We start from the raw sequence: 41,755 nt of genomic DNA on the forward strand, positions 1-41,755 counted from the left end.
GCCCGCCCCATCATCGAGAAATACATCGGCTTGCTCGGCGGTGCGGACGTCTTCACGTACGACAACGCCTTCACGATGTACGAGTCGCTGCGCATCGACGCCGGCGAGCTCGGCCCCTTCGGTATCAAGCCGTAAAGCCCAGTTCGTTGGTGGTTGACGGTTCTGCAGAACCGTATCGAGCTCGGGTGCGCAGACCCAAGGTTCGCGCAGCCGAGGCCCGGGACAGGAGCCGGAACGCGGTGCCGGGCCTGCGTCCCGGCCCCGGACCCCGGAACCGATCAGGGAAAAGCCCCGAGCTTCGACGAGAGCGAGATCGCCGGCTGATCCCCGGCCCGCTCCTGCGGCCTTCGGTCCACACCATCCGGCACTGCCTGGCCGCCACCCCGTGGAGACCGTCCTGGCCTGCGAGTTATGGCGTCGGCTCCACCAGACCCGTGCCCTGGTCAGTCACTACCGACGCCGCGGAGACCCGCTTCCGGACCGCCTACGACCCTGGGCCCACCACCAGCCGATCCCACCCATCACCGATCCTCAAGATCTCCGGCTGTAGTACGTGGCATTGGGTCCCGACCGACGGGAAGCTCGCCGAATAGGCCATCGCGGGAACGGCAGCAGAAAATTGTCCTCGCTTTTCCGCATCGCGTGTCACAAGCAGAACGACTGCCCGGTCTCTTCTGGTGATGGATCAGGAAAACCCCGAGAGGAATTCCGTCATGAAGGTCGTAGTGATCGGTGGAACCGGGCTCATCGGCTCGAAGGTGGTCGCCAGGCTGGGCGAGCACGGGCACGAGGCGGTCGCGGCCGCACCCAACACTGGCGTCAACACGCTGACGGGCGAGGGGCTGGCCGACGTCCTGCAGGGCGCGCAGGTCGTGGTCGACGTGTCCAATTCCCCCTCGTTCGAGGACGACGCGGTCATGGAGTTCTTCCGTACCTCCACGACCAACCTCCTCAAGGCGGAGGCCGACGCCGGCGTGACGCACCACGTGGCGCTGTCCGTCGTCGGCACCGATCGCCTCCAGGGGAGCGGCTACTTCCGGGCCAAGCAGGCCCAGGAGGACCTGATCAAGACGTCCGGCAACCCCTACTCCATCGTCCACGCGACCCAGTTCTTCGAGTTCGCGAAGGGGCTCGCCGACGGGATGACCGACGGCGACACCGTGCGCCTGCCCGCGGCCAAGATCCAGCCCATGGTGTCCGACGACGTGGCCGCGGCCGTCGGCCGCACCTCGGTCGGCGCCCCGGTAGGCGGCGTGGTGGAGTTCGCGGGCCCCGAGACGTTCGAGCTCGAGGAGCTCATCCGCATGGGACTCGCCGCCAAGAACGACCCCCGCAAGGTCCTCACCGACCCGCAGGCGACGTACTGGGGCGCCGCCCTCCAGGAGGACACGCTCCTCCCGGGGCCGGACGCGCACATCGCCGAGACCAAGTTCGCCGACTGGCTCGCGCAGCAGAAGTAATTCCTCGGGGTGGCCCTCGCCGAAAGGAGAGGGCCACCCATACCCTTTGACCGACAGGTCTTTTTCATTTACTGCTCGCGGTACTCAACCGGCGAACGCGAGAAGCTGTGCGACTACATCGATGAGTCCTGACCGTGCACGGTGTCGACGTCGTGGCACTGACTGCCCGGCACGGACTCGGCCGCTACCCACCAACAGACTTGGAAAGCGTGCGCCGTCGCAGTGGGTGACCGTGCCAGATGCGTGCCAGATCGAGCGGTCAACCACGGTCAATCGGAGGCCGTAGCGGTGCAGGAGTCCGCCGGCAGGCTAAAAGGCACCACACGCGGGGTGACCAGCAAGGACGCGTCCGCGAGCGGCGCCAGGCTTACAAAGCAGTGATTCTCAAAGCATGGCCGTGCACATCTCTGGGTCGTGGCAAATCTTCGGGCGAGGACGCGGGTGTCAGAGCCCGGTGCTAACTTCCGCTGCTCAGGGGAGAGGGGGAAGGGAGCGGGTTGGTGGGGGCTTCGGAGTGGGACTACTACGTGCCGTACCAGCAGGACCTGAGCGCGGCGCTGCAGCAGTTGCGGCGCGAGGTGTTCGACGCAGGGGACTATTACTGGGTCAACGGTGCTGACTGGCGCCCGGAAGAGGAGAGGGAGCCCAGGCCCCGGACACTGGAGGAATTGTGGCAGGACGAACTGGTGCAGGAGGCCGGCACCCACTCGATCCTGGACGTCTTCCAGGTGCTCGGCCCCGACGACACCCCGGACTACAACACCGTGGAACCCGTCTTGGCTGAGGAAGCATGCGAGCTCCTGGGCACGGACACGCTGACTCGGGCTCACGTCAAGGACTTCGACGTCTTCCCCCGATCGCGGTGGGTCGGCCGATGCGCGGTGCTGCACGATGAACAAGGCCAGCCTCAAGAGATCTACTTCTGGGGTCACTCGGGCGACTGACCCGCAGACTCAACCAGGGCCAGGCTGACATCCACACCTGACATCAACGGCGCCGGACAGAGGCAGACACGAGCGCCTTTGGCCGACCGTCGTGACAGTAGGCGACGGCGGCCTGCACCAACCCCGCCCGAACTTACAAAGCAGATGTCGGTGGTGGCCCGGTGCCTGGGAAAGAGGGCTATGAGGGGCGCTCAAGCCGGGCTGCCACGCCCACGAAGGTCTCTGCTGCCTCTCGCGCATCTTCGGACAGTTGACACTGCTCATAGGTACTTGGTGCTCAGACCCCGTTGCCCCATCCGAAGGTGACGTTGTACGCGCGCTGGAGGGCATGCCGACCGTGGTCCCCGTCTGCGTAGGCCCATGCGAGGGCTGCGGCGAACCAGAGCAGGAAGACTCCGCTGACGATGCCCAGAGCGACCAGCTTGCCGTACCAGCTGAGGAGCACCAGGGCAACGGTCACGATGACCGCGCCTACGTGGGCTCCCCGCAGGTCGAGCGACGCAGCCTTGCGTGCCGTTCTGCGTCTGGCCCGTTCTGCCGCGAAGCGCTGCTCGCGAACAGACTGCGGTTCATTCTCGTCGAAGCTCATCTCATCCCCCTGACGCTGACGCTACATGGGCCCAGACCGCGTCGGCTGAGGTTTAGGAACCGGTATGCGCGGCACGCCAAGCCACAGGCCCTCGGGCGGTCCCGCGCCCACTCCACCAGCGGGCCGGGCCGTCTGTGGGCCGTCCGAGGGCGGCCAACGACGACAGACAACAACAGCTACCGACCACTCTCGCCCTGCTCAGCGACGGTCCGGTGGGTACCGCCGCAGGTGCCAATCCCCGAAGGTAAGTTGAGGAACTTCAGAGGGTTCTATCGGGGAAGCAGCTACTGGGTTGCGGCCGCCAGCTCAGACGCAGCGGAACACGCTTTGACGGGTACGACGGCACTCGGAGGTGTGCGTGCCGCCGCCGTGATGTCCGACGGGGTATCGAGGCGCCGGGATCGATGGCGACTTGGTCCGACGCCTTTGCAGCGCTGCGGCGTGGGCCCCGAGAGCTGATCGATAACGTGCGCGAAGTGGAAGCGACGGACCCGACGGGTCGGCGGTGGCCTCGCTACAAGTCAGGCGATGACGCAACCGTCGCGTTCTGACAGTGGTGACCTCGCGAGCGACAGCCGTCGCTTGCGCTGACATCCATGCGGACTTGGGCCAGTCTCAGTTCTAGTCTCGATTGCTGCTCAATCCGGTGCGGTACGCGCTCGTCCGTGGACGTTCGGTATGGCGCCTGACCTGCAGCGCGAACCGACTACCGGACGCCCCTGGACCTCTGCGGAACAAGCCCGGACAGCTTGTAATGCGTAGGTCGTCGGTTCGAATCCGACAGGGGGCTCAGCCGGAAAGCCCAGCCCAGATGCGCTCTGAGCTGGGCTTTCTTCGTTTCGGCGGATACGGCGGCGACGCTGGGAGCGGGCCGCGCGGGTGTCCGTTGTCTCAGTTTCAGTCTCAGGTGGGGCCTCGGCTGCGGGGACAAGGAACTCGCCCATGCGCCGCATCGCGTCCTTCTCATCCTGGGTGAAGGGATTCGCCTCGGTCTCGTCCGCGGTCGGCGGGTCAACGAGCGTGGCGACGTTCTCGGTGATGAGACGGCGCGCCGATGTGCGATCTTCAACGCGCGCGACAGGATGCGGTGGACCTTGAGGACGTGCGACGGGGCGTGTCCTTCCCGCAGCATGTCGGCGTACATCCGCTCCAGGTGTTCCGGGGCGAGCTTGTCGAGCCGGTGCCGACCGACGCCGGGAACGATGTCGTTACGGGTCTTGGACCAGTAGTCGTCCAGCGACCGTGGCTTCAGCTTCAGGCTGGCTGCGAACGAGTCCCGCCCCCCGTTTCGGCGTCCGGAGCGGCCGTTGGCAGGATCGTCCACCGGGCGGGACCCGGCCGCCGCGTCAGAGGGACGGGATCCGGCCCCCGCCCCTGTGACGCGGGCCACGGGAACCCGGTGCGGGGCGCGGAGAGGTACAGGGCGTGGAGCACATCGAACAGCCGGCGCGACCGGCGCAACCACCGGGCGACTCGGGCGACCTGGCCGCCCCGGACGGCCTGAGGGCACCGGCAGACCCCGGCGTACGGGAACGGATCCGCGCGGGCGACCGGGTGGCCTTCGCGGGCCTCTACGACCGGTACGCCAGGACCGTCTACCACCACGCCTGCCGCCTCACCGGCGACCTCTCGGCCGCCGAGGACGTCATGTCGGAGACCTTCATCGTCGCCTGGCGCACCCGCGAGCAGGTCGATCCGGATGGCGGTTCGCTGGGCCCCTGGCTCCTCGGCATCGCCACCAACAAGGCGCGCAACCACCGGCGCGGGGTCGGCCGCCGCCTCGCGTTCCTGGCCCGGCAGCCGAAGCCGGAGGAGACCGAGGACTTCGCCGAGGTCTCCGCCGAACGCCTGGACCACCAACGCGAGTTGGCGGCCGTACGCGAGGTGCTCGACCGGCTCCGGCAGCCCGAGCGCGAGGTGCTCGCGCTCTGCGTGTGGGCCGGGCTGGACTACGCCCAGGCGGCGGCCGCGCTGGACGTCCCGGTGGGCACCGTACGCTCCCGGCTCTCCCGGGCCCGGGCCCGGCTGCGATCGCTGGCGGGCGAACGGCTCGCGGAGGATCGGCTTTCGGAGGGGCGGCGGGAAACCGGGCGGGAACCCGGTGCGGGTCGCGGAGAGGTAGGAGGCAGGGTGGCATTCGTCGCCCTGCCCAACGAGGGGGGATCGCGATGACCGCGACGACGGGTACCGACGACGGCCGGGACGAGCGCGCCGAGCTGGCGCGGCTGCTGCCGCCCGCCACCGGATTCGACCTTCCGCCGGGCCGCTACGAGTACCACAGGGAACGCCTGATGAACCTGATCGACGATGACGCCAACCGCTCCGAGAACCGGGGCCAGGACCGGGGCCGGGAGCGCGCGGCCCGTGCCGACCGCCCCGCCCGCCCGCGCCTCCTGCGCCCGTCCTTCCTGGCCCCGATCACGGCGCTGGCCCTGGCCGGTGCGCTGATCGTGGGCTACACCGCGCAGGACGGCGGCGACCCGGCGGCCGGACCGGGGGCGGCACAGGCGGACGGCAGCGCCTCGTCGCGCGCCGGGAACGCCCAGCCGGTCGCCCTGGTGCTGAACCGGATCTCGGACGCGGCGGCGAAGAGCGACGCCGGACCGGTCGGCGACGACCAGTTCGTCTATGTGCGCAGCCAGGTCCAGGACGGCGACCTCACCAGCGGGAAGCTGGTGACGGGACCGCTGAAGGAACGGGAGATCTGGTACGCCCAGAAGCCCGGCCCACTCAAGAAGCTCGGCTACATCCGCCAGGACGGGGACACCCTCCCCATCAACGCCGAGTTCGGGGACACCGACGGCACCCACGAGGGCCTGACCCGGCCCACCTACCGCTGGCTGGCCGCCCTGCCCACCGACCCGCAGAAGCTGCTCGAGCACCTCACCGCCCTCACCCCGAAGGACGAGGGCCAGGAGCACGCCCAGGCGGTGTTCGAGCAGATCGGGTACCTGATCCGAGAGACCGTGCTGCCGCCGGAGACCGCCGCCGCGCTGTACAAGGCCGCGGCGCTGATCCCCGGGGTGACCGAAGCCTCGGATGCGGTGGACGCGCTGGGCCGCCACGGGGTGGGCATCGCCCGTGAGGACACCCGGCACGCCACCCGCTCGGAGTGGGTCTTCGACCCGAAGGGGCTCTCCTTCCTGGGCTCGCGCACCTTCCTGACGAAGGACACGGAGATCGGCGAGAAGGGCGCCCTGCTAGACGCCGACGCCGTACTGAAGCGGTCCGTGGTGGACAAGGGCGGGGTCCGGCCGCAGGACTAAGCCATGTCCGGTCGACCATGAGCTTTTTCGCCGCGGTTTCCGTTGTGCAGTCCTTCGGGCACGGCACGGGACATCCGCGTGAAGGCCCGGTGCGCCGGGCGGACGGGCCACGGGGCCTTTTGCCATCGACGAAGGACACGGCGGGGTCGCTGAACAGCGGGACCAACGTCATCGTGGGGAAGTCGAAGACCATCAGGTACCCGATCGTCATGACGATCAAGGACAACTCAGGGGTAAAGGGCGTGAGCCGGGTCAGCACGTTCAACTCCACCAGCGGTAGTGGGGTCGCGGGAGTTCGGCGGCAGCCCTCGCCGTACTCCCAACGCGGTAGAGCATCCTCCACCTCCTCAAGGCGCCAAGGTAGGCCGAGGAACCTTCTTCACCTGGGCAGATAGCATCCCTCGCCATGAGACGTTCGTTGATCGCGCTGACCAGCGCAGGGGCAATCGCTCTCGCCATGGGCGGGTACGCCGTCGGGGCAACGCAGCACGACAGCGCATCCGAGCGGTCCGCGACGTGCGGGCAGGCCAAGCGGGAGTTCGAGACACGGGCCGGTCAGATCCGAAGGGAACTGCGACGGGAGTCCCAAGAGGGGGAGACTGATTCCCGCCAGATCACCATGGACGCGACGCGGGTGAAGATCATCAGAGAGCTCGTGGAGCAGAATCCAGCGTGCTTCGACGCCGGGACTCGTGCAGCAGCGGCGGCCATTCAACAGCACCTCTCTGAGGGCCAAGCGGACGCTGCCGTGTGTGATCTCACCGGCATCGAGCCTGAAAACTGTTCCGTCGCGGCTGACTGATTCGACAAAGCCTGGGACTTCAGCAGGATCTAGCGAGGAGCCCCGGGCGTTCACGCCCGGGAGGAATCGCTTCTCTGGGCCGCAGTAACCCGCAGGTTATGACGGGCGTTTTTGCTGTTCGATGTACTCCTTGATGATCGACAGCGGAGCCCCGCCACACGAGGCTGCGAAGTACGAGGGTGACCAGAAGTGCGCGCCCCACAGGTACTTGCGGATGTGTCCGGGGTACTCCTGTCTGAGCCTGCGGGCGGAGACACCCTTGAGGGAACCGACCAGCCGGGACAGGGACACCTTTGGAGGGTAGTGCACCAGCAGGTGCACGTGGTCGGTCTCGCCGTTGAACTCGACCAGCTCGGTTTCGAAGTCCGCGCAGACGTCCCGCATGACCTCCTCGCAGCGTCGAAGGATCTCGTCGGTGAACGGTCCACGCCGATACTTGGGCGTGAAGACCAAATGAGCGTGGAGGGTGTAGACGACCGTACGGCCCCTGCGAATGTTGGGGTTTGGCTCCCAGCGTGGTGACATAGATCAATGATACGATCACGCCCGTGAAGATCGTCGTGCAGGTCAAGCTGATGCCGGAGGCCGACCAGGCCCCCGCGCTGTCGGCGACCCTGCGCGCGGTCAATGAGTCTGCGAACTGGGTATCGGGCATGGCGTTCGAGCGTGGCGTGCCGAGTGAGTACGAGCTGCGCAAGCACACCTATGCCGAACTCAAGCAACGCGGACTCGGCGCGCAGGCCGCGCAGCACACCATCAAGAAGGTCCGCGACGCCTACACGACATTGAAGGCGAACATCCGGGCCGGGAACCTCGGCAAGCCCGGTGGCAAGCGCCGGATCAAGGTCGAGTCCAAGCCGATCGTTTTCCGTCCCGAGGCCGCGCACCCGTACGACGACCGGTGCCTGTCCTGGCAGTACGACGCGCATACCGTCAGCATGTGGACCACCGCCGGGCGTTTGAAGAACATCTGCTTCGTCTGCTCCGCCGACGCGCTCAAGACGCTTCGGGAGCACCGTAAGGGCGAGTCCGATCTGATCGAACGTGATGGCGCGTTCTACCTGGTCGCGGTGTGCGATATCCCCGAAGCACCGGTCAACGAGAATCCCCACGGGTTCCACGGCGTCGACCTCGGCGTCGTCAATATCGCCACCGCCAGCACGGGATACCGGGCCGCTGGACGCGGGATGAACCGGCACCGCAAGCGTCAGCTCGAACTCCGGCGCAAGCTCCAGGCCAAGGGCACGAAGTCCGCCAAGCGTCGGCTCAAGCACCGAAGCCGCAAGGAGTCGCGGCACGCCGCGAACGTCAACCACATCATTTCCAAGACCATCGTCACCACCGCTGAACGCACCGGCGCGGGTATTGCCCTCGAAGACCTCACGGGCATCCGCGACCGGGTACGGCTCCGAAAGGACCAGCGGACCACACTGCACTCGTGGAGCTTCCACCAGCTCGCCTCTTTCGTGGAGTACAAGGCGAAGCGGGCTGGGGTGCCGCTGGTGTACGTCGATCCGGCGTACACCAGCCAGCAATGCTCCGAGTGCGGCTATATCGACCGGAAGAACCGTGTCGATCAAGCAACGTTCGCGTGCCGGTCCTGCGGGGCCCTCATGCACGCGGACGACAACGCGTCCCACAACATCGGCCGCAAGGGCGAAGCTGTGTGGATCTCGGGGCGTGAGTCACGCGTCCCTGCCACCCCATAGGGGTGTCTGGACGGAGGAGGCCACACCACAGCCAGTGGTGCCCTACCTCCAAGCCCGGCCCTTCAGGGCCGGGTCAAGTTGACGGCAGTTCATCCCGTTGGGATCGGCGTGCCAGACCCGTGCCACGTCCGATCACGCCACCGGCCGATCCCGAGGAGGCCTGACCCCCAGGCCGATGCGGCCGGTGACATCGATTGGCGGGGCCTCCCAGTCCTGGGCGTCCAGGGCCTGGGCGCCGGTGTCGTAGTAGGTGTACGAACGGGCCTTGGCGGAGCCCGTGATCCCGAAGGCGGACTTCACGGCCGCGAGCGGGGTGTGCGACGCGTCCAGCGCGGTGGTGGTGAGGTTGATCTTCACTTCGTAGGTCGGAACCGCGTGGGACGCGGCCTGTGCGGGCGTCGTGCCGACGAAGAGGGACGCGGACGCGGCCACGGCGATCGCCACGGCGGCGGACGGGCGGATTCTGGCGGTGCGGGAGGCGATCGCCATGAGCGGACGATCCCGGCCGATGATGATCACCTGCTGACCGGCGGATGCGTTCCGCATGAACGGCTGACGCCAAGTCAGCCAACATGTGAGCCACTTGTGAAACGTGGCAGGTGCGAAGCCGCGACGGTCCCGGCCCGCACGCGGACCGGGACCGCTCGTGGCCGCCGTCGGCGGCCGGGGACTCAGCGCAGCCGTGCGTCCAGACGGATCTGGACCAGCGTGGTCTCCACACCGCTGTCGACGAGGCGGCCGTCGGGGCCTTCGAAGCGGGGCGGTACCGCCAGGTCGCGGCGGGCCTTGCGGATCTGGATCAGCATCGACTGCAGGTGGTGGCGAGTCGCGAGGATCTCTGCCACCCGGGGCAGCGCGTCCACCGGCGGCACCTCGCCAGCCCAGCCGGTCATGCGCTACCTCATGCTCCCCGTCACCGACCGGCGCCCATCCGCACCCAGGTCAGCCGATGTTGTCCACCGCGGCTTCCGCCCACGTCTCAGCCGATGTTGTCGACGGCTGCCCTTGCGCGCGTGATCGTGTGCTGCGCCTTCGCGGGATCTCCCTCGGTCAGTGCCGCCCCGCCAGCCGGTCCGCCGCCCTGGCGATGGGGTCGGTGCCGGGGCGGGGGGAGGTGAGTTCCCGGCGGTCCGCGGTGCGGTAGGCCGCGTACATGCCGTGGACGCCGATCCAGCGGAAGGGTTCCGGCTCCCAGCGGCGGACCTTGTGGTTGACCCAGGGGAGGGCGGTCAGCTCGGTGGGACCCGACTGGCCGGAGTCCTGCTGGATCAGGTCGCGCAGGGTGCGGGCGGCGAGGTTGGTGGTGGCGACGCCGGAGCCGACGTAACCGCCGGCCCAGCCCAGGCCGGTGGAGCGGTCGAGGGTGACGGTGGCGCACCAGTCGCGGGGGACGCCGAGGACGCCGGACCAGGCGTGGTCGATGCGGACACCCGCCGTGGTGGGGAAGAAGCGGACCAGGATGTCGCGGAGGGCCTCGATGGTGGCGGGCTGGGTACGGCCGTCGCTGTCGGTGGCGGAGCCGTAGCGGTAGGGGACGCCGCGGCCGCCGAGCGCGATGCGGTTGTCGGCGGTGCGCTGGGCGTACATGTAGGCGTGAGCCATGTCGCCGAGGGTCTCGCGGCCCTCCCAGCCGATGGTGTCCCAGATCTCCTTGGGGAGCGGCTCGGTGGCGATCATCGAGGAGTTCATCGGGAGCCAGGTGCGCCGCTGGCCCTTGAGCCCCGCGGTGAAGCCTTCGGTGCAGCGCAGGATGTACGGGGCGCGGACGGTGCCGTACGGGGTGTGGGCGTGCTTGGGCTTGATCTCGGTGACGGGTGTCGATTCGTGGATGGTGACGCCGAGCGCTTCGACGGCGTCGGCGAGGCCCTTGACGAGTTTCACCGGGTGCAGGCGGGCGCCGTGCGGGGTCCAGGTGGAGCCGACGGCTCCGGTGACGCGGATGCGTTCGGCGGTCTCGCGGGCACCGCGCAGGACGCGGTCGGTCTCGCCGAAGGCGATCTCCACGGAGTGGAAGTCCTTGAGGCGGGCCAGCTGAGCGGGGGTGTACGCGACTTCGAGGACACCGCCCTGATGGATGTCGGCGTCGATGTTCTCCTCGGCGGCGACGCGTACGACTTCGTCGACGGTGTCGTTCATCGCCTTCTGGAGGCGGACCGCGGCGTCGTGGCCGTGGAGTTTCGCGTAGCGGTCGCGGCCCGCGATGCCGTTGTAGAGCCAGCCGCCGTTGCGCCCGGAGGCGCCGTAGCCGCAGAACTTGGCTTCGAGGACGGTGATGTTGAGGAAGGGGACGGCCTTCTTGAGGTAGTAGGCGGTCCACAGGCCGGTGTATCCGCCGCCGACGATGCAGACATCGGCCGTGGCGTCGCCGGGCAGGGGCTCGCGGGCGGTGGGGGTGCCCTGATCCGCGTACCAGAACGATATTCCGCCGTTGACCGTGCTGACGGTGCTCATGTTGCCCCTGCTTGTCCGGTGTGAAGCCTGAGTTCCTGTGTGGCGGGACGTTACTGGGCGAGGGGTGGTTTCGTCGTCCCCCGGGTGAGCGGGTAGCAGGCGAGACCGATGAGTGCGGCGGTGAGGTGACCGAGGTCGGTGAAGGTGCGGCCGGTGACCAGGGGGACGCCGTAGACGACGAGGACGGCGAAGAGGTACACCAGCCGCCAGGGCCGGGGGACGTGGTACGTGAGGACGGCGACCACACCCCCGAGTGCGTAACTGACCCCGATGTCCAAGGTGTTGACCACGGACACGGGTGCCTGCCCGTGGCGGACGGCCCAGGCGAGGACGCCCTCGCTGACGAGGGTGGCCACGACGTGCGCGAGGGCGGCGACCGCGAACCAGCGCAGCGTGCCGAGCCAGCGTTCGGCAGGGGCGTGGAAGACCGTGAAGAGGAAGGCGTACGTGAGCCAGTGGCCACCCTCGATCCAGAAGGCGCTGGAGATGAGGACGCGTACCGGGTCGCGGAGCAGCTCGTGGATGTTGGTCGAGCGCTGGCGCAGGAAATCCTCTTCGAAATCGGGTGACATCTGGTGCACGACGACGGTCGTGGCGAAGAGGATCGCCAGCCAGATGTAGGTGCCGGGAGCGCTGCGGATCCAGGAGCCGACGGCGCGGACGGCTCGCGCGGGGGCCGGGTGTGTGGGCGGGGAGGGGCTGCTCGGGGCCATAGACGATTGATGCACGGCCCTACGATCGGGTGCGTGATTGACATTCCGGACGCGCTGATCGCCACCCAGTCCAAGTACAACGGCGAGGCCGGGCGGGCGTTTCTGGCCGCGCTGCCGGGGCTCGCGGACCGGTTCCTGGGGGAGTGGGGGCTGCGGCGGGACGGGGCCGCGATGTACGGAGTGTGCGCGCTGGTGCTGCCGGTGGTGCGTGCGTCGGACGGCAGGCGGGCGGCGCTGAAGCTCCAGGCGCAGGACGAGGAGACAGCGGGGGAGCCGGTCGCGCTGCGGGTCTGGGGTGAGGCGGGTGCGGGAGCGGTGGGGCTGCTCGACCACGACCCCGGGACCGGCACGATGCTGCTGGAGCGGCTGGACGAGCGGCGGCCGCTGTCGGAGGTGGCCGACGAGCGGGTGGCGGTCGAGGTGCTCGCAGGGCTGCTGGCCCGGCTGACGTCCGTACCCGCGCCGGACGGGCTGCGCCGGCTCGGGGACGTCGCGGAGCGGATGCTGGACGGGGTGGCGCGGGCGGTGGCGGGGCTGACGGACGCGGACGAGCGGCGGCTGCTGAGGGACTGCGCGGCGGCGGTACGAGAGGTGGCGGGGGAACCGGGGGACCGGCTGCTCCACTGGGACCTGCACTACAACAACATCCTGGCCGGACGGGCCGAGGAGGGCCGGGCGCACGAGTGGATCGCGCTGGACCCGAAGCCACTGGCCGGGGACCCCGGGTTCGATCTGATGCCCGCCCTGGCCAACCGTCCCCAAGCTCTCAAGGAGCAGGGAGAGATGCTCTTCCACGCGTCGGCGGTGCGGTGGCGGTTCGATCTGATGACGGAGGTGCTCGGGCTGGACCGGGGGCGGGCGCGGGCCTGGACGCTGGGGCGGGTGCTGCAGAACGGCCTCTGGAGTGTGGCGGAGGGGGAACACCGGCTGCCGCCGGACCAGGCGGAGATCGCCCGGCAGCTGCTGGGGCGGTGAGTGAGTGAGGGAGGGGACAGGGGTGAGCAGCGGCACAGGACGGACGCGTGTTTACGCTGCCCTCATGATTCGTACCGCTACCGCTGCTGATGTCCCTGTCATTCACGCGATGATCCGCGATCTGGCCGACTACGAGAAGGCGCTTCATGAGGCGAACGCCACCGAGGGACAGCTGTGCGAGGCACTGTTCGGTGAGCGGCCCGCCGCGTATGCGCACATTGCGGAGTCCGACGAGGACGGCGAGATCGTCGGCTTCGCGCTGTGGTTCCTGAACTTCTCGACGTGGCGCGGCGTGCACGGCATCTACCTGGAGGACCTGTATGTACGTCCGGACCGGCGCGGTGGGGGGCACGGGAAGGCGCTGCTGACGGAGCTGGCGCGGATCTGTGTGGAGCGGGGCTACGAGCGTCTGGAGTGGTCGGTGCTGAACTGGAACGCCCCGTCCATCGCCTTCTACGAGTCGCTGGGCGCGCGGCCGCAGGACGAGTGGACGGTGTACCGGCTGACGGATGGGGCGCTGGCGAAGCTCGGCGGCTGACCTCTGCCGGACACCTCCTACGGCACGAGGACGACCTTGCCCATCGTGCCGCGCGTCTCCAGGGCGCGGTGGGCGGCGGCCGCTTCGGCGAGGGGGAAGCGCTGGACGGCGGGGCGCAGGCGACCGGCGGCGGCTTCGGCGAGCGCGCGTTCTTCGAGGACGCGCAGGCCGCCTGCCTTCTGCAGCATCGCCGGGCCGAGGACGCCCTGGGACGTGATGCCGCGTTCGGCGAGTTCCGCCTCGGTGAAGGTGAGCGGGGACCCGTTGCGGAGTCCTTCGCCGGACCAGCCGAAGACGATGTGCTGCCCGCCCTTGCCCAGGAGGTCGACGGCCGCGCGGCCGGTGATGCCGCCCACGGAGTCGTAGACGACGGTGGCGCGGCGGCCGAGGCCGTCCAGGTGGGTGCGGACCCGCCGGGGCCAGTCGGGGAGGGTGTAGTCGACGGCGAGGTCGGCGCCGTTGGCCCTGACCGCGGCGGCCTTGGCGGGGCCGCCGGCCAGGCCTATGACGGTGGCCCCGGCGTTCTTGGCGTACTGCACGAGCAGGGTTCCGATGCCGCCCGCGGCGGCCGGGACCAGGGCGATGGAGTCGGGGCCGAGCTCGGTGAACTGCAGGATGCCGAGCGTGGTGCGACCGGTGCCGATCATGGCGACGGCTTCGGCTTCGTCGAGGCCGGGCGGGATCTCGTGGAGCCTGTCGGCGTCGGTGACGGCGAGTTCGGCGTAACCCCCGGGGGCCGTGCCGAGATGGGCGACGACGCGCTTGCCGAGCAGGGTGGGGTCGGTGGACTCGCCGAGCGCGTCGACCGTTCCGGCGACTTCCCGGCCGGGGACGGTGGGCAGCTCGGCGGGGGCCGGCAAAGGGCCGGCCATGCCCTCGCGCAGGGCGGTGTCCAGGAGGTGCACGCCCGCCGCGGCGACGGCGATACGGACCTGGCCGGGGCCGGGTACGGGGTCGTCGGCCGTTTCGTACGTGAGGTTCTCGGCGGGGCCGAAGGTGTGGAGGCGGACGGCGTGCATGGCGGGCTCCCCGGGTCGACTGGCTGTCGGGGTTCACCCTCCGACCTCAACTCCGCTTGAGGTCAAGCGCCCGACGGGTCGGCCGCGGCCTTTCGCCCGCTCCGAGTGCGAGCACGGCGGCCTCCATTCCGCTGTTGAACGACACCTCGCTGAGCAGTCCGGGCGCCGCGACCTGGTCGCCCGCCAGGTAGATGCCGTTGCCGCGGTCGATGGCCGGCCGGTCCCGCCAGGTGGTGCCGGGGCGGTCGACCGCGCCCGTACGGCCGGTGGCGAGGGCCTCGCGCCGCCACTCGACGCGGTCGCGCCAGCCGGGAAAGCCGAGGTCGAGGAGGTCTTCGGCACGGGCGATGCCGGTCGCCTTCGACTCGCCGGGGGCGACGGGAAGCTGCCCCTGGACGAGCTGTCGGCCCGCCGGGGCGAGGGTGCGGTCCTGGGCGCTGAAGCGTTCCATCCAGCCGGGGGCGTCCAGGTCGGAGACGGCGAACGCGTCGCTGCGCCGGGTGCGCAGGGCCAGGTCGATCAGGGCGGTCCTGCCGCTGTCCCACGTCAGGGTGGGGTCGCGGAGCAGGCCGCGGGCGGCGTCGAGGGAAGTGGCGACGACGACCGGGCCGCTGCGGGCAGGCAGTCGAGGGTGCTCGGGTCGATCCGGGTCGCCGTCTCTATCCGGACGCTCAGGTTCCAGGCGCGCGCGGCCATCCGGTCGATGACCTGCGCCCAGCCGCCGACCGGGTAGCGGGCCTCGGGCGGCAGTGCGGCTGCGCGGCGCAGCCGCTCCTGGACGAACGCGGCGGAGAGCGCGCCGGGGTCGTGGTGGTAGAGCGCGACGGCGGCGAAGTGCGCGGCTGTGCGGGCTCCCTCCTCGCCGACCTGGGTAGTGGCCCAGGTGCGGAAGTCGGTGTCGACGGGGGCGTGTTCGGCCCGGCGGCGGGTCAGCCGGAGGAGGGCGAGGGGCGGGGTTCTGCGCAGCGCGCCGCCCAGCCGGAAGCGGAGTCTGCCGGCCTGGCGCAGCGGCACGGTGGCGGTCGGGCCGAGGAGGTCACGCTGCGCGAGCCAGGTCCAGTGCGGTCCGCGGCGGTAGAGGGCGTGGGGTCCGTCATTGGTGCGGTACGGGCCTTCGGCGGTCCTGGCGCGGCCGCCGAGAGTGTGGTGGGCCTCGTGGACGGTCACCAGGGCGCCGGACTCGGCGGCCGTGATCGCTGCGGTGAACCCGGCGAGGCCGCCGCCGATGATGTGGATGCGCTGCATGTGTTCCGGTCTCCTCGGTCGAAGAAGGCGTCACAGAGGGGACGGTGGGCGGCGCCGATGTGTGACATCGGCGCGGGGCGTTGTCAGTGGCGTGGGTCACGATGGGGTCATGGCACGTAACAGCAGGAGTGAGGGCGCGGGCGGAAAAGGCGCCGTCGCGGCGGCGCGGCGGCCGGAGGTGCGGCTGCCGCCGCTCGTTCCCTTCGACGGGGAGGGGCTGGAGCCGGACGGCGACTACGACGGCATGCGGTTCGAGGGGGTGGATCTCGCGGACGAGTCGGGGCCGGGCGCGCGGTTCATGGACTGCGCGCTGGAGGGGTGCGCTCTCGACCGTACGGAGCTGGTCAGGGCCCGCTTCATCGACTCGGTGCTGACGGGGGTGCGAGGTGTGGGCACCGATCTCGCGGGGGCGTCACTGCGCGATGTGGAGGTGGTGGACGCGCGGCTGGGCGGGGTGCAGCTGCACGGTGCGGTGCTGGAGCGGGTGCATGTGCGCGGCGGGAAGATCGACTACCTGAATCTGCGGAAGGCGCGGCTGACGGACGTGGTCTTCGAGGGCTGCGTGCTGTCCGAGCCGGACTTCGGGGATGCGCAGCTGGTGCGGGTGGAGTTCCGGGACTGTGTGCTGAAGCGGGCCGACTTCAGCTCCGCGCGGATGGACGCGGTGGATCTGCGGACGGTTGCCGAGCTGGACATCGCGCGGGGGGTGGAGCGGCTGGCGGGGGCGGTGATCAGCCCGCTGCAGCTGATGGAGCTGGCGCCGGCGTTCGCGGCACAGATCGGGGTGCGGGTGGAGGCGTAGGGGGATGGCTCCGGTCCGCGCCGGGGTCGGTCAGACGCGGGGGAAGCGGGCCTGGAGGTCCCAGATCACGGGATTGTCGGCGAGGCCCTCGTGCATGTCGGCCAGGTCCGCGATCAGGTCGTGCAGGAAGTCGCGGGCCTCGCGGCGCAGGAGGGAGTGGCCGAAGGTGAGCGGGGGTTCGTCGCCGGGCATCCAGTCGGCCTCGACGTCGACCCAGCCGAAGCGGCGCTCGAAGAGCATCCGGTCGGACGATTCGGTGAAGTCCAGCTCGGCGATCTGCCGCCGGTGCGAGCGGCTGCCGCGGGGGTCCTGGTCGATCTGCTCGACGATGTCGCAGAGCGCCCACGCGAAGTCGAGCACGGGAACCCATCCCCAGGCTGTGGATACTTCGCGGTCCGCCTTGGTGTCCGCGAGGTAGACGTCCCCGGAGAACAGATCGTGCCGCAGAGCGTGGACGTCCGCGCGGCGGTAGTCGGTCTGCGGGGGATCGGGGAAGCGTCGGGAGAGGGAGTAGCCGATGTCGAGCACGAGATCGATGGTGTCATGCCCGGGGACGCGTCGGCGCGGGGCGAGGCGGCGGCTGCTTCTCTGCCCGGGTCAGGCGTCCCGCGCGGCCGGCGTGGGCGCCGCGGGCCCGGCCGGGTCGGAACCGACATTTCGCACATAGGATCACTGTGTGCGTCCCACCGCCCTGCCTCTGGCCCTCGCAGCCGCCGCCGTCGTCTCCCTCACCGCCGGCTGCACCGGTGGCGTGGAGGGCACTCCCGGCTCCGCCGGTCTGCGCGACCCGTACTTCCCGAAGGCCGGCAACGGCGGGTACGACGTCACGCACTACGACCTCACCATGGACGTCGACCCGGCCTCCCAGCGGATCCGCTCCACCGCCGTGATCACCGCGCGCGCCACCCAGGACCTCAGCGCCTTCAACCTCGATCTGGCCGGGCTGACCGTCGGGTCCGCGCAGGTCGAGGGGCGTCCGGCCGCCGTCAACCGGGCGGGCCGCGAGCTGACGCTGCGCCCCGACGCCGAGGTGGAGAGCCATCTGAACAAGGGCAGGACCTTCCGTACGGTCGTCCACTACTCCGGTTCCCCGCTGACCCTCACCGATCCGGACGGGTCGAAGGAGGGCTGGCTGAGGACGGCGGACGGATCGGTCGCGCTCGGTGAGCCGGTCGGTTCGATGGCCTGGTTCCCCGGCAACAACCACCCGAGCGACAAGGCGTCCTACGACCTCACGGTCACCGTCCCCCGGGGCCTGACGGCCGTCTCCAACGGCGAGCTGATGTCCCGGAAGGTCTCCGGCGCCACCGCCACGTACCACTGGCACACCGCCGAACCCATGGCCAGCTATCTCGCGACGCTCGCCATCGGCCGCTTCGACACGAAGGCGTCGACGACCCCCGACGGCATCAAGGTGTTCACGGCCGTGGACCCGGCTGCGGCCGCGGCGAGCGCCAGGACCCTCGCCCGGATCCCCGAGATCGTGCGGTGGGAGGCCGAGCGCTTCGGCCCGTACCCGTTCTCGGCGACCGGCGCGATCGTCGACCGCCCGCATGACTCCGGGTATGCGGTGGAGACCCAGAACCGGCCGTACTTCCCTGGGCCGCCGACCGTCGGACTCCTCGTCCACGAGATGTCCCACCAGTGGTTCGGGGACTCCGTCACGCCCGCGAGCTGGCGCGACATGTGGCTCAACGAGGGCTTCGCGACGTACGCGGAGTGGCTGTGGGAGGCGGACAAGGAGGGCGTTCCCGTCCAGCGTAATTTTGACGCCGCCTTCGCGAGCGATGACAACTGGGCGTTCCCGCCCGCGGATCCGCCGACGGCGGCGGACATCTCCCAGGCTCCGGTGTACGGGCGCGGGGCAATGGTGATCCACAAGATCCGGCAGGCGGTCGACGACGACCGGCGGTTCTTCGCGCTCGTCGAGGGCTGGACGAAGGCCCATCGGTACGGCACGGCGTCGACGGCCGACTTCACCGCGTACGTGGAAAAGACGACGGGGCAGAATCTGACGCGTCTGTGGAACACCTGGCTGTACGGACACGGCCGGCCCGCCCCGGAAAAGAGCTGACCGGCCCGGGAACCCGCCGGGAACTACTTCACGTCGGCGGCCTTCAGCGCCTTGTGCAGCACCGAGCAGGGGCGGCCCAGCGAGCGGTCGCGGCGGTGGTCGATGACGGCGTAGCCGAGCGCGGTCCAGAAGGCGAGCGCCTTGGGGTTGTTCTCCAGGACGGCCAGCCGGATGCCGTCCCGCCCGGCTGCCCGGAACCGGTCCTCGACGAGACCGGCCAGCTGTCGCCCGTACCCGGAGCGGTGCTGCCGGGCGTCGACCATGAGCAACCCGATCCACGGGTCGGGGTCGGCCGGGTCCGGGTGGTGCGCGAGGGTGATGGCCACGCCGACCAACTGCCCCTGAGACCGGGCGAGCAGCACCTCGGTGTCCGGGTTCGCCAGCTCGTCGGCGAGCGAGGCGGCGACCTGCTCGGGCCGGATGTTGCCGGGGTCGGGGAAGTCGCCGCTGAGCTGCTGGAACGCCAGGTTGGAGGCGTAGAGCGCGGTGAGTTCGGCGAGCAGCGGGCCAGGAAGGGCACCGGCCGCCGGCAGCAGCGGTTCGCTGATCATGTCGCACACCCTTTGTGTCTCTGTGGGCTCTCGGCGTGTTCCGGTCGTGGCGCGGACGCACGGGCGCCCCCGGCCGAAGGCGAATCGGCCGGGGGCGCCCGCTCGGTTCAGGTCAGGCCCCGAACCCTGCTGCCGCGTGCGTGTCGCGTCAGAGGTTGACGCCGAAGTCCTGGGCGATGCCGCGCAGGCCCGAGGCGTAGCCCTGGCCCACCGCTCGGAACTTCCACTCCGCGCCGCTGCGGTACAGCTCGCCGAAGACCATCGCGGTCTCGGTGGCGGCGTCCTCGCTCAGGTCGTAGCGGGCGAGCTCGGTGCCGCCGGCCTGGTTGATGATGCGGATGAACGCGTTGCGGACCTGGCCGAAATTCTGGCTGCGGGTCTCGGCGTCGTAGATCGAGACCGGGAAGACGATCTTGTCGACGTCGGCCGGCAGGCCCGCCAGGTTGACGTTGATCTGCTCGTCGTCGCCCTCGCCCTGGCCCGTGACGTTGTCACCGGTGTGGACGATGGTCTGGTCCGGGGTCGACTTGTTGTTGAAGAAGACGAAGTGGCCGTCGGAGACGACCTTTCCTCCCGGGTTCACCGCGATCGCCGAGGCATCGAGGTCGAAGTCAGTGCCAGTGGTGGTGCGGACGTCCCAGCCGAGGCCGACCGTGACAGCGGTAAGGCCCGGGGCCTCCTTGGTGAGCGAGACGTTGCCGCCCTTGGACAGGCTTACTGCCATGGGAAGTCCCTTTCATCGTCGTGTGCGGGCTTCGTGCTTTTCACGAAGCTACCGTCACCCGTCATAACGCAGGCAGAGGACCGAGAGGTTCCTGCTCCCTTTACTTTCTTTACCGAACTGACGACCGGGGGTGGCAAAAGGAGGTGACGAACGGGCTCCGGGCCAGGGAACATGGGTGTCATGTCCGGGCCCTATGTCATCCGCGGTTCGGTCTCCCTGCCGGAGGCCGAACTCATGTGGCGTTTCTCGCGGTCCTCCGGGCCCGGCGGGCAGCATGTCAACACCAGCGACTCCCAGGTGGAGCTCCGCTTCGACCTCGCGGCGACCGACGCGCTCCCCGAGGTGTGGAAGGAGCGGGCGCTCCAGCGTCTGGCGAGCAGGCTGGTGGGTGGCGTCGTCAGCGTACGGGCGTCGGAGCACCGCTCCCAGTGGCGCAACCGAGAGACCGCACTCGTCCGCCTCGCCGCCCTGCTGGCCGAAGCCACCGCGCCGCCCCCGAAGCCGCGCCGCAAGTCCAGGATCCCGCGCGGGATCAATGAGCGCCGGCTGCGCGAGAAGAAGCAGCGCGGCGATACGAAGCGCGGCCGCTCCGGCCGCGACTGGTAGGCGGGTCCCCGTCAGCCGAGCTGCCGGTAGCGCCCCTGGAAGTACGTCAGCGGCCCGCCGTCCGCGCTCGGCAGTGCCGCGCTCAGCACCCGCCCGATCACCAGCGTGTGGTCGCCCGCGAGCACTCGCTGTTCCGTGCGGCACTCCAGGGTGGCGAGGGCCCCGCCGATCAGCGGTGCGCTCGACACCTCTCCCCGTACATAGGGGATGTCCTCGAACAGCAGCCGGTCGCTGATCCGGCCCTTCATCGCGAACCGTCCCGCGATGTGCCGCTGGCTCTCCGCGAGCACGGAGACCGCCCACAGCGGCTGTTCGTCGAGCAGGTCGTCCATCCGGGAGCCGTTTCGCAGGCTCACCAGGACGAGCGGCGGGTCCAGCGACACGGACATGAAGGCGGTCGCCGTCATGCCGACGTCCTCGCCGCGCCCGTTCTCGTCGAGCGGCGGTTCCTGAGCGGTGATCAGGACCACGCCGGCGGCCAGCCGGGTGAGGGCGCCGCGGAACTCGTCGTTGCTCACCCCCTCAGCATGGGGGATGGGCTCGGATCGCGGGGCGGGGGGCTTCGTCTGCAACACAACGGGCACGCTAGCCGCGGGTTGCGACCGCCGCATCGGGCCAGGGGACCAGAGGGGTCCTAGGACTCCGGGCCCATGGGGGCGTGCCGGGACGGCACGGTGCAACATACTGCAACGTACAGATTTGCGTTCAAGAAACGGACGGGTCGCTTCGGTGTGCGCTCGGAACCCTTCATCATCTGTTGTGACTTGAGTCACAGAGCGCAATATTTGTTGACCCTGTGTACCGGGTGGACAGCTCACTGTGATTCAGTGGCGGTGACACTGCGAACAAGTACGTCGATATGAAACCTGGAGTGCTGTCGAGGTCTCGGGGAGTGCGAGCAATGGAGGCCGAGTCGGAGCCGTACGTCCGTCTAGCGACGATGCGGCAGCTGCATCAGGCCGTCGCCGATCTCAATACGGCGCGGAGCCTGGCCGACACACTGCAGACCGTGGCCGACGGAATCGTCGCCGGTCTCGGATACGAGCTGGCTTGCGTCAACCTCGTCCGTCCCGACGGTGATCTCGTCGTCGCCGCCTTCGCGGGCAACTCCGCCGCCGAATCCCTGATCACCGGTCGCGCCGGCTCCCGTGCCTCGTGGGATCGCCGGCTGGCCATGGGGGAGTGCTGGGACGAGCTCCGCTTCATACCGCACACCGACGGCTGGATCCTCCTCGACGACGACGTACCGCAGTGGCACACCGAGGGCCCCGAGCCCCGCTTCGAGGACGAGTGGCACCCACAGGACCGGCTCTACGCCCCGATGTACGCGTCCGGGGGTGGGTGCGACCTCCTCGGCGTCATCTCCGTCGACCGCCCGCGCAACGGCCGCCGTCCCGGCGCCTGGGGCCGCGAGGCCCTCCAGATGTATGCATCGCAAGCGGCCATTGCGATCAGTAACGCCCGGCTCCGAGCAAACATGCAGCGCGCCCTGGTCCGGCTCGAACGCGAGCAGCAGGCGCTGCGGGCCAGCGAGGAGTCGTTCCGCCAGGCCTTCGAGTACGCCCCCAGCGGCATGGCCATCGCCGAGATGGGCGGTGATCAGCACGGCAGGCTGTTGCGCACCAACGACGCCCTGTGCCGGCTGCTCGGCCGCCCCGCCTCCGTACTGCGCCGCTACTCCTTCGCCGACCTGGTCCACCCCGAGGACGTCGGCACGCTGCTGCGGACGTCCGCCGAGGGCGGCCGCGCCGAGCTGCGGCTCGGGCGCCGGGACGGCTCGTACCTCTGGGTCTCGCTGCGCAACTCCGTCGTCGCGGACACCGCCGACGGTCCGCGCTTCCTTCTGACCCATGTAGAGGACATAGAGGAGCGCAAGCGCCACGAGCTGCATCTGGCGCACCGCGCCTCGCACGACGCGCTGACCGGGCTGCCCAACAGTGCCGAGCTGCGCGCGCGGCTCAGCGCCCGGCTCTGCGAGCGTCCGTATGCGGCGACCACCACCGCCGTGGAGGCGCTGGACGCGGCCTACGGCGACGTCGAGGACGCGGAGAGCCGCGTGCACGGCTTCCGTGCCGACGGCTTCGAGGCCGACGCGGGGGCCGGCGGCCTGTACGACCACCATGTGCACGCCGTGGCACCCGACGACGAGAGCGACGACGGGGCGAAGGGGCTTGCGGTCCTCTTCTGCGACCTCGACGGCTTCAAGTCGATCAACGACCGCTTCGGGCACCACACCGGCGACGCCGTCCTGATCGAGGTCGCCCGCCGGCTCACCACCTGTGTACGCGACGGCGACACCGTCGCACGGCTCGGGGGTGACGAATTCGTCGTCCTCGCGGACGGGCTCGGCGCCGCAGACGCCGCGGATCTGGCCGTACGCCTCCGTAACGCCATCATTCCGCCCATTCGGGTGGATGGTCGCGCGGTGCGGGTCGGGGCGAGTTTCGGGATCGGCTGGGCCGGCTGCGGCATGACCGCCGAAGAGGTGCTGCGCTCCGCCGACCAGCGGATGTACGTGGAAAAGCGGTCCCGGTCGAAGGTTCACCGCAGGGCCGGCTGACGTTCACGACAGGTCCGTTCCGGTATCCGTTGCCGTACCCCTGCCACGGTGTGGGAGGGGCCCCGGAGGCCAACAGCAATTCTCGGTGTGCTCCGTTCGGGGTAGGCTCGGCCGGTCGGCCACGGCTGGCGATTTTCAGGCGACGGCTGGCGACATGGTGAGGAGTGACCCAGGGATGACGGCCGGGAACAACGGCGCACACACACCCGAGGACGACGATCCGTTCGGCTACCTGTACGAGGACGGACAGGCGGCCGGCGCCCAGTCGCCGCGGCAGGGCGGATACGGCTACCCGGGTCCGGTCTCGCAGCCCGGCGTGCCGAGAACCTCGTACAACCAGGTCCGGACCGTCGGCGAGCGCCAGTACGGGCAGCAGGTGCCGCCGCAGCAGCCGTACGGCCAGCCGCAGGCACCCTACGGCGGGCCGAACGCGCAGTACGCCGCCCCCGAGACCTACCCCGGTGGCGCGCCCACCGCGCCGGTCGCCTCGCAGGGCGGCCGCGGCCGGACCGGTGGTCCCGGCAAGGGCGGTCCGAACAACAAGGGCCTGCTGATCGGCGCGATCGCGGTCGTCGCGGTCGTGCTCATCGGTATCGGCGCCGCGCTGATGACCGGCGACGGCAACGACGACAAGAAGAACGAGGCCGCCACCTCGGCCGGTGCCGCCGGTCAGGTCGACGAGTCCCCGAAGCCGAAGGACACCGGGTCGTCCTCCGAGGCTCCGGTGGAGCTGCCGAAGCAGGACGCGGCGACGCTGAAGCTGGGCGGTTCCGCCGCTCTGGCAAATACGGTCAAGGGCGCAAAGGGGGCGGGCGGCTCGTACGTCGATCTCAATGGAGTGGGCCGGTCCGCCGAATGGACTGTTGATGTGCCGAAGAGCGGCGAATACACGCTCTACGTGACGTACGCGGTGCCCGGCAAGGACGGTAAGACGTCTCTGTCGGTCAATGGTGCCAAGCCTCAATCGATCAACATGAAGAACTTCGCGCTTGCAGCGGAGGGCGACTGGGAGAAGGGCTGGACGACCACGTTCGGCTGGATCGATCTCAAGGAGGGCTCGAACACCATCAAGCTCTCCTGTGAGCAGGGAGATTCGTGTGAAGCGTATCTCGATCAGCTGTCGCTGAAGTCGGGTCACCTGAACAAGTGATCAACTGCTCGTTGGCGGCGCGCGGAGCGCCGCCAACGAGTGAACAGGCTGTTCTGCGGACCGATCCGGTCGTGCTGCATCCCCGGTACGACGGACCGACGGAGCTTGCGGCCCGGGCGGGATTTGCGGCTGCTGCGGTCAGCGGGGCGGCGGACAGGATCGCCCCTGCCGTCATGTTCCTTCTCGCTGTTCTCCTTCTCCGAGGTGTCGGAGAAGTGAACTTATTTCTTGATCGACCGAAATCAAACATACGTTTGAGTCATACTGTCGGATCCATCAGCGCCAGGAATCCTGCCACCGTCGCGGCCATCGCCTCGCGGCCCGGGACGAGGTACTTGCGCGGGTCGACGCCCGTCGGGTTCTCGGCCAGGTAGGCGCGCACCGCGCCCGTGAATGCCGTGTTCAGGGCCGTGCCCACATTGATCTTGCGCATGCCGGAGGCGACCGCCTGGCGGATCTCGTCGTCCGGGACGCCACTGGAGCCGTGCAGCACCAGCGGGACCGTGACCGCGTCGCGCAGCTGCCCGATCAGGGCGTGGTCCAGGGCGGCGGTGCGTTCGGTCATCGCGTGCGAGGAGCCGACCGCGACGGCCAGCGCGTCCACGCCGGTCGCCGCGACATAGGCGGCGGCCTCGGCCGGGTCCGTGCGGACGCCGGGGGCGTGGGCGTCGAGTGGGGCCTCGCCCTCCTTGCCGCCTACCTTGCCGAGCTCCGCCTCGATCCAGATCCCGCGCTCGTGGCCCCAGGCCACCGCGTCGGCTGTGGCCCGCACGTTCTCCTCGTACGGAAGCTTCGAGGCGTCGAACATGACCGAGCCGAAGCCCTCCGCGTGCGCCTGGTACAGCAGGTCGACCGACTCGACGTGGTCGAGGTGGAGGGCGAGCTGTGCGCTGGAGGCGCGGGCGACGGCGGCCGACGCGGCGGCGATCGCGGAGAGCCGGCCGCCGTGGAACTTCACGGCGTTCTCGGAGATCTGCAGGATGGCGGGCGCCCCGGCGCGCTCCGCGCCCGCGGCGATGGCCTCCGCGTGCTCCAGCGTGATGACGTTGAAGGCGGCGATCCCGCGGCGGTCGGCCTGGGCGGCCGAGACGAGTTCACCGGTGCTGATGAGCGGCATGCTGACCCCTGAAACTTCTGATGGTGCGGGATGGTGCTGGAGCGTGCTGTGCGGCTCAGGCCGTCGTCGGTGCGTACTCCTCGACACCGACGCGCGACAGCAGCTCGTCGTACGCTGCCCGGTCGAACTCCCCGGCCGCCGGGGCCAGCACCGTCGCCGTTGACAGTGCCACCGCCCTGCGCAGCCGGTCCGGCCAGCTCAGGCCCTCGACGAGCCCGGACAGCAGTCCGGCCACCGCGGAGTCGCCCGCCCCGGTCGGGTTGCCCGCGACCCGGGCGGGCGGCGCGGCCCGCCAGGTGCCGTCGCGTGTGACGGCGAGCATGCCGTCCGCGCCGAGCGAGGCTATGACGCCGTGCGCACCGCGGCGGCGGGCGTCGCGGGTGGCGCGCAGCGGTTCGCGGGAGCCGGTGAGCCGGGCGAGCTCGTCGGCGTTCGGCTTGATCAGGTCGGGGCGGGCGGCAATGCCCCGGCGCAGCGGTTCGCCGCTGGTGTCGAGAAGGACGGGGACGTCGGCGGTGCGGGCCAGGCGGACCAGTTCGGCGTACGCGCCGACGTGGATGCCGGGCGGCAGGCTGCCGCAGAGGGCGACCGCGTCCGCTTCGCCGAGGAGCTTTCGGTACGTGGTGAGGAAGGCGGCCCATTCGCCGGTGGTGACGAGCGGGCCCGGTTCGTTGAGCTGGGTGGTGTCGCCGGTGGACGCGTCGACGACGGCGATGGTGCGGCGGGTGTTCCCGGCGACGGCGACGAGTGCGTCGCGCGGCGGGAGGCCGGCCAGCAGGTCGCGGAGCACTGCTCCGGTGGCGCCTCCGGCGAAGCCGGTGACCACGGTCTCGTGGCCGAGCGTGGAGAGCACCCGGGCCACGTTGAGGCCCTTGCCGCCGGGGCGTTCCGAGATGTCGCCGACGCGGTGGCTGGTGTGCGGCACCAATGCCGGTACGCCGTAGGTCAGGTCGAGTGCCGTGTTCAGCGTGACCGTGAGGATCACCTCGGTCACTCCTTCGATCCGTGCCGGAACGCGGATCCCTTGCCAGAACGCGCTTTCCCTGCTGTTTACGAAGCGATCATGCCAAAGAGACGGCGGTCGGCCCAGACCTCGGGACCAACCGCCTTCTCTTCGTTACGTATACGACCCGCCGTCAATAATGGGCAGAATTACGCAAGATGGGGCTCAATGAGCCAATCGCCCTTGCGCATGACGCCCTTGAGCGCGAAGTCCGCGTCCAGGACCACCAGGTCGGCGTCCTTGCCCGGCTCCAGCGAGCCGACCCTGTCGTACACGCCGAGCAGGCGCGCCGGGTTGGCGGAGAGGGACTGCACGACGTCGTCGACCGGGATCCTGTCGAGAGTGACGGCACGGCGGAACGCGGTGTCCAGGGTGAGCGTGGAGCCCGCGATCGAGCCGCCCTCGACGAGCCGGGCGACGCCGTCCTTGACCTCGACGGCGAGCGGGCCCAGCTGGTACTGACCGTCGCCGAAGCCGGCCGCGTCCATCGCGTCCGTGATCAGCGCGACGCGGGCGGCGCCCGCGTGGTGGTAGGCCAGCTCCAGGGCAGCCGGGTGCAGATGTGTGCCGTCGTTGATCAGCTCGACGGTGATCCGCTCGTCCTCCAGGAGCGCGGCGATCGGGCCGGGCTCACGGTGGGCGAGCGGCGGCATCGCGTTGAACAGGTGGGTGGCGACGGTGGCGCCCGCGTCGATCGCCTCGACGGTCTGCTCGTACGTCGCGTCGGTGTGTCCGATCGCGGCGATCACCCCGTGCTCGGCGAGCAGCCGCACCGATTCGATGCCGCCCGGCAGTTCGGTGGCGAGCGTGAACATCTTCGCGGTGCCGCGCGCCGCGTCCACCAGCTTGCGGACCTCGGCCGGGTCCGGGTGGCGCAGCAGCTTCTCGCTGTGTGCGCCCTTGCGGCACGGTGAGATGAACGGGCCCTCGAAGTGGATCCCGGCCAGATCGCCCTGTTCGACGAGCTCGGAGAGGATGCCGGCCCGCTGGGCGAGGAAGTCCATCTCGCCGGTGACGGTGGAGGCGACCAGGGTGGTGGTGCCGTGCTCGCGGTGGGTGCGGACGCCGGTGAGGACCTCGTCCACGGTGCCGGAGGTGAAGGATGCGCCGCCGCCGCCGTGGTTGTGCATGTCGACGAAGCCGGGCACGACCCAGTGGCCGGTCAGATCGACGGTCCGGGCGCCCTCGTGTGCACTGCCGGCGATCCGGGTGCCCTCGACGATCACCCGTCCGTTCTCGACGGTCCCGGTGGGAAGAACCACCTTGGCCCCTGCGAGAACCGTGCTGTCTGCGCGTCCGGCCATCAGGCGGATACCTCCGTGGAGAGAAGATCCCAGGCGAGCAGCCCTGCACCCAGGCATCCGGCGGTGTCCCCGAGGGCCGCCGGGACGATGTGGGGCAGCTTCTGGAACGTGACGCGTTCCTCGACGGCCGCACGGAGTGGTACGAACAAGGTTTCCCCTGCCTCTGCGAGTCCGCCACCGATGATGAGCGTTCGAGGGTCCAGCAGGGTGAGCGCGGTGACCAGCCCGGCGGCGAGTGCGTCGACCGCGTTCCGCCAGACCCGTACGGCCGCGGGATCGCCCGACGCGACGGCCTTCGCGCAGTCCGCCGCATCGGCCTCGAGGTCGCCCGACGCGGTGGCCCAGGCGCGGCTGACCGCGGAGGCGGAGGCCAGGGTCTCCAGACAGCCGCGCTGTCCGCAGCCGCAGTCCGGCCCGTCCGGCCGGACGACGATGTGCCCGATCTCGCCCGCGTATCCGTGCGCGCCCGCCTCGATGGTGCCCGCGATGCCGATGGCCCCGGCGATCCCGGTGCCCAGCGGTACGAAGAGGAAGCGGTCGGCGCCCTTGCCCGCGCCGATCCGGCCCTCGGCGAGGCCGCCGGTCCTGACGTCGTGGCCGAGCGCGACGGGCACTCCACCGAGCCGCTCGCCGAGCTTGTCCCTCATCGGTACGTCGCGCCAGCCGAGGTTCGAGGCGTAGACCGCGATCCCGTTCTCCGCGTCGACGATGCCGGGCACGGCGACACCGGCCGCGGCGGCGCTCTCGCCGAAGTGTTCCTCGCCGTGGGCGCGCAGCTCCGCGGCGAAGGCGAGGATCGACTCCACGACGGCGTCGGGTCCGCGCTCCCTGCCGGTCGCGCGCCGGGCCTCGTGCAGCAGGGTGCCGTCGGCCCCGACCAGGGCGGCCTTCATTCCGGTGCCGCCCACATCGAGGGCGATGACGTGTTTCACGGGAGACAGTTTCGCCCGCCGGACCCCGATAGGTCTAGTCCACTATCGCTGTTTGTTGCGCATCCATACAAAACGAAGCGGGCGGTCGGCGCGGCCGAGGGCTCAGGGCGCCAGGATCACGCTGCGCGAGAGATTGCGCGGGTGGTCCGGGTCGTATCCCTTCGATTCCGCGATCTTGACCGCGAGCCGCTGGGCCCTGATCAGATCGGCCATCGGGTCGGCCGTGGCATGGGCGACCAGGGTGCCGCCGACCCCCGCGACCTCGCCCGCGAGCCCCTCGGGCAGTGCGCCGAACACCCACGTGACGCGGTTCGGTCCGGTGATCGAGATCGGTCCGTGGCGGTACTCCATCGCCGGGTACGCCTCGGTCCAGGCGCCCGCCGCCTCGCGCATCTTGAGTCCGGCCTCCTGGGCCAGCCCGTAGGTCCAGCCGCGTCCCAGGAACGTCCACTGCTCGGCCGCGACGACCGCCTCCGCCAGCGGCTCCGTCACCGCGAGCTCCGCGTCGACCGCTGCCTCGGCGACCGTCTTCACCCCCGCCGGAAGCGGGCCCGCGGCCTCCAGACCGGCCCGCAGGAAGGCCAGCGCGGTGGTGGCGAACCGGGTCTGGACGACCGACTCCTCGTCCGCCCAGTCCAGTACGGCCACGACGTCGGCGGCTTCCCTCACGGGCGTCTTCGGGTCGGCGGTCAGCGCGACGGTGGTCACCTTGCCGCGCAGCTCACCGAGGAGGTCGAGCACCTCGGTCGTCGTACCGGAGCGGGTGATCGCCACGACCCGGTCGTACGGACGTCCCGCGGGGAACTCCGAGGAGGCGAACGCATCGGTCTCGCCCTGCCCGGCCGCCTCGCGCAGCGCCGCGTACGCGATCGCCATGAACCAGGAGGTGCCGCACCCGGTGACGGCGACGCGCTCACCCGGCCGCGGCAGTCCGTCGAACACGGCCCCTGCCTCCGCGGCACGCCGCCAGCAGTTGGGCTGGGTGGCAATCTCTGATGCGGTACGGGACATGCTGGACGGCTCCTCGGTGCGTGGGGGAACGGTAACGACGGGTCGGTGCAGAACAGCGGGCACGGAAAGGTGCAGACCATGAAGTGCCGTGTGCCGACATGTACTTAACAGTCGGTCCCGTTCCCGTGCAATGACACCCGGACCATCCGGACACAGGTCCGGTTATGTTGCAGAAGCGATACTTCTCTGGTGTAGACCTTCCTCGGCGACATGGGTAAAAATCGCAGCTCATCCGGACGGTCGGGTGTTCACCTAATCGATGAGGATGGACTGGCTGTGCAGCGGCACTACTTGGGACTGACCGCGGCGGTAGCCGCACTCGGCATGGTGGCAACGTTGTCGGGCTGCGGCACCGGCAGCGGAGCGGGGGACGTCACCCTCAAACTTGTCGCGGCCGACTACGGCAACAGCGCGGCGAACAGCTCCGAGAAGTACTGGGACGAACTCGCCAGGAACTTCGAGGCGTCCCACGACGGCATCAAGGTCGACGTCAACGTCTATTCGTGGAAGGACGTCGACCGCAAGGTCGCCGAGATGGTGAAGAAGGGTCAGGCCCCGGACATCGCGCAGATCGGTGCCTACGCGGACTACGCCAAGGCCGGGAAGCTCTACAGCGCCGACGACATGCTCGCCATCCGCACCCAGGCGAACTTCCTGCCGCGGCTGGCCGATGCGGGCGAGTACAACCAGACCCAGTACGGACTGCCGTTCGTCGCCAGCACCCGGCTGCTCTTCTACAACAAGAAGTTCTTCAGCCAGGCGGGCCTGGACGCCCCGAAGACCTGGGACGACATCCGTGACGACGCTGCGGTGCTCAAGCAGCGTGGCGTCACCTACCCGTTCGCGCTGCCGCTCGGTCAGGAGGAGTCCCAGGCCGAGACGATGATGTGGCTGCTCAGCGGAGGTGGCGGCTACACGGACGACGTCGGCTCGTACGACATCGCCTCGGCCGAGAACGTCAAGGCGTTCGACTGGCTGAAGACGAACCTGGTCGACAAGGGGCTGGTCGGACCGGTGGCTCCCGGAAAGCTGGACCGGGCGAAGGCGTTCGAGGCGTTCACGAGCGGCAAGGTCGGAATGCTCAACGGGCACCCCACGCTGATGCAGGAGGCCGAGCAGAAGGGCGTGCAGGTCGGCATGGTGCCGCTGCCCGGCATCAGCGGCCCGACCGAGGGGTCGATGGGCGTCGCCGACTGGATCATGGGCTTCAAGCAGAACAACCACCGTCAAGCCATCGGTAAATTCTTCGACTACATGTTCGATGACAAGAACGTGGTGGCCTTCGCCGACGAGTACGACCTGCTGCCGGTCACCGACAGCGCGTCCGCGGTGATGGAGACGGACGCCAAGCACAAGTCGCTGCGGAAGTTCCTTGAGGCGCTGCCGAACTCGGATTTCTACCCCGTCGGCAAGACGTCGTGGGCGCGCACGAGCGAACTGATCAAGCAGAACATCGGCAAGGCGGTGGAGCCGGGCGGCAGTCCGGCGGGTGTGCTGGCCGAGATCGCGCGAGGGGCGGCGGCAGCAGAAGCGGCGAAGTAGCGGGATGCGGCGCGGGCATTATGTTGGCTGATATGACCGCCCCCGAGAACGACTCCCCCGGTGCGGAGAGCCCGGACACGACGCAGCCGGGGCTCTCCGAGCGGGAGCGTGCGGTACTGGCCGTGGAACGGCGGTCGTGGCCCGGGCCGGGCGCGAAGGAGCGGGAGATCCGTGAGGGGCTGGGGATCTCGCCGACACGCTACTACCAGCTGCTGAATGCGTTGCTGGATGACCGGCGGGCGCTGGAGGAGGACCCGGTGACGATCAACCGGCTGCGGCGTGTGCGGGAGGCCCGGCGCGGGAGGCGGTAGCCGGGGGCTGGCCCCCGGCTCCGGGAAGGGGCGGGCAGGGGAGCAGGCCCGCCGCAGGCGCAGCCGTAGCCGCCCTGCGTCGCCCCCGATAGGCTCGCCCCATGGGAAGCAACCCAGAGCAGCCCCTCCCCATCCCCACCACACAGGCCGGCCGCGAAGGCCTCGCCGCCCTCCTGGCCCGGCCCGACCGCGCCGTGGTCGCCCTCGATTTCGACGGCACCCTCGCCGACATCGTCCCGGACCCGGACCAGGCCCGCGCTCACCCCGGCGCCGTCGAGGCCATCGCCGCGCTCGCCCCGAAGGTCGCCTCCGTCGCCGTGATCACCGGCCGCCCGGCCGGCGTCGCGGTCCGGTACGGCGGCTTCGCGGGCGTCCCGGGCCTCGACCACCTCGTCGTCCTCGGCCACTACGGTGCGGAACGCTGGGATGCCGTCTCCAGCACCGTTCACGCCCCCGCCCCGCACCCCGGAGTGGCGGCGGTCCGAGCCGAACTCCCGGGCGTGCTGGACCGGTTCGACTCCTGGCACGGCACATGGATCGAGGAGAAGGGACAGGCGGTCGCCGTCCACACGCGCCGCGCCGCCGACCCGCAGGCCGCATTCGAGGCGCTGCGTGGCCCGCTCGGGCGGCTCGCGGCCCGGCACGGGCTGATCGTCGAACCGGGGCGCCTCGTCCTGGAACTGCGCCCGCCCGGCATGGACAAGGGCGTGGCGCTCGCCGAGTACGTGCGGGAGACGGACGCCGAGTCCGTCCTGTACGCCGGGGACGACCTGGGGGACCTCGCCGCGTACGCCGCCGTGGAGAAGCTCCGCACCGAGGGCCCCGACGGCATCCCGGGTCTGCTGGTGTGCAGCGGAAGCGCCGAAGTGCCGGAACTGGCCGAGCGGGCCGACCTGTTGGTGCCGGGTCCGGGGGCCGTGGTCGACTTCCTCGCGGACCTCGCCCGGCGCCTCTGAACGGCCGCCCCGAACCATCGCCCCGAACCATCGACCCGAACCATCGCCCCGGACGGTCACTCCTGCCGCAGCTCCTCCAGCTGCTCCAGGAACCATCGCTGCGGCGGCAACGCAGTCGCCGCCGCAGCCAGCCGCTTCGACCGCTCCGCCCGCTCCCCGTCCGGCATCGTCAGCGCCTCGTGCAGCGCGGCGGCCGTCGCCGACACGTCGTACGGGTTCACCACGATCGCGTCCGCGCCCAGCTCCTCGTACGCCCCCGCCTCCCGCGACAGCACCAGCGCGCAGCCCTGGTCGGAGACCACCGGGACCTCCTTCGCGACCAGGTTCATGCCGTCGCGGATCGGGTTGACGAGCGCCACGTCCGCCAGCCGGTACGCCCCCAGCGAGCGCGCGAAGTCGTCGTTCACATGCAGCAGGACCGGGGTCCAATCGGGCGTTCCGTACGCCTCGTTGATGTCGTCAGCCAGCCGCTGCACCTCGGCCGTGTACTCCCGGTACACCGCCAGGTCCTGCCGCGACGGGTACGCGAACGCCACATGCACCACCCGCTCGCGCCACTGCGGGCGGGTGTTCAGCAGCTCCCGGTACGCCAGCAGACCGCGCACGATGTTCTTGGACAGTTCCGTACGGTCGACCCGCACGATCGTCTTCCGGCCGGTGCCGCCCACCTGCTCCCGCAGGATCGCCATGCGTTCGTCCACGTCCGGCTGGTGCGCGCGACGGCGCAGGAAGTCCGCGTCCGCGCCGAGGCCGTGCACGCCGATCCTCGTCCGGCCGGTGCCGCCCAGGACCTCCGTGCAGCACGCGGTGAACGCGTCCGCCCATCGCCGGGTCAGGAACGCCGCCCGGTCCGCGCCGAGCATGCCGCGGAGCAGCTGCTCCGCGATGTCGTCGGGCAGCAGGCGGAAGTAGTCGACCGGGGCCCACGGGGTGTGCGAGAAGTGACCGATCCGCAGGTCGGGGCGGAGGCCGCGGAGCATGCCGGGGACCAGGGCCAGGTGGTAGTCCTGCACCAGCACCGCCGCGCCTTCGCCCGCCTCCTCGGCGAGCGCCTGTGCGAAGGCCAGGTTGTACGCCTCGAACGACGCCCACTGCCGGCGGAACTCCGCGTCGAAGACCGGCTCCAGCGGCGTCTGGTACAGCATGTGGTGGACGAACCAGAGCACCGAGTTCGCGATGCCGTTGTACGCGTCGGCGTGCACATCGGCGTCGATGTCGAGCATCCGTACGCCCGGCTCGGCGATCCCGCGCCGGACCGCCTCCCGGTCCCCGTCGCCGAGCGCCGCGCAGACCCACAGCTTGTCCTCGACGGCGCTCAGCCCGGAGACGAGCCCGCCGCCGCCCCGTTTGGCGCTGATCGAACCGTCCTCGCTCAGTGCGTACGAGACCGGGCCGCGGTTGGAGGCGACGAGTACCTGGGCAGCAGACGTGATCACGTGCTCGGAGACCATGTTGCGGAATCTAGCCCGATCGCGAACCGCCCAAACGTGCGAAGTCAGGCCACCTCAGGCGGCGCGGCGCGAAACGTACTCCCTGATCTCCTGCATCGGCGGCCGCTCCTCCGTGTCCACGGCGTGCGTACGCGGAACGAAGCCGGTCTCACCCCGTTCGAACTGGGTGAGGGATGGTCGTACCAAGTGGCCGCGGGAAAGGCGCAGTTGGGCCGTCCGGTAGATCGCCGCCGCCATCCGGCCCAGCGCCTGCCCGTCCTGATGGCGGTGTTTCCTCACCCCCACATCGACCTGTGCCAGCGCGTCCAGCCCCACGGTGTGCAGCGCATCCACGAGCAGGCCCAGTTCCACTCCGTAACCGACCGGGAACGGCAGCCGCTCCAGCAGTGAACGCCGCACCGCGTACTCGCCGCCCAGCGGCTGGACGAAGCCGGCCAGCTGCGGCCAGTGCAGATTGAGCAGCGGGCGGGCCACCAGTTCGGTGACGCGACCGCCCTGACCTGCCGTGTCTCCGAGCGGGCGGTCGTACATCGCCTTGACGAACTGCACCTCGGGATCGGTGAGCAGCGGGCCGATGATGCCGGAGACGAATTCCGCGGAGAAGTCCTTCAGGTCGGCGTCTATGAAGCAGACGATGTCACCGCCGGTGACCAGGAGCGATCGCCAGAGGACCTCGCCCTTGCCGGGCAGCGCGGGAATCCGGGGGAGTATGTCGTCACGGTGCACCACCCGGGCGCCCGCCTTCCGGGCGACCTCCGCGGTGGCGTCCGTCGACCCGGAGTCGATCACCAGCAGCTCGTCGACCAGCTGGACCTTCTCCATCAGCTCGGCCCGGATCGTCTCGACGATCGCGCCGACCGTCGCCTCCTCGTTGAGGGCGGGCAGCACGACGCTCACACTCCCGCGCCGCGGATCCCTGGCCCTGGCGGCGACGAGCCGGTCCAGCGGGCGGTCGGCGGCCGACCAGGAACGCCTGGTCAGCCAGCGTTCGACCTCTTCCAGCACGGTCGATACTCCCTGTATGTGATCCATCTCGCGGTTCGGACGGCTCTCTCAACCGTCCGGTGCTTCGGTTACAGTCTTGAACAACGCGGATGACCCTCGCATGTCGGGGTCCTCCGCCGATAAATGCCTGGATCGGTGATCCAGTGCCACAGCGCTCATCCAGAGGGACTGAGGGAACGGCCCGTTGAAGTCCCGGCAACCCTCCTGCCGACCGCGAGGTCAGGTGGGGAAGGTGCCAATTCCGTCTCGTGGCGAAATGCGTCGCGAGGAAGATGAGGAGAAAGGGCCTCGCCATCATGGCTACGCAGACCGTTGCAGTGAGCACCAATTCTTCCGCCGACGCCGACGCTGTCGACCTCGGTCCCGCCGCGGCACTTTCCTGCCGCGAGTGCGGAGAGCGATTCGAGCTCGGTCCCCTTTTCGCCTGCGCGACCTGTTTCGGGCCGCTCGAAGTGGCGTACGACCTGCCGAGCGGCTCCCCGGACGAGCTGAAGAAGCGCATCGAGGCCGGGCCGAACAACATCTGGCGTTACGCGCCGCTGCTGCCGGTCCCCGCCGATGTCGCGGACAAGCCCAACATCAACCCCGGCTTCACCAAGCTGGTCAAGGCCGACAACCTCGCCCGCGAACTGGGCGTCACCGGCGGTCTGTACGTCAAGGACGACTCCGGCAACCCGACGCACTCCTTCAAGGACCGCGTCGTCGCGATCGCCGTCGAGGCCGCCCGCGCCTTCGGTTTCACCACCCTCTCCTGCTCCTCCACCGGCAACCTCGCCGGCGCCGTGGGCGCGGCGGCCGCCCGGGCCGGCCTGCGGTCCTGCGTGTTCATTCCGCACGACCTGGAGCAGGGCAAGGTCGTCATGGCCGCGGTGTACGGCGGCGAACTGGTCGGCATCGAGGGCAACTACGACGACGTCAACCGCTTCTGCTCGGAGCTCATCGGCGACCCGCTCGGCGAGGGCTGGGGCTTCGTCAACGTCAACCTGCGCCCGTACTACGGGGAGGGCTCCAAGACGCTCGCGTACGAGATCTGCGAGCAGCTCGGCTGGCAGCTGCCCGACCAGCTCGTCATCCCGATCGCGTCCGGCTCGCAGCTCACGAAGATCGACAAGGGTCTGCAGGAGCTGATCAAGCTCGGGCTCGTCGAGGACAAGCCGTACAAGATCTTCGGTGCCCAGGCCGAGGGCTGCTCCCCCGTCTCCACGGCCTTCAAGGCCGGTCACGACGTGGTACGCCCCCAGAAGCCGAACACGATCGCCAAGTCGCTGGCGATCGGCAACCCGGCCGACGGCCCGTACGTCCTGGACATCGCCCGCCGGACCGGTGGCGCCGTCGAGGACGTCAACGACGAGCAGGTCGTCGACGCGATCAAGCTGCTGGCGCGCACCGAGGGCATCTTCGCGGAGACGGCGGGCGGGGTGACGGTCGGCGTGACGAAGAAGCTGATCGAGGCCGGTCTGCTGGATCCGACGCTCACCACCGTCGTCCTCAACACCGGTGACGGTCTGAAGACGCTGGACGCGGTCGCCCCGACCACCGGCCCGACGGCGACCATCCGGCCCAGCCTCGACGCGTTCCGCGACGCCGGCCTCGCCCGCAGCTGACCCGACCACCGAGACGTCCACCCGGGACGTCCACCCGAGACGCAAGGAAGGCACCCACATGAGCGTCAAGGTCCGTATCCCCACCATCCTGCGCACCTACACGGGCGGTCAGGCCGAGGTCCCGGCCGAGGGCACGACCCTCTCCCAGGTGATCGAGTCGCTGGAGCAGAACCACCCGGGCATCGCCGCGCGCGTCCTGGACGACCAGGGCAAGCTGCGCCGGTTCGTGAACGTGTACGTCAACGACGACGACGTGCGCTTCGAGGGCGGCCTGGAGACGGCCACCCCGGACGGCGCCGGCATCTCGATCATCCCGGCCGTCGCGGGCGGCTGCTGACCTTCCGTCGCCCCGGCACGGACCCTCCACCGGCCCCGCGGCCGACTCCACAGCGTCACCGGAATTGCCCCCTCTGCGAGCTAAGCGGAGGGGGCAATTCTGCATGGTTAAGCGCGGTACAGTTGGGAAGTCCCCTTCGCTGCCCGTGCCGACCGCATATGAGAATGCGCCCGCCCGCGACAAGATGCAGCCAAAGTGCACGAACTCCTTGCGCCATAAGTGGCCTTTGCCCGGCCCGAGTTGCCCTGGAATCGCATGAATTCCGCATATTCGGGCGTTCGGTGCTGCCCAGAATTCTCGTCCGATTGACCTGTTGCAGAGGGCAGTTGGGCAGATACATTCGGCCGCGGTCGACGCGTTCCGGCGCACACACCCTCTCCTGTCGGAGGGTGAGTTCTGACCCGGGCCCGCGAAGTGCGGTCCTGTGCAAGGGCCAGTAATAGGGGAGTTAGGCATGGCTCAGGGCACCGTCAAGTGGTTCAACGCGGAGAAGGGGTACGGCTTCATCGCGGTCGACGGTGGTGCGGATGTTTTCGTCCACTACAGCGCGATCCAGATGGACGGGTACCGCACCCTCGAAGAGGGTCAGCGAGTTGAATTCGAAATCTCGCAGGGCCAGAAGGGGCCGCAGGCGGACATGGTCAAGCTCGCCGTCGGCTGAGCTCGGCGCGGTCGGCCAACGACACTACTCACGCATGAAGGGCCCGTACCCCCAGGGGGGACGGGCCCTTCACGCGTCATGCGGCCGTCGCTCCGCGCGCCGTCGCCCGGTCCCCGCGTTGTCCACAACCGTCGGGGGCGCTTGCACTCGTGGGGGTCGAGTGCTAATCATTGCGTTAGCACTCTCCAGGTGAGAGTGACAGAACTTGGACCGGGCCGGTGAGGCCCGCAGGCTTGGTGGGGCAAGGAACCGCCAGGCAGGCAGGCCGTCCGTCGCGGGCGCCACTCGGTCCGGAGAAATCCACCCCTGTCCGGGAGGACCACTTCACATGGCCAAGATCATCGCGTTCGACGAGGAGGCACGGCGCGGTCTCGAGCGCGGGATGAACCAGCTCGCCGACGCCGTCAAGGTCACCCTTGGCCCCAAGGGCCGCAACGTCGTCCTCGAGAAGAAGTGGGGCGCGCCCACGATCACCAACGATGGTGTTTCCATCGCCAAGGAGATCGAGCTCGAGGACCCGTACGAGAAGATCGGCGCAGAGCTGGTCAAGGAAGTCGCCAAGAAGACGGACGACGTCGCCGGCGACGGTACGACCACCGCCACCGTTCTCGCCCAGGCGCTCGTCCGTGAGGGCCTTCGCAACGTTGCCGCGGGTGCAAACCCGATGGCCCTCAAGCGGGGCATCGAGAAGGCCGTCGAGGCCGTCTCCGCCGCTCTGCTGGAGCAGGCCAAGGACGTGGAGACCAAGGAGCAGATCGCTTCGACGGCCTCCATCTCCGCCGCCGACACCCAGATCGGCGAGCTCATCGCCGAGGCGATGGACAAGGTCGGCAAGGAAGGCGTCATCACCGTCGAGGAGTCCCAGACCTTCGGTCTGGAGCTGGAGCTCACCGAGGGCATGCGCTTCGACAAGGGCTACATCTCGGCGTACTTCGCCACCGACATGGAGCGCATGGAGTCGTCCCTGGACGACCCGTACATCCTGATCGTCAACTCCAAGGTCAGCAACGTGAAGGACCTCCTTCCGCTGCTGGAGAAGGTCATGCAGTCCGGCAAGCCGCTGCTGATCATCGCCGAGGACGTCGAGGGCGAGGCCCTGTCGACCCTGGTCGTCAACAAGATCCGTGGCACCTTCAAGTCCGTTGCCGTCAAGGCCCCGGGCTTCGGTGACCGCCGCAAGGCCATGCTCGGCGACATCGCCATCCTCACCGGTGGCACGGTCATCTCCGAGGAGGTCGGTCTCAAGCTCGAGAACGCCGGCCTGGACCTGCTGGGCCGCGCCCGCAAGGTCGTCATCACCAAGGACGAGACCACGATCGTCGACGGTTCCGGTGACAGCGACCAGGTTCAGGGTCGCGTCAACCAGATCCGTGCCGAGATCGAGAACTCCGACTCGGACTACGACCGCGAGAAGCTCCAGGAGCGCCTGGCGAAGCTGGCCGGCGGCGTGGCCGTCATCAAGGCCGGTGCCGCCACCGAGGTCGAGCTCAAGGAGCGCAAGCACCGCATCGAGGACGCCGTTCGCAACGCGAAGGCGGCCGTCGAGGAGGGCATCGTCGCCGGTGGTGGCGTGGCGCTGCTGCAGGCCTCCGCCGTCTTCGAGAAGCTGGAGCTCTCGGGTGACGAGGCGACCGGCGCCAACGCCGTCAAGCTGGCGCTGGAGGCCCCGCTCAAGCAGATCGCCGTCAACGGTGGTCTCGAGGGTGGCGTCGTCGTCGAGAAGGTGCGCAACCTGCCGATCGGTCACGGTCTGAACGCCGCGACCGGCGAGTACGTCGACATGATCGCCGAGGGCATTCTCGACCCGGCGAAGGTCACGCGCTCCGCTCTGCAGAACGCCGCGTCGATCGCCGCGCTGTTCCTGACCACCGAGGCCGTCATCGCCGACAAGCCGGAGAGGGCCTCTGCGGCCGCTCCGGGCGGCATGCCGGGCGGTGACATGGACTTCTGATCCTGACGGATCAGTAGTTTGGTCGCACATCGGCCCCCGGGACCTGTACTGGTCCCGGGGGCCGATGCCATGTCCGCGGCGGCAGTGGCGGTCGGTCAGCGGTCAGGAGAGTTTGCCGTCGTAGTCCGGGAGCTTGAACGTCCGCTCGGCGTGGCCGCCGACCAGGTCGCTGTCGTTGTTGCCGATATTGGCGATGATCGTGTAGCCCTTGGCCTCGATCTCGGCACGCTTGGCGGTCTTGTACGTGCTGACTTCATCGAAGAGGTCGGGCAGGTCGCGGACGTAGAGGCCGGTCACCGGGTAGCCGACCGCGGTGAGGTTGTACTGCGTCAGCGAGGCGATGATGCCCGGGCGGGCGGTGACGAAGAAGATGGCGACGCCTTGCGAGTCGGCGTACCGGACCAGATCGCGGACCTTGGCGATCGCAGGGGTCGGGAACGTCCAGAAGTAGTGGAAGTCCGTCTCCAGCGACGAGTTGTCGATGTCGAGGACGATCGCCGACTTCCGGCCCGCGGGGGTCTGCGCGATGCGCTGCTGGATGTAGGGGCGGGCCACGTCGATGACCGCGGCGACATCCCGCTGCCAGGTGTCGTAATCGATGCCCAGGATGGCGGCGTTGCCACCGGGGGCCCAGGACGCGGTGGTTGTCCCGGCGGTGGGCGAGGACACGGGGGTGGCCTGGGCGGCTGTGGCGGGCACGACGAGGGCGAGAACGGCGGCTGCGGTGGCGACGCCCGCCGTACGGGCGGACCTGGTACGGCTTCGACTTCGGCTCATGAGGGTGTCTCCTGGGTCGACTTTGACATGCACGCGCTCAACCCTCGGCCGGGTCGGGTCACATGTCTACTGGCCGGTAGGAAACTTTTCATGGACACGCCATGAATCGGACATAACCCTCTCGGATCGGGGGAGTGCGTGGTCCCTGCCCTGGACGTCCGGAGCAGGGACCACGCATCTCTCTGGAAGGAACAACTCCGTTAGTTGCTGACCCGCTTATAGCGGAGGGAGGTGTAGCCGCGGACGTCGGAGTAGACCTGGCCGACGGTTGCCGTCCCGATGAAGTCGATCCGCTGGGCCTGCAGGCGGATCGTCGTCGGCTTCTTCACTTTGATCAGCTCGCTGATCGGTGCGGTCTGGTTGCCACTCGCCTCGGCATCACCCGTGTTGCTGTCAATGATCTGGTTGACGAGTCGCTCGCTAGCCGGCACGGCTGTGCCGGACGTGACGTTCCACAGCCGTGCGGTGATGTACGTGTTGATCGGGGGAATACCTCCGAGACGCCCGCGGACGTCTGCGTCGAGTTCGTAGGTACCGGACCTGGGGAGGGTGACCTCCAGGGGAGTGTTGGTCCAGGCGCCGGCCGGCAGGTCGACTTGGGTGTGCAGATGCTCGATTCCTGTGGCCGCTGATGATGCGGGCGAAGCCGTGCTGGCGTCGCTCTGTGCAGCTACCGCGGCAGTGGTGCCCACAAGCAATGCTGCCACTGTGATGGCAGTGAAGCCGGTACGCGTGGTCGGCATGGTTCCTCCTGGATATAGGCCGATGCAATGTGCCTCTGCCAAGGTAGAAATCCACATATGAGGGATGTAGCCGCTGAAAGAGTGATGACAGCTCCCGAGGTAGCCATTCAGGAGCGGGCGCACGCCCCCTTGTTCCAGGCGCCGCTAATGGCTTGTCACGCGGCCTTGGGGGGGGGTATTCGGTCCACTGCCGGATGGGTGAGTCGGCGGCGAACTCTGTCTTCGGCTCGGCGTGGGCGTTGCGCCAGCGGATGTAAGCGGCGATGGCGGCGTTCTGTTCGTCGTGGGTGCGGTGGTCGGTGCCGTTGAGAGCGAAGTAGCGCAGGGCCGCGAACTCCGACTCGATCCAGTTCAGGCCGTTCCAGATCTCACCAGCGCGGACAGGGTCGCGGCCGCAGTCGGTCACGGCGAGATACGCCTCAACGTCCTCGACCTTGCGTCTGCCGCGGGTGATCGTCTATGCGGCGCGCACGCTTACCGATGAAGATGACCACGCGGCGCTCACCGCAATCGTGCAACTCAGGCGTCACGTGATTACGCCCTGCCTCCCGGGTCGGGGGACCATCGCGGCCCGCACCTCGGCCATCCGGTCGCGGACCCCGTCGGCCGGGATCCCGCGGCTGCCCGCCGGTACGGAGGTCTGCTCACCTCGGCATGGCCCGCACTCCCCGCCGGGCAGGGTCTCCGCCCGGCCCGGTGTGCCGCATTTCGCGCACTCCAGGACCCGCAGCGCGGCGGATGGGGTGGGCGGAGCGACCCGTTCGGGTGGCATTTTGGTGGTCAGACACCCCATGTCGTTGGGTGTCAAGCGGCATGGGGGTGGGCGTGGTGTGACCAGGCGGTTGCTTCGTCGTAGGTGGTGCGGGTTTTGA

At 69.5% G+C, this 41,755-nt stretch carries 39 protein-coding genes, 3 pseudogenes and 1 riboswitch; of the genes and pseudogenes, 20 read left to right on the forward strand and 22 right to left on the reverse strand.

Going from position 1 to position 41,755, the window contains the following annotated elements:
- Positions 1-713 precede the first annotated feature (713 nt).
- Positions 714-1,460: an SDR family oxidoreductase gene (locus ABZV38_RS29095; RefSeq protein ID WP_356331417.1), complete on the forward strand. Its 747-nt coding sequence runs from the start codon at positions 714-716 to the stop codon at positions 1,458-1,460.
- A 500-nt stretch (positions 1,461-1,960) separates the two neighbouring features.
- Positions 1,961-2,404: a hypothetical protein gene (locus tag ABZV38_RS29100; RefSeq protein WP_356331418.1), complete on the forward strand. Its 444-nt coding sequence runs from the start codon at positions 1,961-1,963 to the stop codon at positions 2,402-2,404.
- A gap of 277 nt (positions 2,405-2,681) precedes the next feature.
- Here the strand turns inward: ABZV38_RS29100 and ABZV38_RS29105 are convergent, their stop codons facing one another.
- The gene (locus tag ABZV38_RS29105) at positions 2,682-2,993 is read right to left on the reverse strand and encodes a hypothetical protein (RefSeq protein ID WP_328920461.1); all 312 of its coding nucleotides are present in this window, start codon (positions 2,991-2,993) and stop codon (positions 2,682-2,684) included.
- A gap of 962 nt (positions 2,994-3,955) precedes the next feature.
- Positions 3,956-4,257 (reverse strand): annotated as a pseudogene (locus tag ABZV38_RS29110) (integrase); the annotation flags it as partial.
- Between the two features lie 218 nt (positions 4,258-4,475).
- On the opposite strand from ABZV38_RS29110, the gene ABZV38_RS29115 reads away from it, so the two are divergent.
- From ABZV38_RS29115 to ABZV38_RS29125, 3 genes are all read left to right on the forward strand, one after another.
- Positions 4,476-5,165 carry an RNA polymerase sigma factor gene (locus tag ABZV38_RS29115; protein ID WP_356331450.1) on the forward strand — a complete coding sequence of 230 codons (690 nt, stop codon included), beginning with the start codon at positions 4,476-4,478 and terminating at the stop codon, positions 5,163-5,165.
- On the forward strand, positions 5,162-6,259 hold the full coding sequence (locus ABZV38_RS29120) for a CU044_5270 family protein (RefSeq protein ID WP_356331419.1): 1,098 nt from the start codon (positions 5,162-5,164) through the stop codon (positions 6,257-6,259). Before ABZV38_RS29115 ends, ABZV38_RS29120 begins: the two co-directional genes overlap by 4 nt.
- 418 nt (positions 6,260-6,677) lie before the next feature.
- Positions 6,678-7,061 carry a hypothetical protein gene (locus tag ABZV38_RS29125; RefSeq protein WP_356331420.1) on the forward strand — a complete coding sequence of 128 codons (384 nt, stop codon included), beginning with the start codon at positions 6,678-6,680 and terminating at the stop codon, positions 7,059-7,061.
- Positions 7,062-7,157: 96 nt separating this feature from the next.
- Here the strand turns inward: ABZV38_RS29125 and tnpA are convergent, their stop codons facing one another.
- Complete coding sequence (tnpA, locus tag ABZV38_RS29130; protein WP_356331421.1) at positions 7,158-7,586, reverse strand: IS200/IS605 family transposase; 429 nt, start codon at positions 7,584-7,586, stop codon at positions 7,158-7,160.
- Positions 7,587-7,636: 50 nt separating this feature from the next.
- Here tnpA and ABZV38_RS29135 point away from each other — a divergent pair, with 50 nt between their 5' ends.
- Positions 7,637-8,770 (forward strand): transposase, encoded by a 1,134-nt coding sequence (locus ABZV38_RS29135; RefSeq protein WP_356331451.1) that lies wholly within the window; start codon positions 7,637-7,639, stop codon positions 8,768-8,770.
- A gap of 132 nt (positions 8,771-8,902) precedes the next feature.
- On the opposite strand, the gene ABZV38_RS29140 is transcribed toward ABZV38_RS29135, so the two are convergent.
- The 4 genes and pseudogenes from ABZV38_RS29140 to ABZV38_RS29155 form a co-directional block, all read right to left on the reverse strand.
- Positions 8,903-9,316, reverse strand: coding sequence for a hypothetical protein (locus ABZV38_RS29140; protein WP_356331422.1), 414 nt, complete (start codon positions 9,314-9,316; stop codon positions 8,903-8,905).
- A gap of 197 nt (positions 9,317-9,513) precedes the next feature.
- Positions 9,514-9,657 (reverse strand): annotated as a pseudogene (locus tag ABZV38_RS29145) (DUF6177 family protein); the annotation flags it as partial.
- A gap of 163 nt (positions 9,658-9,820) precedes the next feature.
- Entirely contained in the window at positions 9,821-11,221 is a 1,401-nt protein-coding gene (locus ABZV38_RS29150) for an FAD-dependent oxidoreductase (protein WP_356331423.1), read from the reverse strand.
- A gap of 50 nt (positions 11,222-11,271) precedes the next feature.
- The gene (locus tag ABZV38_RS29155) at positions 11,272-11,934 is read right to left on the reverse strand and encodes a rhomboid-like protein (protein ID WP_356331424.1); all 663 of its coding nucleotides are present in this window, start codon (positions 11,932-11,934) and stop codon (positions 11,272-11,274) included.
- A gap of 33 nt (positions 11,935-11,967) precedes the next feature.
- On the opposite strand from ABZV38_RS29155, the gene ABZV38_RS29160 reads away from it, so the two are divergent.
- Positions 11,968-12,909 carry an aminoglycoside phosphotransferase family protein gene (locus ABZV38_RS29160; RefSeq protein WP_356331425.1) on the forward strand — a complete coding sequence of 314 codons (942 nt, stop codon included), beginning with the start codon at positions 11,968-11,970 and terminating at the stop codon, positions 12,907-12,909.
- Positions 12,910-12,973: 64 nt separating this feature from the next.
- The gene (locus ABZV38_RS29165; RefSeq protein WP_356331427.1) at positions 12,974-13,447 is read left to right on the forward strand and encodes a GNAT family N-acetyltransferase; all 474 of its coding nucleotides are present in this window, start codon (positions 12,974-12,976) and stop codon (positions 13,445-13,447) included.
- A gap of 17 nt (positions 13,448-13,464) precedes the next feature.
- Here ABZV38_RS29165 and ABZV38_RS29170 read toward each other — a convergent pair whose 3' ends face one another.
- Positions 13,465-14,466: a zinc-binding dehydrogenase gene (locus tag ABZV38_RS29170; protein WP_356331428.1), complete on the reverse strand. Its 1,002-nt coding sequence runs from the start codon at positions 14,464-14,466 to the stop codon at positions 13,465-13,467.
- Positions 14,467-14,512: 46 nt separating this feature from the next.
- Positions 14,513-15,711: pseudogene (locus tag ABZV38_RS29175) on the reverse strand (NAD(P)-binding protein).
- Between the two features lie 109 nt (positions 15,712-15,820).
- Between ABZV38_RS29175 and ABZV38_RS29180 the strand changes: the two are divergent.
- Complete coding sequence (locus ABZV38_RS29180) at positions 15,821-16,513, forward strand: pentapeptide repeat-containing protein (RefSeq protein WP_356331429.1); 693 nt, start codon at positions 15,821-15,823, stop codon at positions 16,511-16,513.
- Positions 16,514-16,543: 30 nt separating this feature from the next.
- On the opposite strand, the gene ABZV38_RS29185 is transcribed toward ABZV38_RS29180, so the two are convergent.
- Positions 16,544-17,041, reverse strand: coding sequence for a hypothetical protein (locus ABZV38_RS29185; RefSeq protein ID WP_356331430.1), 498 nt, complete (start codon positions 17,039-17,041; stop codon positions 16,544-16,546).
- A 163-nt stretch (positions 17,042-17,204) separates the two neighbouring features.
- Between ABZV38_RS29185 and ABZV38_RS29190 the strand changes: the two genes are divergently transcribed.
- On the forward strand, positions 17,205-18,587 hold the full coding sequence (locus tag ABZV38_RS29190) for a M1 family metallopeptidase (protein ID WP_356331452.1): 1,383 nt from the start codon (positions 17,205-17,207) through the stop codon (positions 18,585-18,587).
- Positions 18,588-18,610: 23 nt separating this feature from the next.
- Here the strand turns inward: ABZV38_RS29190 and ABZV38_RS29195 are convergent, their stop codons facing one another.
- Both ABZV38_RS29195 and ABZV38_RS29200 read right to left on the reverse strand, forming a co-directional pair.
- Positions 18,611-19,138: a GNAT family N-acetyltransferase gene (locus ABZV38_RS29195; protein ID WP_356331431.1), complete on the reverse strand. Its 528-nt coding sequence runs from the start codon at positions 19,136-19,138 to the stop codon at positions 18,611-18,613.
- 148 nt (positions 19,139-19,286) lie between these two features.
- Positions 19,287-19,862, reverse strand: a complete 576-nt coding sequence (locus ABZV38_RS29200) for a TerD family protein (RefSeq protein ID WP_356331432.1) — start codon at positions 19,860-19,862, stop codon at positions 19,287-19,289.
- A gap of 180 nt (positions 19,863-20,042) precedes the next feature.
- On the opposite strand from ABZV38_RS29200, the gene arfB reads away from it, so the two are divergent.
- Complete coding sequence (gene arfB / locus ABZV38_RS29205) at positions 20,043-20,468, forward strand: alternative ribosome rescue aminoacyl-tRNA hydrolase ArfB (RefSeq protein WP_356331433.1); 426 nt, start codon at positions 20,043-20,045, stop codon at positions 20,466-20,468.
- Positions 20,469-20,479: 11 nt separating this feature from the next.
- On the opposite strand, the gene ABZV38_RS29210 is transcribed toward arfB, so the two are convergent.
- Positions 20,480-20,986, reverse strand: coding sequence for a flavin reductase family protein (locus tag ABZV38_RS29210; protein WP_356331434.1), 507 nt, complete (start codon positions 20,984-20,986; stop codon positions 20,480-20,482).
- A gap of 383 nt (positions 20,987-21,369) precedes the next feature.
- Between ABZV38_RS29210 and cdgB the strand changes: the two genes are divergently transcribed.
- Positions 21,370-23,028 carry a diguanylate cyclase CdgB gene (gene cdgB, locus ABZV38_RS29215; RefSeq protein WP_356331435.1) on the forward strand — a complete coding sequence of 553 codons (1,659 nt, stop codon included), beginning with the start codon at positions 21,370-21,372 and terminating at the stop codon, positions 23,026-23,028.
- 175 nt (positions 23,029-23,203) lie between these two features.
- A complete protein-coding gene (locus tag ABZV38_RS29220; RefSeq protein WP_356331436.1) occupies positions 23,204-24,178 on the forward strand; it encodes a CBM35 domain-containing protein in 975 nt (324 codons plus the stop codon).
- 259 nt (positions 24,179-24,437) lie between these two features.
- Here ABZV38_RS29220 and ABZV38_RS29225 read toward each other — a convergent pair whose 3' ends face one another.
- The 5 genes from ABZV38_RS29225 to ABZV38_RS29245 all read right to left on the reverse strand — a co-directional run bounded on the left by ABZV38_RS29225 (position 24,438) and on the right by ABZV38_RS29245 (position 29,545).
- On the reverse strand, positions 24,438-25,295 hold the full coding sequence (locus ABZV38_RS29225) for a class II fructose-bisphosphate aldolase (RefSeq protein ID WP_356331437.1): 858 nt from the start codon (positions 25,293-25,295) through the stop codon (positions 24,438-24,440).
- Between the two features lie 55 nt (positions 25,296-25,350).
- On the reverse strand, positions 25,351-26,280 hold the full coding sequence (locus ABZV38_RS29230) for a 1-phosphofructokinase family hexose kinase (protein WP_356331453.1): 930 nt from the start codon (positions 26,278-26,280) through the stop codon (positions 25,351-25,353).
- Positions 26,281-26,447: 167 nt separating this feature from the next.
- Positions 26,448-27,602, reverse strand: a complete 1,155-nt coding sequence (gene nagA, locus ABZV38_RS29235; RefSeq protein ID WP_356331438.1) for an N-acetylglucosamine-6-phosphate deacetylase — start codon at positions 27,600-27,602, stop codon at positions 26,448-26,450.
- Positions 27,602-28,534, reverse strand: coding sequence for an ROK family protein (locus ABZV38_RS29240; protein WP_356331439.1), 933 nt, complete (start codon positions 28,532-28,534; stop codon positions 27,602-27,604). Before ABZV38_RS29240 ends, nagA begins: the two co-directional genes overlap by 1 nt.
- 102 nt (positions 28,535-28,636) lie before the next feature.
- Entirely contained in the window at positions 28,637-29,545 is a 909-nt protein-coding gene (locus ABZV38_RS29245) for a sugar isomerase (RefSeq protein WP_356331440.1), read from the reverse strand.
- 324 nt (positions 29,546-29,869) lie between these two features.
- Between ABZV38_RS29245 and ABZV38_RS29250 the strand changes: the two genes are divergently transcribed.
- The 3 genes from ABZV38_RS29250 to otsB all read left to right on the forward strand — a co-directional run bounded on the left by ABZV38_RS29250 (position 29,870) and on the right by otsB (position 32,354).
- Positions 29,870-31,087 carry an extracellular solute-binding protein gene (locus tag ABZV38_RS29250; protein ID WP_356331454.1) on the forward strand — a complete coding sequence of 406 codons (1,218 nt, stop codon included), beginning with the start codon at positions 29,870-29,872 and terminating at the stop codon, positions 31,085-31,087.
- A gap of 32 nt (positions 31,088-31,119) precedes the next feature.
- Complete coding sequence (locus tag ABZV38_RS29255; protein ID WP_356331441.1) at positions 31,120-31,398, forward strand: DUF3263 domain-containing protein; 279 nt, start codon at positions 31,120-31,122, stop codon at positions 31,396-31,398.
- A gap of 101 nt (positions 31,399-31,499) precedes the next feature.
- Positions 31,500-32,354: a trehalose-phosphatase gene (gene otsB / locus ABZV38_RS29260; RefSeq protein WP_356331442.1), complete on the forward strand. Its 855-nt coding sequence runs from the start codon at positions 31,500-31,502 to the stop codon at positions 32,352-32,354.
- Between the two features lie 56 nt (positions 32,355-32,410).
- Here the strand turns inward: otsB and ABZV38_RS29265 are convergent, their stop codons facing one another.
- Positions 32,411-33,805 (reverse strand): trehalose-6-phosphate synthase, encoded by a 1,395-nt coding sequence (locus ABZV38_RS29265; RefSeq protein ID WP_356331443.1) that lies wholly within the window; start codon positions 33,803-33,805, stop codon positions 32,411-32,413.
- 54 nt (positions 33,806-33,859) lie between these two features.
- Positions 33,860-34,810 (reverse strand): glucosyl-3-phosphoglycerate synthase, encoded by a 951-nt coding sequence (locus tag ABZV38_RS29270; protein WP_356331444.1) that lies wholly within the window; start codon positions 34,808-34,810, stop codon positions 33,860-33,862.
- Between the two features lie 152 nt (positions 34,811-34,962).
- Positions 34,963-35,089: riboswitch (SAM riboswitch) on the forward strand.
- Positions 35,090-35,106: 17 nt separating this feature from the next.
- On the opposite strand from ABZV38_RS29270, the gene thrC reads away from it, so the two are divergent.
- The 4 genes from thrC to groL all read left to right on the forward strand — a co-directional run bounded on the left by thrC (position 35,107) and on the right by groL (position 39,363).
- The gene (thrC, locus tag ABZV38_RS29275; protein WP_356331445.1) at positions 35,107-36,414 is read left to right on the forward strand and encodes a threonine synthase; all 1,308 of its coding nucleotides are present in this window, start codon (positions 35,107-35,109) and stop codon (positions 36,412-36,414) included.
- 58 nt (positions 36,415-36,472) lie between these two features.
- On the forward strand, positions 36,473-36,751 hold the full coding sequence (locus tag ABZV38_RS29280) for a MoaD/ThiS family protein (protein ID WP_356331446.1): 279 nt from the start codon (positions 36,473-36,475) through the stop codon (positions 36,749-36,751).
- A 454-nt stretch (positions 36,752-37,205) separates the two neighbouring features.
- On the forward strand, positions 37,206-37,412 hold the full coding sequence (locus ABZV38_RS29285) for a cold-shock protein (RefSeq protein ID WP_003967346.1): 207 nt from the start codon (positions 37,206-37,208) through the stop codon (positions 37,410-37,412).
- 328 nt (positions 37,413-37,740) lie between these two features.
- A complete protein-coding gene (gene groL / locus ABZV38_RS29290; protein WP_356331447.1) occupies positions 37,741-39,363 on the forward strand; it encodes a chaperonin GroEL in 1,623 nt (540 codons plus the stop codon).
- Positions 39,364-39,465: 102 nt separating this feature from the next.
- Here the strand turns inward: groL and ABZV38_RS29295 are convergent, their stop codons facing one another.
- Positions 39,466-40,140, reverse strand: coding sequence for an HAD family acid phosphatase (locus ABZV38_RS29295; RefSeq protein ID WP_356331448.1), 675 nt, complete (start codon positions 40,138-40,140; stop codon positions 39,466-39,468).
- A gap of 200 nt (positions 40,141-40,340) precedes the next feature.
- Positions 40,341-40,883: a hypothetical protein gene (locus tag ABZV38_RS29300; protein ID WP_356331449.1), complete on the reverse strand. Its 543-nt coding sequence runs from the start codon at positions 40,881-40,883 to the stop codon at positions 40,341-40,343.
- Positions 40,884-41,755 lie beyond the last annotated feature (872 nt).

Source organism: Streptomyces sp. NPDC005181 (assembly GCF_040608395.1).
GTDB lineage: Bacteria > Actinomycetota > Actinomycetes > Streptomycetales > Streptomycetaceae > Streptomyces.

Bases quoted from the DNA above. Each gene is read 5' to 3' on its own strand.
- ABZV38_RS29200 (WP_356331432.1), bottom strand. From the start codon at position 19,862: ATGGCAGTAAGCCTGTCCAAGGGCGGCAACGTCTCGCTCACCAAGGAG.
- ABZV38_RS29155 (WP_356331424.1), bottom strand. From the start codon at position 11,934: ATGGCCCCGAGCAGCCCCTCCCCGCCCACACACCCGGCCCCCGCGCGA.
- ABZV38_RS29170 (WP_356331428.1), bottom strand. From the start codon at position 14,466: ATGCACGCCGTCCGCCTCCACACCTTCGGCCCCGCCGAGAACCTCACG.
- ABZV38_RS29195 (WP_356331431.1), bottom strand. From the start codon at position 19,138: ATGATCAGCGAACCGCTGCTGCCGGCGGCCGGTGCCCTTCCTGGCCCG.
- ABZV38_RS29095 (WP_356331417.1), top strand. From the start codon at position 714: ATGAAGGTCGTAGTGATCGGTGGAACCGGGCTCATCGGCTCGAAGGTG.
- ABZV38_RS29285 (WP_003967346.1), top strand. From the start codon at position 37,206: ATGGCTCAGGGCACCGTCAAGTGGTTCAACGCGGAGAAGGGGTACGGC.
- ABZV38_RS29280 (WP_356331446.1), top strand. From the start codon at position 36,473: ATGAGCGTCAAGGTCCGTATCCCCACCATCCTGCGCACCTACACGGGC.
- ABZV38_RS29300 (WP_356331449.1), bottom strand. From the start codon at position 40,883: ATGCCGACCACGCGTACCGGCTTCACTGCCATCACAGTGGCAGCATTG.
- ABZV38_RS29150 (WP_356331423.1), bottom strand. From the start codon at position 11,221: ATGAGCACCGTCAGCACGGTCAACGGCGGAATATCGTTCTGGTACGCG.
- nagA (WP_356331438.1), bottom strand. From the start codon at position 27,602: ATGGCCGGACGCGCAGACAGCACGGTTCTCGCAGGGGCCAAGGTGGTT.
- arfB (WP_356331433.1), top strand. From the start codon at position 20,043: ATGTCCGGGCCCTATGTCATCCGCGGTTCGGTCTCCCTGCCGGAGGCC.
- ABZV38_RS29220 (WP_356331436.1), top strand. From the start codon at position 23,204: ATGACGGCCGGGAACAACGGCGCACACACACCCGAGGACGACGATCCG.
- ABZV38_RS29135 (WP_356331451.1), top strand. From the start codon at position 7,637: ATGCCGGAGGCCGACCAGGCCCCCGCGCTGTCGGCGACCCTGCGCGCG.
- ABZV38_RS29180 (WP_356331429.1), top strand. From the start codon at position 15,821: ATGGCACGTAACAGCAGGAGTGAGGGCGCGGGCGGAAAAGGCGCCGTC.
- thrC (WP_356331445.1), top strand. From the start codon at position 35,107: ATGGCTACGCAGACCGTTGCAGTGAGCACCAATTCTTCCGCCGACGCC.
- ABZV38_RS29255 (WP_356331441.1), top strand. From the start codon at position 31,120: ATGACCGCCCCCGAGAACGACTCCCCCGGTGCGGAGAGCCCGGACACG.
- cdgB (WP_356331435.1), top strand. From the start codon at position 21,370: ATGGAGGCCGAGTCGGAGCCGTACGTCCGTCTAGCGACGATGCGGCAG.
- tnpA (WP_356331421.1), bottom strand. From the start codon at position 7,586: ATGTCACCACGCTGGGAGCCAAACCCCAACATTCGCAGGGGCCGTACG.
- ABZV38_RS29120 (WP_356331419.1), top strand. From the start codon at position 5,162: ATGACCGCGACGACGGGTACCGACGACGGCCGGGACGAGCGCGCCGAG.
- ABZV38_RS29245 (WP_356331440.1), bottom strand. From the start codon at position 29,545: ATGTCCCGTACCGCATCAGAGATTGCCACCCAGCCCAACTGCTGGCGG.
- groL (WP_356331447.1), top strand. From the start codon at position 37,741: ATGGCCAAGATCATCGCGTTCGACGAGGAGGCACGGCGCGGTCTCGAG.
- ABZV38_RS29140 (WP_356331422.1), bottom strand. From the start codon at position 9,316: ATGCGGAACGCATCCGCCGGTCAGCAGGTGATCATCATCGGCCGGGAT.
- ABZV38_RS29165 (WP_356331427.1), top strand. From the start codon at position 12,974: ATGATTCGTACCGCTACCGCTGCTGATGTCCCTGTCATTCACGCGATG.
- ABZV38_RS29295 (WP_356331448.1), bottom strand. From the start codon at position 40,140: ATGAGCCGAAGTCGAAGCCGTACCAGGTCCGCCCGTACGGCGGGCGTC.
- otsB (WP_356331442.1), top strand. From the start codon at position 31,500: ATGGGAAGCAACCCAGAGCAGCCCCTCCCCATCCCCACCACACAGGCC.
- ABZV38_RS29105 (WP_328920461.1), bottom strand. From the start codon at position 2,993: ATGAGCTTCGACGAGAATGAACCGCAGTCTGTTCGCGAGCAGCGCTTC.
- ABZV38_RS29250 (WP_356331454.1), top strand. From the start codon at position 29,870: ATGGTGGCAACGTTGTCGGGCTGCGGCACCGGCAGCGGAGCGGGGGAC.
- ABZV38_RS29265 (WP_356331443.1), bottom strand. From the start codon at position 33,805: ATGGTCTCCGAGCACGTGATCACGTCTGCTGCCCAGGTACTCGTCGCC.
- ABZV38_RS29225 (WP_356331437.1), bottom strand. From the start codon at position 25,295: ATGCCGCTCATCAGCACCGGTGAACTCGTCTCGGCCGCCCAGGCCGAC.